The sequence below is a fragment of the Psittacicella hinzii genome (assembly GCF_003585885.1).
In the GTDB taxonomy this organism is placed as follows: Bacteria; Pseudomonadota; Gammaproteobacteria; order Enterobacterales; family Psittacicellaceae; genus Psittacicella.
Genome location: NZ_NRHC01000040.1, coordinates 1 through 42,200 on the forward strand (window position 1 = coordinate 1; position 42,200 = coordinate 42,200).

The window sequence follows — 42,200 nt, forward strand, 5'->3', positions numbered from 1 at the left end:
GTGGTACTTATTTTTTATTTCAACTCCTAATAATTTTTTAGGGTGTTTATGGTCAAATAATTAATGACGTTAAATTTTTACACACTTTTATGCAATGAAAATCAACTAGTTAGATTTTATCACTCAATCACTATATTGACTACTAATCACATTTTGGGGTATTATATGGTTGTAAAGAGAAGATTACAAACTTCTCAATGGTCAAAAAAAAGATAAGTTACAGAGTTTAAAAAATCAAAAATCTACAACTTATCAAACAGGAATTTAAATCTATGAGCTTCTTTAAAAATTTAAAAAGCAATAAGGTGCAATTAAGATCCTACCTATTAAGACATCTATACAATGACTTAACTTCATTTAGTGAAAACTATACCGTTAGGGCTTACAGATTGTTTTGGGTTGAAGCTGATGACTATATGCCTAACGATGTTATGAGTATAGATGTTAACTTTAAATCGGTTCATCTTTTAAAGATTAGAAAATCAACTGATCCGAATATTGATGAAGAATATCGCAGACAGTGTAATCGAATTTTTAAATCTTTAGACAAAGGGAAATTAAGATACTTTCATTATTACGTAGTTTTATCAAATGGTGAAAAACGTACCAATGTAGATGAAGATTTGAAAACATACGTAAAAGTCAAATACGATGATTTTACAGATGTAGATAACTACAATTGCAACCAATCAAACTAGTGAAACTAAAAGATAAGTCACAATCAAATACAGGACAACAAATATGAGTAAAATTTATTTTACATTTGAAGAGCAAGATATTATCAACAAAGAAATCGATGAGGCTTGGAATAAATTATTAGAGCAGTACGAAAATATAAATTTCGATGAACTACTTTATACTTTACGTAATCTTTTTGATTATCTTAACTTTGACTATGATGATTATGGAATAAATTACCTTAAGTTAGCCATAGAAAGATTTGATTTAAGAGAGTATAGTAAAATCGAACCTCAATTATTACATCATACTAAAGAAATCACAAGTAAGTACATAGGAGCTGGAGCTGGTTCTATTAGATCGGGTATTGAAGATTTTGAAAATTTAGCTTCAAAATTAAATCTTGTTTTTAATATAAATGAACAGTTAAAAGAGCTTCTAACTCTTGCTAATAATGATAATTATGATCGTTCTAAAATATGGAAAATCTACGACTATCATAGATCTTGGTTACCTAGAAAGATTGATTTAATACGTGATACTTCTAAAAAGAGCGTTGAGTATGAATTAGTAAGAAGCTTATTTATAATTGATGACGCTCATCCTAGAGGGGGGCACTGTGTTAGTAGCATGTCGACAATATCTTACGGGGTAGATGATAATCTTTATGTTAGAAATGAACATTTATGGGAAACATATAAAAAAACAAAGCTACTGCATGCCAAGAAACTAAATAAACTATAAGGATTTTTACAATGAAGATGAAAATGAAAAATTACGATTTAACAGTTTTAGAAAGAAGTGTAATCTGTTACGAAGCAGAGAAAGCTGAAGAAACCTTAAGAGAATGGGACGATAATTTTACAGATTTTGATATTCTTTTTAGAAAAGTACTAACTGCTGAAACTAAAGAAGAATATAGTCAAAATTTAAATTGCATTAAGGAAAAGTTTGATAAGCAAGAATTTAGTAAGGCTGAAATATTTATAAGTCATTCTAAAGAAATCGCTAGCAAACATAAAAGCACTGGGCTAGTATTTGGCGCTCTGTTAGAACTTGAAAATGTAGTTTCAGACTTAAATATGCTTTTCAAAATCGATGAAAGAATTAAAAAAATTCTAGCTAATTTGGAAGAAGAGGGAAAAGGTAATGATGAGTTTGTTAATAAATTAAAACTAGTTAGGGAAGCAACTCGTACTGTACGCACTGCTCACGAAGATACCCCAGAATATAAATTATTAGAGGACTTAAAAGTGATTAAATGTGCTCTTTCTCAATTTGCTCATTTGGTTAATGTAATCATATGGCATGGACAAATTGATAGTAGTGAAATTAATAGATTAAATATTATGCTAACAAATATAAGTAAAGTTTAAAAGAATATTACTAACAGTAATTAGTTTATAAAAAAACACTAAGGGGTGGAGCCCCCTTAGTGCCACATAAAACATAATTACTAAATTGCCTACTTTAAAAGGCGTAAACCCACTTAATTACGAGGAGTAATAAAATGGATATTAAAGATCTTTATAGATCTTACCCTGATTATAGCATAGAAGAGCAGGAGAAGTATATAGCTCTTATTATTAATACTATGCAAAATAACTTAGATACTCTTAAGTATTTAATTGCTAATCATTTTGAGCTTTTTAAAACTGATGAGTATTTATCTTTAGAAGTCCTTGCTAAATATCAGGCTGATATAGCTGAAAATTTTGATTATAAAATAGATTTGTTAATGAAAGCTAGCGAGGATTTTTCTGAGTTTGAACGCAATTTTAAGGTTGAAAAAGGGGTATTAACCTACAAAAAAACTGAAAAAAATTGAGAATATTATGAAAAGTAAAAAGAAATTAATTAAAAGTTACAACGAAGTTATTAGTTCTCTAATAATCACAAAATTAGCCTTAGATTATGAAGATAGGGAAGATATCGATGAAAAATTAATAGTAAATATAAAATCAGGTAAAGAAGAACTTTAATTAAGGGATAAGATAATGGCTAGAAAATCAGAAGACGAAAGACTTCGTCAGGTTATGGTGTTGCCAATTCTAACTCTAGTAAATAACTTAACCATAGAAGTGTCTAATCTGAAGAAAATGGTCGAAGATCTTCAAAAAATACATTTTGATACAGTTAATGATGTCAAGCCGTTTGCAAATGCTGTGGCTATTGCAAACGCGGCTCCTAGCCTCGACGAGGATTATATCGCATTATCTGAAGTTTGTAAACGTATAGGTGTACGTCGTGGAGATTATTTAGCTAGAGCTGAAATAGAAGTGGGGTATCCAAAGCCTGTGAGTATAGGCAAGGTTTTATTTCTTACTAGAGTGCAGTTTGCACATTTGCTCAATAATATTGAGAAAAAGAATAAAGCTAAAGCTTTAAGGAAATAACAGTGGTATAAGCTAAAGCTTTAGCCATGTTATTTGATAACAACTTTAGCATAGAAACGCTTACGCGTTTATAAAGACATCAGAGAAAATCAGAGTTCAAAAATGAGATTACCAAAGGAAGATATTGAGCGATTTTGTACTTATAGCCTTGAAGTTGTTTTAAGGGATCTATATCAGTGCTTTAGCATTTTTAGCAGACAACGTTACGGGTTGAAAGAGCTATGTGACAACGTAATGGGTTATATGGATTTTAAACAAAATTCTCATTTGGAAAAGTTCGGAAGCTTAAAAGATTATAACTTTTCTAGTGATATAAATAATCTTGAACTTTTCTTTTATATCATGACTAAAAAATTGGTAAAAACATGGATACGAGAATTATCTTGGAGTGAAGATTGTTTTTATTCTTTTGATAGCGAAACTATGGAAACAGTTAAAAAAACAGTTACTGCAACTGGAAATAAAGCTGATCTTAGCTGTCGATTATCTGATGTATTTCTTACCTTTGCGTCATGGTTGACTGATTGCTTTAGAGATGTAGAAGATAATTATGGAGTAAGCATTTCTATCGTTAAATGTCATAATTTTGTTTCTTATGATTTCTCATCTTCTGAATTCTGTAAGTTTGCAGTCAAATTTCATGGAGTAAAACTGGACTACTTATAGTTATGTATAAATTTTATTTAGTACCTAAAAAGGAGTCAGAATGTGTAAGTAATAAGGTAGCTAGCCGTTTCTTTTTAAGAATGCTTTACAACCTTATGCAGAATAAAAATGTATATGTTAATGAAGAAGTCATAACTCTTGAACCTTGCGGAAAATACGGCTTTTATTTTCTGCCGTAATAAAAGCCTTTAAAATAACTTTGAGGCATTACGACAGTGCAGAATATTTATCTATTTACGAAACACTTACCTCCTCCAAGAGCTTATAAAAACTTTTTCTGGGATTTAGTTTATTCTCATAAAGATTTAGGCACTTATATTTTTGAAGAAGAGGATTATCCTCTAGAACTAGCTATGTATATATGTATAGATCTTTTTGATTTCTTATCTAAAAATTTAGTTTTAACCTTAAACAGTATAGGTGAACTTTATTTTAAATCTTCTTATTGTTACCATAGTTTTGAAGATGATATAACTGGGATAGAAGTCTCACTCCCTTGTGTCTTAAATCTTGAAGAGGTTAACGGAAAATGCAAAATTGTAATACACAAAGAAGCGACAGTATCATAAGCCAGATTAACTCACTTACCAAGACATTTCAGAATGATGACCGTACTCTTTTAAAGGGAGCTCTTCATCGCATGCTTGCATGGTATGACAAGCTATCAGATAGGTATATGGATTATTATGCCGTTAGTGGTGATCATTATGTAATGTTGTATTTACTAGAGCAACTCATACGTTGTAAATACAATAATGAACAAGAGCTATCAGTTGCTAAAGAAATAGTTAAAAACTTAAGACGTTATTATATCTTCACACTAACTTCTCCAAAAGGATCACAAGAGTGTGATGAGTATATTAAAGATATGATTTTAGAATTTAAGCAATATATTGGTCGCAATTTAATTGTTGTTTTAGGGGAACAGTGGAGTGTTATTTTTAGAGATGAAGATTTTAATATTCTCAAAGATAATGACCTGACCACAAGTGCATATTTTAAAATCGAGAAGATAACCAATTAGTGTCAGATAAAACATAATTATAAAACCTACAAGAGGGAATTAAAGTGTATAAGCACAACTGGAAATATTTAGATAGAGATCTTAAAGCTTTAGCTAAAGATCTACTAAATGACATAAAACAGAGAAATGTGGAAGCTTTAGCAATTTGTTTTCACAATAATCTGGAAAGCCTTGAAAGAGTTAGGTACGGTCATAAATTAAATCTTGAAGACTTTACTACCATGCAATTTGGAGTCAATGATTTGCTTTACAGTTATATCGCTATTTTTGTTATGCAAGGGTACGATAAGAAAATGGGACTGGAAGAGTTTCAGAAACGTCAAACAAAAATTAACATGTTAATTGGTAATCTACCATTGTTATTTTCTACTGATAGGCATATCTATGGAATTAGAGATAAAGAGCTAAAGCTAATTCTGGAAGATGTGCTGAATGAGTTTATCTTATTTATACGTACAGATCTGAAGAAAGTTGTAGGTAATTTTAAATTAGAGTTTAAGGACTGTTTTAATAACAAGATTAGTGGTAAAGATCTTCAGACATTAGCATGCTTTTACACTGCAAATCCAACTAATGAAGAATATCCAACTATCGACCCTTATCATTTTATTTGACCAGTCATAACGTGTAACAATTTGTAATAAGGAATTTAAATGTCTATTTCTCAATTAAGTGCTTTTCAATTAAGTAAAGAAGAACTTAAACAGTTCGAAGAGCAAATGGTAGGGCTTAGATACTTTTTTAATAATGATATTAATAACGCCGTACTGTTAAAATGCTTTAACAATTTATATGCAAGCTTAAAGAAGCACAAAGCCCCAAGTGTAGCTCTATTTTCTGAAACAAAAATAATGGTGCTCAGAAGTGACATGTTACTTGAGAAACTTATAGAATGCTATGATAGTGAATGGTGCAGAGGTAAATCTACCTATAAGCTATCACAATCGAAGCTTATCAACGCAATTTTTAAAATATACGATCATGATCTTAATTACCTAGAGGATATAAACTCAACTCTAGTAGGCAGAGCTGCGCAGGATATTATCTGGAAGTTTGAGGATAAAATTAGGGATTGGTTTAGAGGTACTTTAGCAACTGTAGGCTTAGATCTTGAATATTACAACGACGCACTTGAGTATATAGAAGATCTCAATAAGGTGAAAGATGATAGTTTTGATTTATATTCTATCTATAACCCTATGATTTTTTACTTTCGTATAGAAACAATTAAATCAGTATTAGAGAAAGAAAGTTATTAGCAATTTTATACCATGTACTTCGAAACGACTTTAGTTATATTTATTCTTATTTTTATGCTTGCTATAGAGAGCAAAGCGGTCGACCATTTGCTTAATATGGTGGTATAGAGAAACTTTGAGGTTAGCTTATAGGCAACTTTAGCTGACCTTTTTTTTAAACTTAACTTTTTTGAGCTTTTGTTGAAAGCTAACAGGTAATTATATGAAATTTAATTATAATACCGCCATGTCGGTGATAGACTTCATTCTTGTCTGCCTTGTCATTATATCTTGCTATTGATTTGTTTATTAGGTGTTTGGGCTATAGTGTTGGCTGTTGACATGATTGTAGAAGCATACAACAGTATCTAAACTATAAAGACACTTTCAAGTTTAAGGATTAGTATTAATATGAAACCAGTAAAACATGAAGCTCCCATGAAATATGAAGATCCTCGAGATTTAAATGAATTTCAACTTTCAACATGGGCAGAGTATAGTTTAAAATTTATAAGTATTTCGTTTAATATTGCGTTTGTTTTGATATGTATAAGTGCTTTAATAATAGCGGTTTTATTTTTTGTTTCTATAATTGGAGAACTATCTTTAAAAGTTGTTGAGATATACAATTTAATCAAGATCTCCTTAAGCTAAGTAATAATCACACATTGTGAGGAAAAAAATGGATAGATATCTCAAAATCTTTTTGTTCATAGGAATATGCTGGTTTGGTATTGAACTAATAAACCTAATAGCTGAACTTGTAAAACTTTACATCTATATATCTAATAAATAAGGATAAAATAACTAAGCAAAAGACTGGAAGATATGGTATATAAGCGATATTTTGCAGTACCTTTTGCCCAAGTCAAAAGTTTTGTTAAATTAGCTTATACTCAAACAAATATTTTGCCATTTAGTGCAAAGCCAAAATTTGATTATGAATTAAAATTGTGGTATCTAGAAAGCTCTGACGAGCGTATTCTTAACTGTGAATTACAATTGCTTAATGATTACTTGCCTAAGCATGACACAAGTAGCGAAGTTATTGATTATAACGATCTAAGTAACTGGGTAAGTAATAAATTATCTGAGGTAGGTGTTAGAGATAACAAGGGAATTGTGCTGGATCTATCAAGCGGTAGCACAAAGTGGCGACGATGTGAAGTTCTGAACGGAAAGCGTGGGAATTTAGATAGTGGGTATTTACTAAAATACAACGGAAAAGTAGTTAATTTAATTATTTATAATTATAAACAAGAAGAAACACTTGAAAAATTTACATACGTAGTTGGACGAAATAATAGCAATACGGAATTAAGTAAAGAAGAAAAAGAAGAGTTAAAGCTAAAGCAACTAAATACGAAAGCTTATTATCAACAGAAAACGGAAGAAATTAAGAGTAAATATCAGGACGATAATAGAGCAAACATTGAAATTGAACATTGGTTTAAGCAGAACTCATCAAGCCTAGCTAAGAACAGTAATATAGTACCTTACTATCTATTATCAAAAGGTTTGTACTATGATGACAATATCATGGTTTCACAAAGAAATATATTAGCTCCCGTTGGTAGTGATGTAAAAATTGAAATAGGTGATCTAATTGTACCAATCTACGACTGTAACAGTTTACTTGTGAAATCTTTTCAAATTATTAAACCTAACGGATTAAAAAGATTTCTTAAGAATTATAGCGTAAAGGACGGTATTAATTTTATCCATAAGAAACAATTTAATAAAAAGGCTATCTTATGCGAGGGGTATGCTACAGGTGCCAGTATAAAGCAAGGTTTTGACCTAATACAATGTAATGATATAGATATTATTGTTTGCTTTAGCTTACATCACTTAGAGAACATTGCAAAACAATTAGGTCAAAGTTGCAAGTACAAGGAAATCGTAGTGCTTGCTGATGATGATAGAAATGAAAACGGGAGACCTACAAGAGATCTCCCGCCTATGAGTAATTACAATTTTGGATCAAGATCATGCACTGTGAAGTGGATCTTACCTCCGATAACTGACGAGGAGAAAAAAAATCTCTACAATTGCTTAAACACTAAAGTTGTTAATACTAATGAGTTTCGCGAAGCAAATAGAGCTAAATTGCTCTCGTCAAGTTTTTACAAAATAAAAGATTTTAATGACCTTTATTTTTGCTTTTTGGTATTAGACTATAGTAATGGTTTAGCCTCTATAGTAAACAGAATGGTGTCTGCTTTTGGAGCTTAAAACGTTGTCAATTGAGTACTTTTGTGGTATTCTAAAAAGATAATTCTTTGGTTACCAAAATGTTAACGTGTTTTTAAAATACTCCGAAGCTATCAGGTTTTTAAAGCTTCTCTCATAATGGTATACTATTAACTTTATTCCTCCAAGTTTTTAATTTGGATAAAATCAACAGAATATTTATTCTTAAGGTCAAACATGTCTTACAATTTAGCAGAATTACAAGCTTTTATCGAAGCTGAATTCGAAAACAGAGCTTCTATTAACCCACAAACAGCTAGCGATGATTTAAAAGCAGCAATTGAATATGTAATCAACCAATTAGATAAAGGTGCATTACGTGTAGCTGAAAAAATCGACGGTAACTGGGTAACTCACCAATGGTTAAAGAAAGCTGTACTTTTATCTTTCCGCATTAAAGAGAACCAAATTATTGAAGGTGACTCAACTAATTACTACGATAAAGTTGATACTAAATTTAAATCTTACACTCAAGAAGATTTTGCTAACGCAGGTATCCGTGTAGTTCCAAATGCAGTTGCACGTAAAGGTTCACACATTGCTAAAAATGCAATTTTAATGCCTTCATATGTAAATATCGGTGCATATGTAGACGAAGGTACAATGGTTGATACATGGGCTACAGTTGGTTCATGTGCACAAATCGGTAAAAACGTACACTTATCAGGTGGTGTAGGTATCGGTGGTGTATTAGAGCCATTACAAGCTAATCCAACTATTATTGAAGACAACTGTTTTATCGGTGCTCGTTCTGAAATTGTTGAAGGCGTAATCGTTGAAGAAGGTTCTGTAATCTCTATGGGTGTTTTCATCGGTCAATCAACTAAAATTTACGATCGTGAAACTGGTGAAATCCACTATGGTAGAGTACCAGCTGGTTCAGTAGTTGTTTCTGGTAGCTTACCTTCTAAATGTGGTAAATACAGCTTATACTGCGCTGTGATTGTGAAAAAAGTTGACGCAAAAACTCGTGGTAAAGTAGGTATTAACGAATTATTACGTTTAGACTAATACAATAATACAAAAAAAAGGCAAGTCATTTTACTGTGACTTGCTTTTTTTTTAATTAAGCATATAAAAAAGTCTAGGTAGAAACTAACCTAGACTTTTTTATATGATTCTAATTTTTCTTTATCAACAAACTTTTCTAACAATAAAATAGCTTCGCTTAAGCTAACACCTTTAGCTGTTGAAAGTTCTGATAAAACTTTCCAAGCTTCATATTCTAAAAATACGCTCTTTTTAGCATATAAAACTACTTCATTGTCATCAGCTCTTTTTCTTCGAGCACGTACAGCCATATCTAGCTTTTTAACTAAATCTGGGTTTAAATGCTCTTCTACCCATTTTTCGATTTGCTCTGGATACTCTCGTGAATTTATTAATTCTAAAGAAAACTGTCTAACCATTTCTTGTTCTATATACTTGGTTATGTTTTCCCCTTTTTGGTATTTAGAATTTAAATAATTCCATTTCCATTTAGCTTCACGTACAGGGAGCTTTTGATGTTTGCGATATTTCTTCATAAGAGAATATATTGTTAAGCGCTAACTTAACAAAATTGGTGGAGCTGAGGGGATTTGAACCCCTGTCCGAAATCAGTCCATCCCAAGTTCTACATGTTTATTCTTATTTGTAATTTCATTAGCTGGCAGTAAATAAGACGAAAGCCCAACTAACTAGATAGAATAAGATTTCATGTTTAAACGTCCTATCAGCATTTAAACACTAACTAGTTTATAAGATTATAAGCATCGTATATCCCCTATGACCTACTAGTGGAGTAAGGAGAAGATGGCTTTACACAGGTTATTAAGCTGCTAAAGCAACGCCGTTGTTATTTGAACGGCCAAAGAAAGCATTGTCTGCATTTATATTTATTCGAAGTTTTTAAAAGCTCTTCAACTTTACATGCCCTTGAAACTTCCATAATCCCGTCGAATCCAGAACAGCCCCGAAATCTTTGTTCATACTCAAGTTTTAAGTATATTTATTATAACAAATGAAAGTTGTAAATGCAAATTTTGCCCTTTTACGACAAGTTCTACTAGCCATAGCTACTTCTTCTTTTTCTTAGCATTAAAGTCTAGTTTTACTTTAGAAGCACTCTCTGCAGAAAATTCTTCATGTAACTGTTTTAAATGTTCATTAGCTACATGGGTATATATTTGCGTGGCTTGTAAACTAGCATGCCCTAATAAAGATTGGACACTACGAATATCAGCTCCATGATTTAACATATGCGTAGCAAAGCTATGACGCAAGCTATGAGGACCAAAACCAGTCAGATCAAAATTAAAACATTTTTCAGCGTAATTACGTATTCTTTGCCAAAAGTTAGCTCTGGTCATAGGATTACCAGAAGCATTAACAAAAATATAGTCACTTGTTACTTCTTGCTGATGACGATAATGCGTTAGATAATTATTTAAATGAAAATAAGCTAAATTACTTACCGGCACAATACGCGTTTTAGAGCCTTTACCTTTAATACGCAAGGTTAAGTTTTTGCTATCTAATTGATTAAAAGTTAAGTTAACTAACTCTGAAATCCTTAACCCTGAAGAGTAAATTAGCTCTAGCATAGCACGATCTCGTAATCCCTTTGCCTTACTAAGATCAGGTTGCTTTAACAATAATTGCATCTGCTCTTCTGTTAAGTAGACCATTTTAGGACGAATAGCTTTCGGTAATGACATCTTCAAAGTAGGATCTACCGAAATTATCCCTTGAGCAAAAAGATATCTAAAAAACAAACGTATAGTTACTAACCAATGACGTAAAGTATTTACCGAAATATTTTCTTCTAGAGCTTGAATAAAGTAAAGATTGATATAATCCGTATCCATTTCAGCAAAATTAAGATTTTGCTGTTCATAGTTCCATTTGTAAAATTTACTCAGGTTGTAGTAGTAAGAAGTAACTGTATTCTCACTCTTTTGTTCCACCAAGGATACGTTCTGGATAAAGCTATTTATTAATTGAGCATTATTCTTTGACATATTTACATTAAAAACTTGTTACTCTAGATTAAACTAAATTATTTATCGTCTTACTCCTCAACATTAATAATTACCCTGACAATAGCAACTGTTGAAGCAATGATAATGACAATGAAAACAAGTCTCTTCTTTAGCGTAAACTACAGTAACAAGACAATAACATAGAGAGCCAATATGGTTATCTCTTAAATGACTTTCTTATCGTCTAATGACTAAACTATTTTATCTACTTTAAGAGAAAACTCCTCTAGATTAAATCTAAAGGAGTTCTTTTTTTTAGAAAAAAATTTTAGTTTTGGAAATTAGTTAAATCCCAAGCTTTAAGTGAATCTACTAAAATTTGATTTCTTTCACTTAAATTGAAGTTGTAGTAGTTTGGTACTAAAGTACTCATCCAGTTACCATACATAGGGTTAGGTAACACTACATATTTAACCCCAAAGTCTTTTTTATTTGCATCTACCCAAGCATTGCGCTCTTCTTTAGTTTTGAATTTACCTGCTTCTGGGAAGTCACGTAAATTATCACCAACATAAAGAACTACATTACTATTAGCTTGTGCTTTAGCAAAACGAGATTCTTTAGAAGATACATCTCCTTTAAGAAGAACAGTTTGACTTGTTACTCCTGGGAAACCTAAAGCAACTAATGTTGCTTTTGTATAGTCTAAGTTAGCTTCAGAACGGTTTGAAACATAGTATACAACCCCACCTTTGCTAACTACATGTTTAGCAAACTCTAATGCACCAGGTAATGCAACAGGTTGTCCTGTTTGCTCCCATTTACTCCAGTTTTTTGAACTAAATGGAATACCGTATTTTGCAACTCCTGCTTGGAAATCCCCATTACTGATCATAGTTTCATCTAGATCAACAACTACAGCTTTAGCTTTACCACGTACATTTTTTGCATTATCAAAAGCTACTGTTGCTACATTAAACGCTTGATAAGAAAGAGCACGGAACTCAGCTGCATTTTGTACCCAAGATGTTGCTGATACTAAATAAGCACCTGCTAATTGCTCTGGATTTAAAGTAGTAGTTGTTACTTGTTCATTGTTTGTTGAAGAAGAACATGCACTTAAAGTAACAGCAGCTAAAGCAGCTAAACATAAAGATGAAAATTTACCTTTCACAGAAACCTCAAAATTTAATTAATTTATGGAAAGACTTCAGAGCACAATTAAATTGCGAAACGAAGCTAACAATATTTTATCAAACTATTAGCTGACTTTCACATAACATTTTGCAATAAAGCTCTATTTTTCAATTATTTTCATCTTAATGTGCAAAGGATTAAATACCTAGAGGCAAATTAGCTATGGGTACTAGAAGTATTATTACGAGAATTATGTTTTACTTACAGAAGATAAAATTGCAAAAAGTGCGATCAAAGACCACACTTTTTTAATAGCTCTAATTTATTTTATAAACAGAGATGGCATTAAATCCATACAACTTGACACTATTGCTTGGACGCCGATAGCAAGCATAAATAATCCCATCACCCTAGTGATCACGTTAATCCCTGTTTGCCCTAAAAATCTTGTAATAAATGGCGAAACATAGAACAGGAAGTAAACGATCGCAGAGAAGATCATAGTTGTAACAACTAAGCCAACAAGTACCCAAGGACTTTCAACTCTTTCAGCCCATAGTACTGAAGTTGAAATTGCCCCAGGACCTGCAATTAATGGTAAAGCTAAAGGTACTACCGCAATACTTGCAGGTTGGAAGTTACTTTCATCAGCTTTGCTTTTTAATTCTTTACGCTCTTCATCATTTTGCTTCTGACTACTCATAGTCCCTTTAAGCATAGGGAAGGCAGCATTTGCAATCACGATACCACCAGCTAAACGAAAGGCGTTATTAGAGATACCAAAAAATTGCAGAATATATGCTCCAAGAAGCATTGAAACTACGATAATGACACAAATAGAAATTGCAGCTAAGATAGCTACGCGCTTTCTATCTCTTGGGTATAGATCAGAGGTTAAGCTGATAAAAATTGTCAAACCACTGAGAGGATTGGTTATAGCAAATATTGCCAAGAAAAATGACAAACATGTGCCGAAAATATCCAGTTCTAACATGCTTAAAAAATTTTCAAAAGTTTAAAATTACCTAGATCATTTTAACACATCTATGGCAATTATTAATAAAAAATCTCACCGCACAAGACGGTGAGAATTTCTAAATTAACGAGTTAATCTAATTACAAGTTCATTTACAAATGAATTTCCTTTACCAACAACTGATAAGGCTGTTTCATTTTTAGCTGTAGGTGTTACACAAAGTTCACACATGCTAAATACAGCACCATTGTTAGCTTGTTCAAATTTTAAAGCTTTATATGCGGTTGCTGATAAACTAAATTCTTGTCTTGCTTTGTAATCTGCAAAAGCGTTAATCTCTGAATTTAGGGTAGCTAATAAAGAACTATAAGGTGAAGACTCTGGGTTAGCTTCGTATTTAACTATAGCTGTTGCGTCAAAGTTTTCATCTTTTTCTTTATTTAACTTATCTAGGTACTCATAAGCAACTTCTACGCCACCAAGAGCATCTACTAGTTTTACCTCGTAAGCATCTTGACCAGTGAAGATACGACCTTGGTCAACTTTAGCTAATTGTTCAGGAGTAAATGATCTCGCTTTAGCTAAGTTTTCAACTGCAGTTTCATATTGTCCTAAAGTTACAACTTTACGATATTCTGCAAATTGCGGAGAAACTAAAACACTACTACCACTCACCACTAAATTGAATGGGAAAGGTAAATTAGCACCAGAAGTTACTAACTGTGAACCTTTAAAGTAAGATGGGTTCATGTTATAGAAAGCTCTTAAAGCATCAGTAGAATCTATTAGATTTGATGAAGCGTTTACCCCACCTACTGGTACATATTTAGAAGCAACAATTGCGTCAGCACCAGTTGCAGCTAAATAAGCTGAACCAAGTAAACCATCACCAGTTAATACTACTACCGGAACTCCAGATTCTGAAACTTTTCTTAAAGCACTGTATAAAACTTGTGCTTCAGGTAAAGTACCACCAATCGAATCTAAACGTAAAACAATTCCTTTTACTTTACCCTTACCTTCTTTTGGTGCTTCAGCTAAAACTGTACGATTTAATAACTCACTGGCAACACTATTAGCATCTACATCTGCTCCAGTTTGCCCGTAGAAACCTGAATAATAGTAAGTTAAATAATAGTCTTTTGTTGAGTAATCAGTTTTATCTTCACTCTTAACAACACGAAGATCTGATAAATATTCATCTAAGTAAACTAGATTTGGATACTTATCTTCATCAATACCCGCTTGATCACGTAAGTAATCACCCCATTGGAAACGAGTTACAGCTTTATCAAATAAACCTCTTTCAACAAATAACTCTGCTTCATTTTTTAAAGTGTAAGCATCTGCTACTAAAGACTCAACTGAGAATAGTTCTCTTGGTTTTAAAGATACAGTTTTATCTTTAAGAATTGCAGTTCTTGTTTTACTAAAATCAGCAAAAGCATAATCTACAGGTTTATAAGTAATAGACTCTAACGAGAATTGATTATCTTCTGTAAATGAGTTTTGTACTCTTAGAGCTGAAAGACCATATTTACCTGCTTGGAATGAGTAATCTTTAATACCGTAGTTTTCATAAAAATCTTTTAAGAAAACTGCAGATACAGAGTTACTTAAATAAGGACTACCAACACGATCAGTTACTAAAGTATCAGCATGTTGTAAAGCAACAAAGTCACCTACTGACCAGTATCTTGAATAACCAATTACTGGTTTTTTATTCTCAGACTCTTCTTTGAATTTTACAATTGCACGATCTAACTCTTCGTGGATACCAAAAGTTTCAAAAGTTGCGCGTTCAACATCAATTACGACACCTTTAATACGCTCATCTTTAGCTGCAGCTTCTAAAACTGCACGTAAATCTCTAATTGAAACTTGGCTTGGTAGATCTACCCCAAGATTTACTGCTAGGTTATAGTAACCTGGAAGACGTAAAGACTTTTCAGTTACTAACTCTAGGTCTAAATAAAGATATTTCTCTCCTGTAAATCTTTCATCTACAGAAGCAGTTAAAGTTTTTGTGCTTTGGCTTAGGTATAGAACAAATACTACAACTAGCAGACCAAATACTGCAAATAGAGTAAATACAACCCATGATAAAGCCTTATAAACATACTTTACCAATAGCCAAATTGCAAATAATAATTTCTTTATCATATTATTGGCCTCGTATTGCAGATAAATGTTCTTCATCAAGGATAGCTTGATATGTACCTAAAGTTTCTTGGTTATCACCAGCGATGTAATTATTTAATTTATTAATTACGCCACTAAAATAACCACCAGTTACATAGTCTATTGAGCTTAACACACGACTACTTAAAGTTACGCCAGTGATAGAGTAACGACGTCCTGCATTGTAATAGATTACTGGTAATTTATCGATCTCTTCAAGATCAACTTGAGTATATTCACCACGTGAATATTTATCTTCAGTACGCTCACCTTGACCTAAAACAATAAATTCACGTGCTTTGTTGATAGCTTCAGAAACATTACCAAAACTATCAACTAGTCCTAAAGTTTTAGCATCTGTACCGCCCCAAATATGCCCTTGAGATACGCGGTGTACATCTTCTAAAGAAGCAAATTTATCTTTACGTCCTTCATAAACCATTGAAATAAATTCATGGTATGAATTAGCAATACCAGCTTTCCATAAATCTTTTAGTTCGTCACCATAAGGGTTAGTCCAACCTGCAAAGAAGAATGGAACTCTGAATGGACCTGCGTAATATCTGTCGTAACCAACTGCATCAGTGTGGATATTAAACTGTTCTAAGAATCTATTTAAGTTGTAACCACTGATTACCACCCCTATAGAACCTGTTAAAGTAGTTGGGTTAGAGTAGATATAGTCACTTGAAGATGACATCATGTAACCCGCAGAAGCTGCTAAAAAGCCTTGAGATACTACTACAGGAATACCTTTAGAGCGAATGTCATTAATCGCTTGACTAATTGTTATACCTGTATTTGCCGAACCACCAGGTGAGTCAATACGTAATACAAGTGCTTTTACATTATTTGCGTTGTAGTAAATTGAACGTAAATATCTTAAAGTATTATCATTTGAAATTACGTCTGGAGCTCTACCGCTTGATACTACACTACCCACTAAAGCTACGTAAGCAATGTGATCTTTATTTCTGCTTGCGCTTTTGAATAATGGGTTTTCAATTGCTGAAGTATAACTACTTAAAGCAAAATAGTTAGGTAACTTACTATTGTTTTTCTTACCTTGAATTTCATTAGCTACTAAAGCATCAAAATCTGCTTTAGTTACTACACCATCAAACCAGCCTTTTTCCGTAAATGCTTGTGCAAAATTACCTTTGTAAGTTTTGAATAAACCTAATAACTCTTCATCGTTTAGGTCAAACTCACTTAATGGTAGACTGTAGTTTTGCGCAACTGCAGATAAGGTATCTAGGTAGATTTGATAATAAGCATCAAAAGATGATTTAACATCTTCATCTACTTGGTATTTTACGTCACGTAAAATTAAATCTTTATATAAAGATACACGTTGACCTAAAAAATCAACTTTAAATTTATCGTAGAAACCTTTATAGAAGGTTGCACCGTAAATTGGTCTTACAGGTCTAACAAATGCACCCGGAGCTACGTATCTTTTTGTAGCTGCTGAAGAGATTAGTAATTCGTTGTTAGTACCAGTTGATTGAACATAAACGTATACCGGCTTACCTGCTTCTCTTACCTGTAATAAAGCTTGAGAAATCTCATAAGCCTGTGCGTTATTCCATTGACGTCCATTAATGGTAACAACTACACCTTTAACTTTATCATCTTGAGCTGCTTGTGCTAAAGCATAAACTTGCTCACTGAATGAGTAACGACTGCTACGCGAACTCGCAAATAAATTAGCCCAGCGACTAGCACTAGTTCCATAAACTGAAGTTTCATTTATTTCATCTGAACCTAAAGTTAATAAAACAACCGCATTGTCAGGGGTTGAAGATCTACTTGGAGACTGTATCTCAGTATATTTATCGAATAAAGCAGTAACTGTTAAAAAGAGTAATACTCCTAGAACTGCATATACGTTAAAGACAACCGAGATAAAAAACTGTATTGCAGCCCAAATCTTGCAAACTGCGCCTTTTAAACTCATATTGTACTTTCCTTTAGATCAAAATTATTTAGAAGTTGTTTCTTTTTAATCTTAATACTTAAAATGCAGTGCTTTTTTATTATTAGAAATAATAAAAATTTTTTAGTGCACCTTTTTATGTTATATCACATATTTATAAGATTGTTAAGACTAAAAAGTAAAAATACTCAAATTTCTCATTTCTAACCATTAATGTAGTTAGTAATTACAACTTCTAAAGTTCGAGTGGCAAAACTTTCTTCTTCGTTATTCCCTTGAATAAAGTTTATATTAAAACGATTACTATGACACCAATCTAGCAGGCGATAATTATATTTTCCTTGGAACTGAATAAAGGTAGAAACAGCAAAACGTAAGCCATTTTTATTTAAATCCTCAAGGAAAGAATATAATTCTGCTTCTAAGTCAAAACTCCAAGAGTTTTGTAAATCATCTTCATTTAACACGCAAGGCGGATTAAAATAAAGAAATGCCTGCTCTTGGATTAATTGGTTAATATCTAAATCACTAAAGTTATTTTCGGCAAAATCTATATGCTTACTATTTAACAGATTTAAGTAATCCTTGTATCTTTCTCGTACTTTAATACTAAAATCTCGTTTACCCACAGGTAAATTGAATAAACCTTTATGGTTAAAACGAGCAAAGTTATTAAAGCCGTAGATGATTAACATAATCACACGAATAAGCATATCATCGTTAAAAACTAGTTTAGGGGTATGCTCTTTTGTTGCATTTTTGATTTTTAAACTTTCTTGCCCCTCTTGCTTATTGCCATTGACTGACTGCAAGTAGTTTTTAACCTTCAATTGATTTAATAAGTGATTATAGTCACTACGTAAATTTAAGTATGGTTCACGATTATAATCACTTAAACCATCATTGGAGTTTGAATTGTAGTAAGCGTAACCAAAAGCCGCAGAGTTAGATAAACCATAACGTTCTGCAAGAAAGTCTAACTTTCTCGCTAACTCTTCATAAGTGTGGCGTTGCAAGTATTTTAAAATTTGCACATGGACTGAATTAGTATCTAAGCAAACTATTACTTTGGCGTTAGTATTAACTCCAACACTACTCGATCCAGAAAAAACGTCATAGAAAAAGTTAACATCTTTAGGAAGCAACTTTAAAATCTGCTCCATACTAGAGACCTTAAGCCCATTTACAATGTAAGGAGATGGTATTACGGTCTTACTTACTTTTTCTACCTTTACTTCCTCTTCAGGAAGATCAAATAAAGGAATAAAACTGTATTGTTGCTCAGTCTTTTTCTTTTGATGCTTTTCTTCTAAAAATGTCAATGGAGGCGACTTGTAGTTAGCCGGCACATTGATATTTTCAGGTACGTACAGTAAGTAATCGATATTTTGGTCATACTTAGCTATATTTACAGGAGTAAATAACTCGGCATCAATGAAGTCATCATTATCAAATGCACTCATCTTTAAAATTCACTATTGTTTTTTAATTTCGCTAGATTTGCTTTTAAAGCTAAGATTTTTTCTTGAGAAACTAAATTCTGTAAATTATGCTCTTTGTCGCTCTTACCTTTTACTTGGGCTTCTAAACTACCATCTTGCATTAATAAAGTAAAATTATTTAGTTTTTCAACTTGAGAGATTGAAGTTACAACTTGTTGCTCTTGATCTAAAACCATAGCATAACCTCGTGACAGAGGTAATAGAGGATTACTTACTTCAACTCTTTGTAATAAGTACTCTAGTTCATTAACTTTAGTCGCAAATTGACGGTTAGCCAAATATTTTATTTGATTTTCTAGATAGCCGATGTCTTTAACGTAAGCTTCAAGCTTACTTAAAGGTTGCAGACGCATAACTTGGTTACGTTTTGCTTGCCAATCGTATTCCTTTTGCCAAATCTGATTTTTATACAAAGTCTCTAACTTTGCTGTTAATTCATTTAATTTGGTATTTCTTACTGACAAGGAATTAGTATAAATATAATCTAACTTTAAAGCTAAATCATTTATGATTTTTTGATCTCTTTCTAAAAGATAGCTTGGGTTAAAACGTTTAACTTTTTCTTGGAGTAAATTTACTTGGTTTTCTTTTTGTTTCCAACTAATTACTAAAACTTGGTTTATATCTTTATTAGCTTGCTCAAGACGGTTTAATTTATCTTGCCAATAAAAAGTATACATACGGTTTAACTGATACTCTAACTCTGTAAAGTAATTAAAGTAGTCTGCTATTTTTCTAGAAGGATCTAGGTATGATAATCTTTGGTCTAGTTGATTAAGCTGATGGTTTTTGAAATCAAATAAACCATTTACCAATGAGTTTAATTGATTTAAAGCATTATTTACATAATCTCTGACACGTAAACGCCAAATTGTAATGTGCTTAGCTGCAGCCGTAGGGGTCACACAAGCGTAATCGGCAACTAAGTCGGTTAAAGGATTATCAACCTCATGTCCTACTGCGGAAATAGTTGGGATTTTTGAAGCTAAAATAGCCTTAACTAATTCATAATCAGAAAATGCTAACAGATCCTCAAAAGAACCACCTCCACGTCCAACAATCAAGACTTCACACTTATTTTCTGCATTTGCCGTGGCTAGAGCTTCAATTAAAGAAGCTACCGCATTATTACCTTGGACATTAGCGTCATAAATGGTGATCTCAATATCTGGCGCTTCTTCTCTAAAAACCTTGAGCATATCCTGTACCCCAGCAGCTTTAGATGAAGAAACTATCCCTACTTTGAGAGGAAATTGAGGGATTGCACGTTTACGTTCAGGACTGTGCCAACCATTTTTTACAATTTCTTGTTTTATACGTTCAATTCGAGCTAATTGTTCACCAATTCCTCCAGCAATACGCATACGTCTAATATTTAGTTGCATACTACCACGTGGATTATAAACAGTTAACTCACCATAAACTTCTACTGTTGCCCCTACCTGAAAATCTTCTACACGACAACCTGTAGACTGGGCAAACTCACGAAAGCTAGTTTGGTAATTCCAAACATTGGCATTAATTATGGCATCTTCTTCAGTATCTTTAAGAGTTAAATAAGAGTGCCTACCTGAATGTTTTATACTTGAAATTTCTGCGATTAAGTACACTCCCCAGTAACGTTCATTAAAATGGCTTTGCACTTTATTTAAAAATTGAGCTACTGATAGAGGCTTTATTTTGCGTTCAGGTTTAACTTCTTCAACTTCTATTTGATTAAAATCTAATTCAAATTCCATAAAATTTGTTCTCTTAGCAATATTCGGAGGGGAACATTTAAATATTATAGCTTGTTTCACTAAACAACTGGCTAAATTCTCTCTAAAGTGATAAATTTTTGCCTCTAGTTTTACCTATTTTAGGAATAACAAAGTTAAATCTTTTTAAGCTTTTGAAGCTTGATTAACTTCTTCCAGCTAGTTAATAAATCGTTATTTCTTTCTAAAGTATGCTACAATAAATGCCGACAACAGAGCTAACATTTTTCGAATTTTATGTCTGAACAAAATGTAAATATTATTGAAATCTTTGACGTGGTAATCTACCCTGAAGATATTTTACGTACTCGTGCGAAAGAGTACACTGAAGAAGAATTTGGTCAAGAACTACAAGATCTTGGCAAGAAAATGCTTGACACTATGTACGCTCATGAAGGCATTGGTCTAGCAGCTAACCAAATTGATCTAGATAAACGTATTATTGTAATTGATGTATCTGAAGATAAAAGTAAACAGTACATTATGATCAATCCAGTAATCACTCACCAAGAGGGTGAAACTGCTATTGAAGAGGGATGTTTATCTGCGCCTAATGTACGTGACTTTGTTAAACGTGCAGAGAAAGTTACTTGTGAATACTATGATCCACAAGGTAATAAACATACCATTGATGCTGATGGTATCCTTGCTATCTGTATTCAACACGAAATTGACCACTTAAATGGTATTATGTTCTTTGATCATTTAGAAACTTTCAAACGCAACCAAGCGCTTGAAAAAACAATGAAATATAAGAAAAAATTAAGTCGTTTAAAATAATTTTAGCTAAAGGAAGGAACTCTTGTGTTCCTTCTTTTTCTACTTAATTTACTCTCCCCCCCATAATTACGGTAGTTTAGCTATTTTGCAATTGCTAAGGAAAAAGCTCAAGTATGACAAACACTCCTTTAAAAGTTTTATTTGCAGGTACTGCTGACTTCTCAGCTACATTCCTAGAACCTATTATCCAATCTGAACACCAAGTAATTGGCGTAGTAACCCAACCGGATAAAGTATCTGGTCGTGGCAAGAAAGTTCAAATGACTAAGGTTAAAGAGATCGCTGTTGCTCATGATATTCCAGTTTATCAGTTTAACTCTTCTCTTCGCCATCCAGAGAACTATCAAGAGTTATTAAAACTAGACTTTGATATTATGGTGGTAGTTGCTTTTGGTGACATTTTACCAATAGAATTAATTGACTTCCCTAAATACAAATCAATTAATGTACACCCGTCTTTACTACCATTTGGTCGAGGAGCTTCTCCAGTACAAAATACAATTGCTTCAGGTGACCAAACTACCGCTTTCTGTATTATAAAAATGGATGCTACTTTAGATACAGGTGATATCCTTTACCGTGAAGAAGTAGACATTGCACCAAAAGAAACTTCAGAAACTTTATTTGCTAAACTTTCGCAAATGGGTGGTCCTATTTTAATTAAGGTTCTAGACAATATCGAGCAGTATTTAGCAAATGCTAAACCTCAAGATCCATTAAATGTTCCTGAACCTAAGAAAACTTACACTCGTAAGATCAAAAAAGAATACGGCCGTTTAGATCCGGAGTTAGAAGCTATTGTTTTAGAAAGAAAACTTCGTGCTTATACTCCATGGCCTGGTTTATTCTTTGCTCATCCTGAACAAGAAAATCAAGACATTAAAGTAATTGAAGCCCAAGCTTTTACAAGTTTAGAAGAAGTAAAACAATTACACGCAACTAACAATAAGTTTGATTTAGTAGCTTCACAAACTCCTGGAACTATTGTTGCCCAAACTGATAAAGCGGTTTACCTCTTATGTGCAAATAATACCGTTCTGGAAATAACTTCTTTACAATTACCAGGTAAAAAACCTACAGATCTAAAAAGTTTAAGAAATGGTTACCCTAACCTTTTAGCTTTAGGATCTAACTTAAAAAATAACTAATTTTAAATTAATCAATGGCAGAACCTTTAAAACTCAAAACTAAAACAGCTTCACCGAAAGGTAAGCTTGCAAGCGAGAAAACTACTTCAAAGACTAGATCTTCGAACAAGTTCTCTGGCAATAAAACCAATGCAACAAAAGCTAACTCTAAAAAAGCTTATCGCAACAAAAGTCGAGATAAAGCTAATCTAGATAAAAGTAAACAGCAAAAGCGTAACCTAGATAGTGAATATGTTAATACTAGCGATTTAAGTCAATTTGGCTTAACGCGCGTAAAAAGTAGCACTTTTACTAATCCACGTTTTCAAGCAGCTTTACTAATTAAAAGAGTGCTTGAAGATAAGCAACCGCTTAATATTAATTTAAGTGGTGTAGTTAAACCTAAAGACATAGGTTTCACTTCAGAATTAGCCTACGGAGTAATTCGTAACTTACCACGCATTAATTTTATTGCTAATAAGCTCCTAACTAAACCTTTAAAAAAAGAAAACTACTTTAGTCAGTTTATTCTTTTAATCGGTATCTATCAAATTATTTATATGCGTGAAGCTCACCATGCTGCCGTATATGAAAATGTTGAGCTTAGCAAGCAACTATACGGCAAAGGAGTATCAACTATTATTAATGCTTGTTTACGTCAACTACTACGTGAACTTGATACTTATCTCGAAGCGAGCAAAGAAGTAAGTCTCCTACCAAAATGGTTAAGCAAAACTTTAGAGGCAAGAGTTAGTGAAGAGAAATTCTTACCTATGGTTGAAGCTCTTAACCAAGCTCCGCCTCTTTGGTTACGAGTTAATCAAGATAAAATTTCAGCAGATAAGTTCTGCCAACTCTTAAAATTTGCTGAAATAGAATATCAACAACATCCACAATTGCCTCAAGCGATTTTATTAACTAAAGCTTTAACAATTGCGGATATCCCAGGGTATGAGCAAGGATTATTCTCTGTTCAAGATTTACATGCGCAATTATCAAGTTTAATCTTAACGCAAGAAGTCCAAGACTTGGCTTTAAGTGAACAGCTAAGTAAAGCTAAAAATATTAATTTAAAAGAAGATATTAAAGAGCCAATTATCTTAGATACATGTTGCTCTCCTGGTGGAAAAACCACTCATCTTCTTGACTTAATTCCAACTGCAAAAATGATCGCTACCGACATAGATGCTGGCAGAATTAAAAGAGTATATGAAAACTTAAAGCGTTTAAAACAAACAGCCCAAGTTATTACAGCGGATGCTCGTTTTCCAGAACAATGGTTACCGCAAGCTATCTCTAAGGTAAGTCAAGAGCAGCAAGTTGACTTAATGTTACTCGACATTCCATGCTCTGGTACTGGAGTAATTCGTCGTCATCCAGATATTAAATGGCTCCGTACCCCAGAAGATGTTACTCGTTTAGCGCAAATTCAACTAGAAATTCTTACAAAATCTTGGTCTTATCTAAAATCTGGTGGTAAATTACTGTATACCTCTTGCTCAGTTTTAGGTGAAGAAAACGAACAAGTAATTGAAAAATTTCTAGCTACTGTAACTGACGCTAAAGAAATTAACATTAAAGCTTTTGTACAAACTAATATCAATTCGCAAGCGCAAATTGAGGTTAGTCATGGCGTACAGCTAATTAACCAAATTAATGGTGGAGATGGCTTCTACTACTGCTTACTAAGTAAAATTTAAGCAATAAAAAATTCCTTCAGGTGCAAAACCCGAAGGAATTTTTTATTAAAACTATTTTTCAAATTTCTCAACTAGTTGAGCAAATTCTTGTCCTTGTAAAGGAACACCCTCATGTAAAGCAACCACTGCCGAGAAATGGTCACTTACATAAGTTGGATTACTTAAATCAATTGGTTTACCATAGTTGTAACCATAAGTTAAACCTAAAACGTCAACTTTAGCAGCTAAACCAGCTTTAATGTCGTTTTCAGAATCACCTACCATTAATACACGTGAGCGATCTGTTAAACCGAAATTCTCCATGTGTTTTAGAATTCCTTCTGGATCTGGTTTGTTGTGCGCTAAATCGCCTTCACTAAACACCCCATCAAATAATTCTAATAAACCAACACCAGCTAACACTTTTGGCGTTAAAGCTTTCATTTTATTAGTTAAAACTGCAAGTTTTACTCCGGTAGCTTTTAAATGATGTAAAGCTTTTTCTACCCCAGGAAAAAGTTTAGCGTGAGTATTACCTACCTCAATGTAAAGTTGTTGGTGACGAGCTTTAAACTCATCTTTTAGAGGTAAAACTTCCGTATCATATAATTGCTCGGTAGGTAAAGATAGAAGTTCATCTTTACCAGCAAAGCGTGCAAAAAGTCTTTTGTCTTTAAGAATTTCTCTTCTTAACCACGCAAAACATTCCGTTACAGCAGCGTCATGACCTTGACCTACCCAATTGGTTACTTCTAGAGTTGGAGGTTCTGGGAAACCAAATTCCTTACAAGCAAGACGATACGAATGAGCAATATCTTCGATTGTATTTAGTAAGGTACCATCTAAATCAAATACAATTAAATCATAGTTGTAATTTGCCATGCTTATTATTCTCCTCTAAAAGATAGGTCTACATAATCTTCTGATTCATGCTCTAGCGCTAACTCACGTAATTTAGAAATAATTTGCGCGTAGTCATCTTCACCAAAAATTGCTGAACCAGCAACAAAGTTAGTTGCACCAGCATGCGCTAGAACGGCAATAGTATCTTTATTTACACCACCATCTACTTGAATTTCAACTTGTTCAAGTAAATTTCTTTCTTTTAACTCTTTACGTAAAGCTTCTACTTTACTAATAGTATAAGGTAAGAATTTTTGTCCACCAAACCCAGGATTTACAGTCATAATCAGAATTAAATCAAGTTGATCTAGTACTGGGTAAAGTAATTCTACTGGAGTTGACGGAGTAATTGCAATCCCTACAGTTAAACCAAGCTCTTTAATTAGTTTAATAGTACGGTCAATATGAGTAACTGCTTCGTAAGAAAATGTAATATGGTTAGCACCAGCTTCTTTGAAGTACTGTGCTAATCTTTCTACTTCATTAGTCATTAAGTGCACATCAATCGGTGCTGTAATCCCATAATCTCTTAACGCTTTACAAATTGGCGCACCAAAAGATAAATTAGGGACAAAGTTATTATCCATAACATCAAAATGGATGCGATCAGCTCCTGCTGCCATAACTTTAGCTACATCTTCACCCAAACGCGCAAAGTCAGCAGACAAAATTGAAGGAGAAATTACAATTTCTTGACTCATAGAAAAATCCTAAATTTTTTAATTTATGAAGAGTTGTTAAGTATATTATACCGGTTAAACGCTTTAACTTGATAAGTTTTAAACGTGATACTAGCTTTATGTTAAAATAAACAACTACACAAACCTATCTAATTTATTTTAAATATATCTTAATTAACATCAAGTTAAATATATTCAAAATAGATTAAATTTACCCTTGTTAATAAGTTTAGAAATGACTAATACAATTTCCGATATTGCAAAGAACTTTATTCATCTTAGAGTTCACTCTGATTTCTCGATTAACTCGGGAATTATGAAAATAAAAGACATAATTGCCCTCGCAAACCAGTACTCTATGCCGGCGGTAGCTGTGAGTGATCTTAATATGTTCTGTGGTTTAATTAAGCTTTACGAACAAGCAACTTCTAAAGGAATTAAACCAATTTCAGCGATAGACACGCAATTTATGGATTATCGTGGTTGTTTACACGATATTACCCTAATTGCAGAAACTGAAGAGGGCTATGTAAATCTACGTCGTCTCATGACTGAAACCTATGTGCGTGCACGTAGTAAAATTGAAGTTAATACTGTTGTGAGAAGTTTAAAATCTACTCGTCGCGACTCTAGAATTTACCTAAGCTTGGAGCAACTGGAAGCTCATAATGAAGGAGTTATTTGCTTACTTCCAGCATATTTTGGACCACTAGGTAACAGTGCGCGTGAAGATAAAATTGACTTTGCTGATCAAAGTTATGAAGACTTAAAACGCATTTATAAAAACAAACTCTTCCAAGGGATTGCCCGCTGTAACCGTCCTGGAGAAAAAGGGTTAGAAAAGTACGTCTTAGAGTATGCGTTAAGATATCAAATGCCTCTTGTTGCAACTAACGACGTGCTCTTTAAGCGTCGTTCTGACTTTGATACTCACCAAATTCGTGAATGTATTGCTCAAGGGGTAGTTATGTCTGATTACCAACCAGAGTACACAGTTGAACAGTATTTTAAAACTGGTGAAGAAATGGCTAAGCTCTTTGAAGATTTGCCTATAGCTATTGAAAATACAGCAAAAATTGCGCAAATGTGTACAGTGCGTTTTAAATTAGGACATAATGACCTCCCTAAATTTACTTTAGACGTAACTGATCCTGAGCAGAAAAAACTTAAAGAAGAATTTGATAGTTTCTTTAAAGAACATCCAGAGACAGATGAAGAAGAATGGATTCTTGAAAAACTATCTTATCAAGGTCTAGATGAACGCTTAGCAATTCTCTATCCTGACCAACAAGAACGTGAAGCCCAAAAACCTATTTACTATGAACGTTTAGAGTACGAACTAGGAATTATCAAACGTATGAAATTCCCAGGTTACTTCTTAATCGTTCAGGAGTTTATCAACTGGTCGAAAAAAAATGACATCCCAGTTGGTCCAGGACGAGGTTCGGGTGCCGGTAGTCTAGTTGCTTATGCCTTAAAAATTACCGATCTTGATCCTTTAAAATATGCTCTTCTCTTTGAGCGTTTCCTAAACCCATCACGTAAATCGATGCCTGACTTTGACGTTGACTTCTGTAATGAAGGACGTTCACGTGTAATTGAACACATGCAAGATCACTATGGTAAAGATTCTGTTTCACAAATCATGACTTTTGGTACCATGGGTGCGAAGATGGTAGTGCGTGACGTTGCGAGGGTAATGGGGATTGACCGCTTTAAAGCCGAAGACTTAGCTAAATCTCTTCAGGATAAGCTTGAATATAAAGATGGTGATGAAGTTAAAACTGCTAAAGGTACTTTAGAGAATAACGTTAAGTATAATCCTGTTTTTAAAGCTTACTATGATAATACTGATGAACCTGAATATCGTCATATCGTTGAGTATTCTAAACCATTAGAAGGACTAGTTCGTCAAGTAGGTAAACACGCCGCAGGTATTGTTATTTCACCTATCGAAATGAACAATTACTCTGCTCTATATGTCTCTGAAGACGGAGAGCAAAGTACCCATTTTGATAAAGATGATATTGAACGCGCAGGTCTAGTTAAGTTTGACTTCCTTGGTCTAAAAAACTTAACCATTATTAAGAATACCATTAGAATGATTCATAAGCGTCAACGTCGTCAAGGCGTAGCCGAAAAGGATTTATTTAACATTAACTTAATTCCTCTTGATGATCGCGCAAGTTATGAATTACTCCAACAAGGTGATACGCATGGCATCTTCCAGCTAGAGTCTACAGGGATTACTAAACTAGTTGTTAAAGCAAAACCTGAAGAGTTTGAAGATATTATCGCCTTAATTGCTCTATACCGTCCGGGTCCTTTACAATCAGGGATGGTGGATAACTATATCAACCGTAAAAATGGTACCGAAGATGTATTCTATCCAACTCCTGAACTAAACTTCGAAGTTCTCAAAGAAATTCTTGATCCTACTTACGGGGTTATTGTCTACCAAGAGCAGGTGATGCAGATTGCCCAGGTCTTCTCTGGTTATACCTTAGGAGATGCGGATAACTTACGTCGTGCGATGGGTAAGAAAAAACAAGAAGAGATGGACAAAGAGCGTAGTAAGTTTATAGCTGGTGCTGAGAAAAATGGTCACGATCCAAAAGACGCGGAAAAGCTATTCGACCTAGTAGATAAATTCGCTGGTTATGGTTTTAACAAGTCTCACTCGGCTGCCTATGCTTTAGTGTCATATCAAACAGCTTACTTAAAAGCGCATTATCGTGCTGAGTTCTTAGCTGCGGTTTTAACCAACGCCCAAAGTGATATCTCCAAAATCTACGGTACAGTTAAAGATCTTAAAAAACCAGCGCGCAATATCCATGTAGAGTTCATTCGTCCAAGTGTTAATTACTCTTTTGAACACTTTGATGTAGATCTAAATGGACGTGTAATTTATTCTCTCGCAGCTCTTAAAGGTGTGGGACCTGATGTTGTTCACGAATTAGTGAAAGAACGTGAACGTAATGGTCTTTTCCGCGACTTTTATGACTTTATTAACCGTTGTGGTAAATTCTTTACCGAAACGCAACTTAAAGTTATGATCAATGCAGGTTGTTTTGACGACTTTATTGAAGCCAATATAACCAAAGGTCATAGTCGCGAAGTTTACTTACATGTATTAAAACCAATTATTAATGCGGTAAAAAATAGTAATACCGGTAATATAAATCTCTTTGCCGAACTTACTGAGAATATAGATACCTATATCAAACCTGAAATTGTTAGAGAAGTAGAACCTTGGACAATTGCAGAAAGATCGCATCGTGAATTTGAAGCTTTTAACTTCTATTTTGCTGGTCACCCTATTTTTGAGTTTAAGGCAGAAAGAGAGGCGCTAACCGAATGTCAATCAATTAGCGATATGCTTATGATGTTCAACGATTACAGCAACGAAGTACAACAAAATGTCGCTCGTGGTAATCAGCGTAGTACAGTCAAAACTGTAGACCTTGTTGTACACATAGACGCGGTACGTAAGACTAAGTCATTTGACGGTAGTCGTAATGTTCTTGACCTTGCTTTCTCAGATGAATCTGGCAACTATCGCGCTGATATGTTTACAGGTTTAACTGCCAATGAGCTCGCTGAATTAGCTGATAGATTACAAGAAGATACTAAAGCTGTAGTAACTATGCAATTCTCTTCTTACCAAAACAAGGATACTTTAGAAACCAGAACAGCAATGCGTATTAAAAAAGTTACTCCTCTACAAGAATATCTTTCTTACTGTAAAGGAACTATTTACGCGCTCTTTGATATACGTAAAGCTAAAGGTTTAAGAAGAGTTAATGAATTCTTTACTAAATACTTTAAAGATAAGGTTGCGACTAATTTACCATTAGAGTTTCATTTTCTGTTCTACACCAGATTTGGTGTAGGTAGTGTTGAGCACAAACATGTGACAACCTACGACGAAGGAATTTTTAAAGAGTTAAAAGAATGTTGTGGGGTAAACAACATAATTTATAAACTCGAATATGTTGATCCGGACAAAAATAAATTCCGTCGTCGCTTTAATGAAAATCAAAATTAGCTCGAAAATCCTTAGCAAAATTGTAATTTATTAGCAATTTTTGCGTTCTTATCATATAATAAGGAAATTAGTAGGCTAACTTTTTCCAGATGTGAATCTCTATTAGCTATATAGCCTATCTAATATACAGAATTTTATATATTTTTAAATCCTTATCATGACCTTTCAACTCTCATAAGATAGAACTTCTATCTTTTTATTAAAGATTATGGAACGTACATACTTACCTTTCGAAAAGCCTATTGAAGAATTAGAGCAAAAGATTAATGCTTTAAAAAACTCTGAAGCAGCTCAATCTTCAGGTGTAGATTTCCAAAGCGAAATCCAAAGTTTAGAAAATAAGCAACTTGAACTTTACAAGAAAATTTTCTCAAATCTAACACCTTGGCAAATTACTCAAATTGCTCGTCATCCAGACAGACCGCACACTCCTGATTACATTAAGTTAATCTTTACTGATTATCAAGAACTATGTGGAGATCGTGCTTTTGCTGATGACCGCGCAATTATCGGTGGCTTAGCTCGTTTTGATGGCAAGCCTGTAATGGTTATCGGTCACCAAAAAGGTCGTAAAGTACAAGAAAAAGTTAGAAGTAACTTTGGTATGCCTTCTCCAGAAGGATACCGTAAGGCTTTACGCTTAGCTAAATTAGCAGAACAATATAAAATCCCAGTAATTACTTTTATCGATACAGCAGGTGCTTATGCTGGTGTTGGTGCTGAAGAGCGCGGACAATCAGAAGCAATTGCACGTAACTTACGTGAATTATCTTGCTTAAAAACTCCAGTAATTTGTAACGTTGTTGGTGAAGGTGGTTCTGGTGGTGCTTTAGCAATTGGTGTTGGTGACAATGTTAACATGCTAGAGTATTCAACTTATTCAGTAATTTCTCCTGAAGGTTGTGCCTCAATCTTATGGAAATCAGCAGATAAAGCTTCAGTAGCAGCTGAAACTATGGGATTAACAGCTCCTAAAATTAAAAAATTAGGTTTAATTGACGAAATTATCCCTGAGCCATTAGGTGGAGCGCACTCTGATTATCAAACTACAGCAGAAAATATTGCTAAAGTTCTTAGAAAACAATTATCTCAGCTAGAAGAATTATCTACAGAAGAACTATTAGATAGACGTTACCAACGTCTTCTAAGCTTCGGTGATTTTGATATTGCTGACGAATAGTTTTATAGCGGGAGGTAGGTATTACCTCCCTATTTTGTTATAAAAAACTTTCTTATAACAATTTTTCGTTATATACTAGTAGAAAGACAACACTTATAAGATTAAATTAGATAAATATGAATACAGCAGTTTTAGTTATTGTTTTATTTATTGTTGGCGTACTTGTTGGCTTTTTCCTTGCTAAAGGATCAAGCGCAGATCAAAAACGAGTACAAGAATTAAAAAATGAGCTAACCAATGTACGTAAAGCTCACCAAGAATCTCTTGAGCAAGTAAATTCAGCGATTGAAAGTGTAAAAAGCTTAGCCCAAAACATGGCATTAACTTATCAGTCTCTAGAGTTTACTAAAGCTTCTTTAGAAGGTAGAGAAGTTGAGAAAAACTTCTTATTACAAATTAAAAACGGTCAATTAGAGCGTATTGCTTCAGGTGCAGATGCAAAAGCAGAAGAAATTGTTGACGCACAAGTAGAAGTGACTAAAGATAAAGAAGAGACAGAAAATAAAACTCAAGAAAAATAATTATTTATATCATTTTTCAAAGTAGAAACTTAGTAAAAGTTTCTACTTTTTTTATTAAAAGCGTGCTTATACCACAATTTTTAATAAAATTTTAAATTATTTACTTTTTTCTCTTGACTTTACTTTTATAAAACTAGTAAACTAAACACTGATAAATATGCGCTTTGTTATAAAAAGGAAAAGCTTTATTATTTATACACCTTAATTGACCATTAATATAAAAAAGAAGCTTTGTTTTAATAAAGCATAAATCCGATTAAATAAATGCTAGAGTTGCTTATGTGTAATGCTAATTAATTTTAGCAATATCAATTAATTAAGCATTATTGATAACGAATTGTGCACTTATTAAATATGCAAATTTGTTTATTAATACGCTTACTAAGCCTATAAGTAAACAACTTTGACTAGCGTGTAACCATTTGGGAGTTCATTACATGAAGCGCTCAGTTCTTACTTTATTCTCAGGTGAAAATGACGTACTAAGTCATGTTTTACGCCTAGCCCTGACTGAGAAAGGAATTGCCTACGATGTTGAATACATTGCAGACGATCCTGAGCACACACCTACAAACAGATTTACGGCCAGCGGTAAAATGGAATTTAAAAAAGCCACTATTGTTGATCGTGATCTAAAAATCGATGACATTCAAATCGCTCTAGAATATTTAGATGATAAGTTTCCACATCCACCACTTTTACCGAGTGAACCTGAAAAAAGAGCGAAAGTAAGAATTGTTATTAAATTAATTGAAGAAAGAATTTTTCATCATCTCGAGAAATTAAACTCTCCTTATAGCGATGAAGTTCTCAATGCTATTGAAGAAATCACTAATTTTATTGTGCAAATTAGTGGGATTATCAATGATCGTAATTTACAAATTTTTGAAGAAGAGTTTTCTATTTTAGACTGTTATATTGGTCCTATTTTATATAAACTCTTTAGATCAACTATAGATTTACGTTCTTTCCATATTCCGACAAAAGTAGCAAACTACTACCGTCGTATTCATAGCAGAGAACAATTTCTCAAGAGTTTACAATTATCACCTTCTCGTGGTTTTATGTACGAGAAAGGTAAATAAAAAATTCCCCTCTTTAGCTTAGCAACAACACCTTTGTTGCTAACTAGAGGGGAATTTTTTTATTCTCTTAATGTAAATTATTCTTAATGAACTATAATTTTTTGCTTAATTTGCCTAATTTACCTCTAAAAATTTAACAAATAAAGACACAGTTTCGCCTTAGGCATATAATAAAAACGGAATCTTTATTTTTATTAAAAGACAAATATTTTATATCTTACATAATTCTAGATTTTTCTAGACTTGCTTTAATCTTATTTAGGAGATTATATGCGTGTTAATCTTTTTGTAACATGTATCGGTGACGTAGTTAAGGCTAATACCTTAAAAAAAACCGTCCTCTTATTAGAAAAACTAGGATGTGAAGTGGTTTTTCTAAGTAAACAAACTTGTTGTGGTCAACCTGCACTAAACTCTGGCTATGTAAATGAGTCAAGAGCTGCAGTAAAAACTCTAATTAAAACCTTTGAAGAGAACGATTACCCCATCGTTGCTCCAGCAGGTTCATGTATTAACTCAATGAAAAAGTATAAATACTTATTCGAAGAGGGTGATGCTTGGAGAGAACGTGCAGAGAAATTTGGTGAGCGTTGTCACGATCTAACTGATTTTATTGTAAACGTTTTAGGTGTAACTGATGTTGGCGCAAAATTAGAAGGGAAAGCTGTGTATCACGCTTCTTGTTCTTTATGGCGTAAACTAGGTGTTGTTGAAGAGCCTATCAAACTATTAAAAGCTGTAAAAGGTTTAGAACTACTAGACTTTGAAAACAGTGAAACTTGTTGTGGTTTCGGTGGTACTTTCTCAGTTAAAATGGCAGAAGTTTCTGGTGAAATGGTAACTGAAAAAGTTGAGCACATTTTAGCAGTACAACCTGATTATGTAATTGGTGCCGACTCATCTTGCTTAATTAACATCGGTGGTCGTCTTTCACGTGAAAAACAATTAGACAAGGTTAAAGTACTTCATATTGTCGACGTACTGGTTACTGATGAAGAATTAGAAGAGGCAGGTTACTAATATGAGTTTAAAGACGTCTGATCTACCTTTAAAACAACGTTTAGATAAAGAAGTACATAACGAGGTTTTACGTCGCAACCTAATTAAAGCGCAAAACGTTATCGGCGCTAACCGTAAAAAAATGATGGAAGAACTCGGTCATTTTGAAGAGTGGCGCGAGTTATGTGAACAAATTCGTAATCACGTGATTGCGAATATTGATGGTTACTTATACCAGTTATCGGAAAAAGTAACACAAAATGGTGGTCATATTTACTTTGCAAAAACAGCTGAAGAAGCTACGCAGTATATTGCTAAAGTTTGTAAAGAAAAGAACGCTAAGAAAGTTGTAAAATCTAAATCAATGGTAACTGAAGAAATTGGGTTAAATGAAGTTTTACAAGAAATTGGTGTTAAAGTTTTAGAAACAGACTTAGGTGAATATGTTTTACAAATTGTTGGTGACCGTCCTTCTCACATCGTGGTACCAGCAATCCACCTATCACGTACTGAAATCAGACAAAGATTACATGACACTTTAGGTTACGAAGGTTCTGAAACACCTGAAGAAATGACGGCATTTATCCGTAAAACCTTACGTGAAGATTTCTTAACCGCAGATGTTGGTATTTCTGGTTGTAACTTTGCAATTCCAGAAACTGGAAGCGTGTGTCTAGTAACAAATGAGGGTAACCTACGTTTAGCAACTACGACCCCAAAAACTCATATTGCTGTTATGGGTATGGATCGTATGGCGCCTAACTTTGAGAACGTTGATCCGCTATTAACTTTACTTCCACGTTCTGCTGTAGGTTCTCGTTTAACTTCATACAACACTTGGTTAACAGGTCCACGTCTTCCTGGGGAAATTGATGGTCCTGAAGAGTTCCACTTAGTTGTAGTTGATAATGGTCGTTCTGATCTATTAACTTCTGAGTTTAACGAGATGTTACGTTGTATCCGTTGTGGTGCATGTATGAACACTTGTCCAGCATACCGTCAAATCGGTGGACATGGTTATGGCTCAATTTACCCTGGTCCAATGGGAGCGGTATTAACTCCTATCCTAGGTGGTTATAAAGAGTTCCATGAGTTACCAAATATTTGTTCATTATGTACAGCTTGTGACTCAGTGTGTCCTGTGAAGATCCCATTATCTTCATTAATTTTAAAACACCGTGAAAATGTAGCTAAATTAGGTTATTCGAAAAAATCTGAAAAATTAGCTATGAGCGGTTTCAACTTTGTAAATAAACACCCATTTATTTGGGATAAAGTTGTACGTTCAGGTAACAGCCTACTAAACAGTTTTTCAAACGATGATAATAGTCCACGCGGTTTTGCGAATGTAGCTGTAGTTAAAGAATGGACTAAAGCTCGTGACTTACCACGTAATGAGCATCAAGAATCATTCCGCAGCTGGTTCAAAAAACATAAGGAGAAACGCAATGGACAAAAATAATCGTGATGAATTTCTAAGAAGTATTGCTTTAAAATACGGTAGAGAAATGAAAACTACTCCGGATCCAATTCCAGAGTGGGTAGTAAACTATCCAAGAACAAGATTAACTGAAGTTTCTCGTACTGATTTATTAAGTAACTATATTGAATACTGTAAAACTGTAGGGATTGATATTCAAGTAACTAAACCTGAAAATTTAGCGCGTACAGTTGTTGAATTAAGTGCAAGCTTTACAGATGGTAAAATCATTTTAAACGATGATAAGCGTTTACACGATGCTGGTATTACCCAATCTCTAATTAACCATTTTGGTCAAGAGCAAATTTGGGTTTGGGATGCTAATAAAGGTCGTGCAAACTTAGCTTTTGCGGCAACGGCAAATATTGGTATTGTCCACGCTGAATGTGGTTTAACTGAATCTGGCTCTATTGTATTAGAATCTAGTCCTCTATACGGTCGTTCAGTATCTTTATTACCAAAATATACTGTTGTAGTTGTTAAAGCTTCAACTGTATTACCTCGTATGCACCAATACGCAATTCAAATCGATGAGCGTGCTAAAAAAGGTGAACGTACTCCTTCAGTAATTAACGTAATCTCTGGTCCTTCATCTACAGCTGATATTGAGTTAATCAAAGTTGTAGGGGTGCATGGTCCTGTAGGTATTAGCTATGTTATCGTTGATGACGAAGGTTCTTGCTCACAGTTTCTAAACTAACAGCACATAAAAAAGTCTCTCATACTTAACTGTATGAGAGACTTTTTTTAATCCTCTTTTAGAATTTGGTAGATTAAAGCATCTTCAGCAAAACCATTTAATGAATTACTATAGTAATTATGGCGAGTTGATAAATACTTAAAACCATTTTTTTCGTAAAGATAGATAGCAGGAGTATTACTGCGACGTACTTCAAGTAGATAGTTCGTCGCTTGTTTTAATTCCCCAAAAGTTAAAAATAAGTCTAATAGTAGTTGCCCATAGCCTTGCTTACGATAGATAGAGTTAACTTTAATGTTGTGTAACTCTAACATTTCATATTGCTGGCTAAAACAAATAAAGCCGATAATCTCATCAAGCTTTAAATATCTACTTTTACTTCCTTTACTTAAAAACTTTTGTAAATTAGTAAAACTTGGACGACGCCAATCTAACTCGGTTTCTTTAAGGCTTAGATGCCCTAAAAGAATTTGTGCGGTAAACTCTACTAACTCCTCTAGGTATTGCTCATAAAAAGCAATAAAAGGCAAATAATTAGCATTACGCATCTTCTCGATTAAAGCATAATCTAGACGATACTCTTTTGCTATTACTTGTAAAGCTTCACGCTTTACCTCTTCTAAATCAAGAGTTATCTCGTCTTGTGTAACAATACTTGCTTGTTCACTTAACCATTGCTTACGTAACTCTTGCCAATTTTGCTGTAACTCTTGCTCAAAAGCTAAAAGCGGTTGACTATCTTGAGCTTCAGGAAGTTGTTCAAATTCAATTAATTGCTTAGTAAATTTAAGGATTAATTCTTTTACTTCCGGAGTTTGCAGTAATTGCGCAATTTCTCGACTTGTTTTTAACTCTTGCCCCAAAGGTAGAGCTCTGGGAATGCGTTCTATTAGAACCCCATAGTTACCAGAGTTAGAGTTACGCTTGCCGGTGTAATAAGCAAATTGCTCTTCTCCCCAAGGATCAAACTCGTCTACTAAATCTATCTCAAGTAAGCGAACGCAGTCTGGGGTAAGATAAGGACGAATAAATACTTGATATTTATCATCACTAAGAGGTTCTAATTCAAAGCGTAAACTATCTAGAAAAGAATTTTGCCAATAATTAGTATAACTTTGTAGATTCATAACTAATTATCATTATCAATACGAGAAGATACCGCTGAGTTTTGATATTTATATTTAGCATTATCCCTTGCAGTATATGGTTTTAATGCTGGTGAGCTTAGAGGTTCAAAGCTAATTGCTCCAATTTTCATTTTTGGACGTAAAGCTAAAGGAACTTTACCTTGATTTGAGAACTCTAATACAATTCTTCCAGACCAACCTGGATCAATACGGTGTGCAGTTACATGCACCATTAAACCAAGACGCGCTAAAGATGAACGTCCATCTAACCATGCTAAAAAGTTGTCAGGAATTGTTACTGATTCAAAAGTACAACCTAAAGCTAACTCTCCAGGGTGTAGGAAAAACAACTGGTCATCTTCAATATAAATTTCTTCAGACATTAAAGCATCTAATTGCTTTGCTAAGTCTGCACTTGAACCCGCTAAGTCTACGTAAGGAACTTTTTGGCTCGAAAATACTCTAAAGGTATTACCTAAAGATAGATCCACAGTTGCGCCTGTAATTCTGTCATTACTAGGACGAGGTTCAATTTTTATCTCTTCTTTATCAAGAGCTTCAATAATATCTTTATCTGATAAACGCATTCTTAAGAAATTTTAGCTAAATAAACCGTAAAACCATTAGCTTGTGCTATGACTTTTACTTTATTAAAATGTTGTTGTAATATTGGTAAATAAGGTAAACCATTATTTGCTACTAAACGTAATGCTCCATGCGGATGTAATCTTTTACGAGCTTGGGCAATTAAATCTTCAGTAATTTTAAAAGTAACCTCATTACCTTGATGAAATGGAGGATTTGAAACAATTTCACGATAGAAAACAGCTTCTAAACCATTATTTATCGCTTGTTCTATCGCACTCGCAGCTTGTAAATTGAAATTTACGCGTGCGGTTAAATTCTGTAAATTTAAACTTGAACTTACTAATGCAGGAGCATAAACTTCAATTAAATCCCAATTATGATTTACCTGTGGGTTAGGGATTTGTTTTTGCAATAAGTTAGCTACATATTGCGCAATTACTCCAGCTCCAGAAGCATAATCTAAAAAGTTTAGATTAGGATTGGTAACTTCTAGATTTAAATCTTTATTATAAGTACGTGATAACTGTAGTAAATGCTGATTATGCTCTGCTTGTAAATCGTCGTAAGTAGAAAGGAGCAATTTAGTTCCAACATCAAGATTATCCGAACTAAAAACTCCAGGTAAAGAGACTATCTCTCCTGACTCTAAAGCAAAGCAACTATGTTTGCTTTTTTCTTTTAGTTTAGCGCTTACTTGTAAGTTTGCTTTTGCGTAAAAGAGGCGACTACGAGCAACATTATCTAGTTGTCTTACAGGGTTGTCCAGTAAAGACTCAATTGTTTTGATACCAGAATCGTTAGTCCCAATAAAGAAAACGTTTAAGTTTTCTCCATCAAGTCCAAGATTTTGACAAGCTGCTTCAATTTCCTCAATTAGGTTTAAAAACTCTTCTTTGGTCTTTGGCCAAAATACCACTAAATTAGTAGCTTGAGTTAAGCGCAATAACTGTGTTAGAGGTTGCTTGAAGTTTACCTTGGCTTTACCGATTTTTACAGGGAGGCTAGTTAAACTGTGAGCCAGATCGCTATTAGCTTCACTAATGTTATTAACTTTAGTTTGACTAACATCTAAATCTACCCCGTAAGCAAAGTAAACTGCTTTTTCTTTGAGGGGATAAGCTTGAGTTAAGGACTCTAATTCATTTACTTCTAAATTTTCCGGTAAGGAAAACTCTGTTCCTTTACTTAAAGCACTGCTTTTTTCTTTTACTAGATTTGCCCAGATTTTAAAACCTTGGCGCTTTAATAATTGACTAGCTTGAAAAAAGGTATATACTTCTTTAGTGTAAATCCCTAATTTATGTTCAGCAGGGAGTAACTCGATAAACTCATCGATTAAATCTGTATCTACAGCTCCAAGGAGTAATGTTCCTTCTCCTTGTTGAAAATAAGCTTGATTTCTTTGGATAATTTTGTTTAATTTACTCATCTTGATCTTATCGCTTTTGTTATCTATATTCTACTATAAATCTAGGGTAAATACTACTTAATTAGCAAGCAACTTCAGGTATAATATACTTAAAAATCTAATCTCTTGCTTTAGATTGAGCTTTAACTTTTTATGTATTCTATGCAAGATAACCCAAGTTTACAAACCTTATCAGAACTAAGTGAAAAAATTGATAGTTATAGTAGCTTAGTCGAGCAATTTAGAGAACAATTCCCTGTATTAGATCAAGCTCCTATCTATTTTGATAATGCAGCTACTAGTTTAAGACCTCAAGTAGTACTTGAATCTTTTACACGTGGTTTTGCGTATGCAGGAAACGTTGAGCGTTCGCTTCATACCTTTGAATTATCTGCCTTAATAAAATCAGGCAACAATTATTTAAAAAATTATTTCGACCCTCGTGAAGATAGTCAGTTAGTCTATACTGCCAACACTACCCAAGCAATTAATCTCTTAGCTCAGACCCTAGGAGAGTTTTGGTGTGCACAAAAAAATGCTGCTAACAGTCAAGAGACTTACTACATTCTAGTAGGACAAAGCAATCACCATGCTAATCTTTTACCTTGGATTAAACTTTGTCAGCAATATAGTTTTCTACAATTAAAGTATATTCCTTTAAAAGAAGATTTAACTTTTGATTTAGACTATCTGCAAAACTTTTGCCAAGAGCACGCTAACAACTTACTGTTAGTTAGCATTAGTAGTGTAGACAATAGTAACGGCATGGTGCATCCTATAGGCAAGATCAAACAAATACTTGATACTTTTAGTCCCCATGCTTGGTTAGCTTTAGATAATGCTCAAGGCTCTACTTATAATCAGATTTACTTAGAAAAAGCAGGTTGTACAGATTATTGGCCTGCAGATTTTCTTATCGGTTCTTTACACAAAATGTTTGGTTTAACTGGGATTGGTTATTTAATTACTACCCAAAGAATTAACCAATTGAAAGGTAAAGAAGATAAAGATATAAATCTTCTCACCAAATTTTTTAAGCTGTCTAATGAGTTTATTAACAGCCAAGAAAAGAGCAATGAAGAGTTTATTCACTTAAATCTTCCTTACAAAGGCAATAGTTTAAATCACCAATTAGTGGGTGGAGGCTTTGTTAAAAGCATAAACTTAGATAAAGTTGACTACCAATTAAAAGACACTAATCCATTTTTAATTGCCGGAACACCAAATATTAATGCGCAGGTTACAGTTAAGGACACAATAAAATGGTTAAACAATCAACCACTACGTGAACTTTACGACTATACGCATTTACTGCAACAGTATTTTCTTGAACACTTAAGACAATTTAATGATGTGCTTGACTTAAGTAATGCTACAGATGCACCATCGCAATTAGAAGTAGCTAGCCATAGTCTAAGAATTCTCCCATCTTTTGGGCACCATATTTCCCTTAGCATTGAAGATGGGCAAGATATTGATCTCGGACAAGAATTAGCTAAACATAATATTAGTGTTCGCGTTGGTAAACATTGCGCTTACCCTTACCACGATTTTCTAGGAGTTGACTCAACTCTCCGTATTAGTTTAGCTCCTTATAATACTCGTGAAGAAGTTGAATACGCTGTTGAGGTAATGTTTAATTTCTTTATGAATTTATAATTTTGGTATAATGGACTGACTTAGATTTTCAAAGAGAAAAATCTAAGAAAATTAACACATATCAAAATAATTTGTAATATCTATGGAAATGGAAAAAGAAACGGAAAAGCGTTTTATTAACTTAAGTATGTATGACAGTATAGTACGTGCTCGTCCTACGCCTCAACTAGTACATAATGAAATTATGACTTTTAATGGCGCTTTTGATCGTAACCCTGGTGGCTATAAAGACTATATTGAAATTACCGGATGCGAGACACCTATTTACATGGTGATCGAATCTAATCGTTTAACATTTATCTGTAGATCTAAAGTTTTACGTTCATATATTTTTACTTTATTAGTAAACTATATGTTTGATCGTAAGTTTGATTTTGAACGTTTTTTAGAGAAATACTCTATTCACAGTTACTTAACTGACAAACGTATTGAAAGTTTAAAAAATCTTTTTGATTTAGTTGCAAAATTAGATTTAAAAGACATTAAATACAAATTAGACATGCACGGTTATACTTTTGCGCGTAGTCGTGAATGCAAATGTGAACATTGCGGTTGCCATGAACAACCTTTAGATCTAGAAAATTAATATTAATGGTTAACAATTTTTGTTAACCATTTTCTTATATTTACTATGCAAAAAATTCTTATTACCGGTTGCTCTTCAGGCATAGGTTTAACCACTGCTCTTACCCTGCAAAATCTCGGTTGGCAAGTTATTGCTGTAATTCGTGATACTAAAGACGCTCCCCAACTTGAAGAGCGTGGCATTATCGTTAAGTATTGTGATCAAACTGATCCCCAACAAATCGAAAAATTATTTAACGATCCTGAAATACAAACTATAGATGCCGTTTTCTTAAATGCTGGTTACGGCTTTGTAAGTGCAAGTGAAGATACAGATCCAGAACAACTAAGACAATTACTCAACTGCAATCTTGTCGGCACTTGGGACTACTTCAATCGTTGTGTTAAAATCTTCCGCGCAAAAGGACAAGGACGTATTCTCATTACCTCAAGTATTGTTAGCTTTGTTGCAGCTCCATTTAGAAGTGCATACGGAGCTTCAAAAGCTGGCCTCGATGTCATGGTGAAAACCTTTAGAATTGAAAATGATAATCCAAAAATTCAGGTTAGCTTAATTAATCCAGGACCAGTTATTAGCAACTTTAGACAAAGAGCATTAAAAGAATACCAAGCTAGTCAAACTAGTCGTACTAACTCCCATTTAAAAGAGCAGTATCTTGAGCAAGAAAAGCGTTTAGAGAATAAAGATCGTAAACACTTTACTTCAACTCCTGAAGATATTGCCCAAGTAGTTGTTAAAGCTTTAAACTCTAAAAAGCAAAAAGTTCACTACTTAGTTGGTATACCAACTCACTTTATGTGGTACCTACAAAAATTTATCCCAGAAACTTGGGTAGAAAAGTTTATTCGTAAAACTTACAAATTTGAGAAATAAAAAAGGATCGCCTCAATCTGAGGCGACCCTTTTTTAAGTTTTGGTTTGATATAGGGATTCCCGAAAT

At 33.5% G+C, this 42,200-nt stretch carries 40 protein-coding genes and 1 other RNA gene; 27 read left to right on the forward strand and 14 right to left on the reverse strand.

Annotated elements, in window-relative coordinates:
• Nucleotides 1-272: 272 nt before the first annotated feature.
• The 14 genes from CKF54_RS03690 (at nucleotide 273) to dapD (ending at nucleotide 9,266) form a co-directional block, all read left to right on the forward strand.
• Nucleotides 273-698, forward strand: coding sequence for a hypothetical protein (locus tag CKF54_RS03690; protein ID WP_119524932.1), 426 nt, complete (start codon nucleotides 273-275; stop codon nucleotides 696-698).
• A 43-nt stretch (nucleotides 699-741) separates the two neighbouring features.
• The gene (locus tag CKF54_RS03695) at nucleotides 742-1,422 is read left to right on the forward strand and encodes a hypothetical protein (protein ID WP_119524933.1); all 681 of its coding nucleotides are present in this window, start codon (nucleotides 742-744) and stop codon (nucleotides 1,420-1,422) included.
• Nucleotides 1,423-1,433: 11 nt separating this feature from the next.
• The gene (locus CKF54_RS03700) at nucleotides 1,434-2,054 is read left to right on the forward strand and encodes a hypothetical protein (protein WP_119524934.1); all 621 of its coding nucleotides are present in this window, start codon (nucleotides 1,434-1,436) and stop codon (nucleotides 2,052-2,054) included.
• A 134-nt stretch (nucleotides 2,055-2,188) separates the two neighbouring features.
• Nucleotides 2,189-2,506: a hypothetical protein gene (locus CKF54_RS03705; protein WP_119524935.1), complete on the forward strand. Its 318-nt coding sequence runs from the start codon at nucleotides 2,189-2,191 to the stop codon at nucleotides 2,504-2,506.
• Between the two features lie 7 nt (nucleotides 2,507-2,513).
• A complete protein-coding gene (locus tag CKF54_RS08135; protein ID WP_222987499.1) occupies nucleotides 2,514-2,660 on the forward strand; it encodes a hypothetical protein in 147 nt (48 codons plus the stop codon).
• Between the two features lie 15 nt (nucleotides 2,661-2,675).
• On the forward strand, nucleotides 2,676-3,074 hold the full coding sequence (locus CKF54_RS03710; RefSeq protein WP_119524936.1) for a hypothetical protein: 399 nt from the start codon (nucleotides 2,676-2,678) through the stop codon (nucleotides 3,072-3,074).
• 102 nt (nucleotides 3,075-3,176) lie between these two features.
• On the forward strand, nucleotides 3,177-3,740 hold the full coding sequence (locus CKF54_RS03715; protein ID WP_119524937.1) for a hypothetical protein: 564 nt from the start codon (nucleotides 3,177-3,179) through the stop codon (nucleotides 3,738-3,740).
• Between the two features lie 215 nt (nucleotides 3,741-3,955).
• Entirely contained in the window at nucleotides 3,956-4,309 is a 354-nt protein-coding gene (locus CKF54_RS03720; RefSeq protein WP_119524938.1) for a hypothetical protein, read from the forward strand.
• Nucleotides 4,270-4,764 carry a hypothetical protein gene (locus CKF54_RS03725; protein ID WP_119524939.1) on the forward strand — a complete coding sequence of 165 codons (495 nt, stop codon included), beginning with the start codon at nucleotides 4,270-4,272 and terminating at the stop codon, nucleotides 4,762-4,764. The genes CKF54_RS03720 and CKF54_RS03725 overlap by 40 nt, the downstream gene beginning before the upstream one ends.
• A gap of 44 nt (nucleotides 4,765-4,808) precedes the next feature.
• The gene (locus CKF54_RS03730) at nucleotides 4,809-5,378 is read left to right on the forward strand and encodes a hypothetical protein (RefSeq protein ID WP_119524940.1); all 570 of its coding nucleotides are present in this window, start codon (nucleotides 4,809-4,811) and stop codon (nucleotides 5,376-5,378) included.
• 39 nt (nucleotides 5,379-5,417) lie between these two features.
• Nucleotides 5,418-6,023 (forward strand): hypothetical protein, encoded by a 606-nt coding sequence (locus CKF54_RS03735; RefSeq protein WP_119524941.1) that lies wholly within the window; start codon nucleotides 5,418-5,420, stop codon nucleotides 6,021-6,023.
• A 390-nt stretch (nucleotides 6,024-6,413) separates the two neighbouring features.
• Nucleotides 6,414-6,656, forward strand: coding sequence for a hypothetical protein (locus CKF54_RS03740; RefSeq protein ID WP_119524942.1), 243 nt, complete (start codon nucleotides 6,414-6,416; stop codon nucleotides 6,654-6,656).
• Nucleotides 6,657-6,830: 174 nt separating this feature from the next.
• Nucleotides 6,831-8,237, forward strand: a complete 1,407-nt coding sequence (locus CKF54_RS03745) for a hypothetical protein (protein ID WP_119524943.1) — start codon at nucleotides 6,831-6,833, stop codon at nucleotides 8,235-8,237.
• Nucleotides 8,238-8,432: 195 nt separating this feature from the next.
• Nucleotides 8,433-9,266, forward strand: coding sequence for a 2,3,4,5-tetrahydropyridine-2,6-dicarboxylate N-succinyltransferase (gene dapD, locus CKF54_RS03750; RefSeq protein WP_119524944.1), 834 nt, complete (start codon nucleotides 8,433-8,435; stop codon nucleotides 9,264-9,266).
• 89 nt (nucleotides 9,267-9,355) lie between these two features.
• Here the strand turns inward: dapD and CKF54_RS03755 are convergent, their stop codons facing one another.
• The 9 genes from CKF54_RS03755 to xseA all read right to left on the reverse strand — a co-directional run bounded on the left by CKF54_RS03755 (nucleotide 9,356) and on the right by xseA (nucleotide 20,692).
• Nucleotides 9,356-9,781: a Ter macrodomain-binding protein MatP gene (locus tag CKF54_RS03755; RefSeq protein WP_119524945.1), complete on the reverse strand. Its 426-nt coding sequence runs from the start codon at nucleotides 9,779-9,781 to the stop codon at nucleotides 9,356-9,358.
• A 36-nt stretch (nucleotides 9,782-9,817) separates the two neighbouring features.
• Nucleotides 9,818-10,211, reverse strand: a transfer-messenger RNA (tmRNA) gene (ssrA, locus tag CKF54_RS03760).
• A 101-nt stretch (nucleotides 10,212-10,312) separates the two neighbouring features.
• Complete coding sequence (locus CKF54_RS03765) at nucleotides 10,313-11,257, reverse strand: tyrosine recombinase (protein ID WP_119524946.1); 945 nt, start codon at nucleotides 11,255-11,257, stop codon at nucleotides 10,313-10,315.
• A gap of 289 nt (nucleotides 11,258-11,546) precedes the next feature.
• Nucleotides 11,547-12,392, reverse strand: a complete 846-nt coding sequence (locus tag CKF54_RS03770; protein ID WP_119524947.1) for a 5'-nucleotidase, lipoprotein e(P4) family — start codon at nucleotides 12,390-12,392, stop codon at nucleotides 11,547-11,549.
• A gap of 285 nt (nucleotides 12,393-12,677) precedes the next feature.
• Nucleotides 12,678-13,349 (reverse strand): NAAT family transporter, encoded by a 672-nt coding sequence (locus CKF54_RS03775; RefSeq protein WP_119524948.1) that lies wholly within the window; start codon nucleotides 13,347-13,349, stop codon nucleotides 12,678-12,680.
• A 105-nt stretch (nucleotides 13,350-13,454) separates the two neighbouring features.
• Nucleotides 13,455-15,494, reverse strand: coding sequence for a S49 family peptidase (locus CKF54_RS03780; protein ID WP_222987500.1), 2,040 nt, complete (start codon nucleotides 15,492-15,494; stop codon nucleotides 13,455-13,457).
• Nucleotide 15,495: 1 nt separating this feature from the next.
• Nucleotides 15,496-17,472: a S49 family peptidase gene (locus CKF54_RS03785; RefSeq protein WP_119524950.1), complete on the reverse strand. Its 1,977-nt coding sequence runs from the start codon at nucleotides 17,470-17,472 to the stop codon at nucleotides 15,496-15,498.
• A 182-nt stretch (nucleotides 17,473-17,654) separates the two neighbouring features.
• Complete coding sequence (locus CKF54_RS03790) at nucleotides 17,655-18,914, reverse strand: DNA adenine methylase (RefSeq protein WP_119524951.1); 1,260 nt, start codon at nucleotides 18,912-18,914, stop codon at nucleotides 17,655-17,657.
• 2 nt (nucleotides 18,915-18,916) lie between these two features.
• Nucleotides 18,917-20,692, reverse strand: a complete 1,776-nt coding sequence (gene xseA, locus CKF54_RS03795) for an exodeoxyribonuclease VII large subunit (RefSeq protein ID WP_119524952.1) — start codon at nucleotides 20,690-20,692, stop codon at nucleotides 18,917-18,919.
• A 279-nt stretch (nucleotides 20,693-20,971) separates the two neighbouring features.
• Here xseA and def point away from each other — a divergent pair, with 279 nt between their 5' ends.
• The 3 genes from def (at nucleotide 20,972) to rsmB (ending at nucleotide 24,317) form a co-directional block, all read left to right on the forward strand.
• Nucleotides 20,972-21,490: a peptide deformylase gene (gene def / locus CKF54_RS03800; RefSeq protein ID WP_119524973.1), complete on the forward strand. Its 519-nt coding sequence runs from the start codon at nucleotides 20,972-20,974 to the stop codon at nucleotides 21,488-21,490.
• 113 nt (nucleotides 21,491-21,603) lie between these two features.
• Nucleotides 21,604-22,638 carry a methionyl-tRNA formyltransferase gene (fmt, locus tag CKF54_RS03805; protein WP_119524953.1) on the forward strand — a complete coding sequence of 345 codons (1,035 nt, stop codon included), beginning with the start codon at nucleotides 21,604-21,606 and terminating at the stop codon, nucleotides 22,636-22,638.
• A gap of 14 nt (nucleotides 22,639-22,652) precedes the next feature.
• Nucleotides 22,653-24,317, forward strand: a complete 1,665-nt coding sequence (gene rsmB / locus CKF54_RS03810; protein ID WP_119524954.1) for a 16S rRNA (cytosine(967)-C(5))-methyltransferase RsmB — start codon at nucleotides 22,653-22,655, stop codon at nucleotides 24,315-24,317.
• Nucleotides 24,318-24,368: 51 nt separating this feature from the next.
• Here rsmB and CKF54_RS03815 read toward each other — a convergent pair whose 3' ends face one another.
• Together CKF54_RS03815 and rpe are read right to left on the reverse strand one after the other, a co-directional pair.
• The gene (locus CKF54_RS03815) at nucleotides 24,369-25,178 is read right to left on the reverse strand and encodes an HAD-IA family hydrolase (protein ID WP_119524955.1); all 810 of its coding nucleotides are present in this window, start codon (nucleotides 25,176-25,178) and stop codon (nucleotides 24,369-24,371) included.
• A 5-nt stretch (nucleotides 25,179-25,183) separates the two neighbouring features.
• Nucleotides 25,184-25,900, reverse strand: a complete 717-nt coding sequence (rpe, locus tag CKF54_RS03820) for a ribulose-phosphate 3-epimerase (RefSeq protein ID WP_119524956.1) — start codon at nucleotides 25,898-25,900, stop codon at nucleotides 25,184-25,186.
• Between the two features lie 214 nt (nucleotides 25,901-26,114).
• Here rpe and dnaE point away from each other — a divergent pair, with 214 nt between their 5' ends.
• The 7 genes from dnaE (at nucleotide 26,115) to CKF54_RS03855 (ending at nucleotide 35,892) form a co-directional block, all read left to right on the forward strand.
• The gene (gene dnaE, locus CKF54_RS03825; RefSeq protein WP_119524957.1) at nucleotides 26,115-29,927 is read left to right on the forward strand and encodes a DNA polymerase III subunit alpha; all 3,813 of its coding nucleotides are present in this window, start codon (nucleotides 26,115-26,117) and stop codon (nucleotides 29,925-29,927) included.
• Between the two features lie 208 nt (nucleotides 29,928-30,135).
• On the forward strand, nucleotides 30,136-31,107 hold the full coding sequence (gene accA / locus CKF54_RS03830; RefSeq protein WP_119524958.1) for an acetyl-CoA carboxylase carboxyl transferase subunit alpha: 972 nt from the start codon (nucleotides 30,136-30,138) through the stop codon (nucleotides 31,105-31,107).
• Nucleotides 31,108-31,223: 116 nt separating this feature from the next.
• Nucleotides 31,224-31,628, forward strand: a complete 405-nt coding sequence (locus CKF54_RS03835) for a DUF1043 family protein (RefSeq protein WP_119524959.1) — start codon at nucleotides 31,224-31,226, stop codon at nucleotides 31,626-31,628.
• A gap of 437 nt (nucleotides 31,629-32,065) precedes the next feature.
• Complete coding sequence (locus tag CKF54_RS03840) at nucleotides 32,066-32,713, forward strand: hypothetical protein (protein WP_119524960.1); 648 nt, start codon at nucleotides 32,066-32,068, stop codon at nucleotides 32,711-32,713.
• Between the two features lie 270 nt (nucleotides 32,714-32,983).
• On the forward strand, nucleotides 32,984-33,733 hold the full coding sequence (locus CKF54_RS03845; protein WP_119524961.1) for a (Fe-S)-binding protein: 750 nt from the start codon (nucleotides 32,984-32,986) through the stop codon (nucleotides 33,731-33,733).
• A gap of 1 nt (nucleotide 33,734) precedes the next feature.
• Nucleotides 33,735-35,174, forward strand: a complete 1,440-nt coding sequence (locus tag CKF54_RS03850; protein ID WP_119524962.1) for a LutB/LldF family L-lactate oxidation iron-sulfur protein — start codon at nucleotides 33,735-33,737, stop codon at nucleotides 35,172-35,174.
• Nucleotides 35,161-35,892 carry a lactate utilization protein C gene (locus CKF54_RS03855; RefSeq protein ID WP_119524963.1) on the forward strand — a complete coding sequence of 244 codons (732 nt, stop codon included), beginning with the start codon at nucleotides 35,161-35,163 and terminating at the stop codon, nucleotides 35,890-35,892. The genes CKF54_RS03850 and CKF54_RS03855 overlap by 14 nt, the downstream gene beginning before the upstream one ends.
• Nucleotides 35,893-35,939: 47 nt before the next feature.
• On the opposite strand, the gene CKF54_RS03860 is transcribed toward CKF54_RS03855, so the two are convergent.
• From CKF54_RS03860 to CKF54_RS03870, 3 genes are read right to left on the reverse strand one after another with little or no spacing between them, the layout of a single operon-like run.
• On the reverse strand, nucleotides 35,940-37,019 hold the full coding sequence (locus CKF54_RS03860) for a GNAT family N-acetyltransferase (protein WP_119524964.1): 1,080 nt from the start codon (nucleotides 37,017-37,019) through the stop codon (nucleotides 35,940-35,942).
• 2 nt (nucleotides 37,020-37,021) lie between these two features.
• Complete coding sequence (gene dcd / locus CKF54_RS03865; RefSeq protein WP_119524965.1) at nucleotides 37,022-37,606, reverse strand: dCTP deaminase; 585 nt, start codon at nucleotides 37,604-37,606, stop codon at nucleotides 37,022-37,024.
• 2 nt (nucleotides 37,607-37,608) lie between these two features.
• Complete coding sequence (locus CKF54_RS03870; protein ID WP_119524966.1) at nucleotides 37,609-39,036, reverse strand: methyltransferase; 1,428 nt, start codon at nucleotides 39,034-39,036, stop codon at nucleotides 37,609-37,611.
• 132 nt (nucleotides 39,037-39,168) lie between these two features.
• Between CKF54_RS03870 and CKF54_RS03875 the strand changes: the two genes are divergently transcribed.
• From CKF54_RS03875 to CKF54_RS03885, 3 genes are all read left to right on the forward strand, one after another.
• Nucleotides 39,169-40,674, forward strand: coding sequence for an aminotransferase class V-fold PLP-dependent enzyme (locus CKF54_RS03875; protein WP_119524967.1), 1,506 nt, complete (start codon nucleotides 39,169-39,171; stop codon nucleotides 40,672-40,674).
• Nucleotides 40,675-40,762: 88 nt separating this feature from the next.
• Complete coding sequence (locus tag CKF54_RS03880; protein ID WP_147396811.1) at nucleotides 40,763-41,260, forward strand: hypothetical protein; 498 nt, start codon at nucleotides 40,763-40,765, stop codon at nucleotides 41,258-41,260.
• A gap of 45 nt (nucleotides 41,261-41,305) precedes the next feature.
• Nucleotides 41,306-42,133: an SDR family NAD(P)-dependent oxidoreductase gene (locus CKF54_RS03885; RefSeq protein WP_119524971.1), complete on the forward strand. Its 828-nt coding sequence runs from the start codon at nucleotides 41,306-41,308 to the stop codon at nucleotides 42,131-42,133.
• Nucleotides 42,134-42,200: the final 67 nt, after the last annotated feature.

What these genes read in the sequence shown, in the direction of transcription:
- CKF54_RS03710 (WP_119524936.1), top strand. Translation starts at nt 2,676, where the DNA reads ATGGCTAGAAAATCAGAAGACGAAAGACTTCGTCAGGTTATGGTGTTG.
- CKF54_RS08135 (WP_222987499.1), top strand. Translation starts at nt 2,514, where the DNA reads ATGAAAAGTAAAAAGAAATTAATTAAAAGTTACAACGAAGTTATTAGT.
- CKF54_RS03875 (WP_119524967.1), top strand. Translation starts at nt 39,169, where the DNA reads ATGTATTCTATGCAAGATAACCCAAGTTTACAAACCTTATCAGAACTA.
- fmt (WP_119524953.1), top strand. Translation starts at nt 21,604, where the DNA reads ATGACAAACACTCCTTTAAAAGTTTTATTTGCAGGTACTGCTGACTTC.
- CKF54_RS03870 (WP_119524966.1), bottom strand. Translation starts at nt 39,036, where the DNA reads ATGAGTAAATTAAACAAAATTATCCAAAGAAATCAAGCTTATTTTCAA.
- CKF54_RS03880 (WP_147396811.1), top strand. Translation starts at nt 40,763, where the DNA reads ATGGAAAAAGAAACGGAAAAGCGTTTTATTAACTTAAGTATGTATGAC.
- CKF54_RS03885 (WP_119524971.1), top strand. Translation starts at nt 41,306, where the DNA reads ATGCAAAAAATTCTTATTACCGGTTGCTCTTCAGGCATAGGTTTAACC.
- CKF54_RS03755 (WP_119524945.1), bottom strand. Translation starts at nt 9,781, where the DNA reads ATGAAGAAATATCGCAAACATCAAAAGCTCCCTGTACGTGAAGCTAAA.
- CKF54_RS03690 (WP_119524932.1), top strand. Translation starts at nt 273, where the DNA reads ATGAGCTTCTTTAAAAATTTAAAAAGCAATAAGGTGCAATTAAGATCC.
- CKF54_RS03850 (WP_119524962.1), top strand. Translation starts at nt 33,735, where the DNA reads ATGAGTTTAAAGACGTCTGATCTACCTTTAAAACAACGTTTAGATAAA.
- CKF54_RS03715 (WP_119524937.1), top strand. Translation starts at nt 3,177, where the DNA reads ATGAGATTACCAAAGGAAGATATTGAGCGATTTTGTACTTATAGCCTT.
- rpe (WP_119524956.1), bottom strand. Translation starts at nt 25,900, where the DNA reads ATGAGTCAAGAAATTGTAATTTCTCCTTCAATTTTGTCTGCTGACTTT.
- CKF54_RS03745 (WP_119524943.1), top strand. Translation starts at nt 6,831, where the DNA reads ATGGTATATAAGCGATATTTTGCAGTACCTTTTGCCCAAGTCAAAAGT.
- dapD (WP_119524944.1), top strand. Translation starts at nt 8,433, where the DNA reads ATGTCTTACAATTTAGCAGAATTACAAGCTTTTATCGAAGCTGAATTC.
- CKF54_RS03790 (WP_119524951.1), bottom strand. Translation starts at nt 18,914, where the DNA reads ATGAGTGCATTTGATAATGATGACTTCATTGATGCCGAGTTATTTACT.
- CKF54_RS03695 (WP_119524933.1), top strand. Translation starts at nt 742, where the DNA reads ATGAGTAAAATTTATTTTACATTTGAAGAGCAAGATATTATCAACAAA.
- CKF54_RS03835 (WP_119524959.1), top strand. Translation starts at nt 31,224, where the DNA reads ATGAATACAGCAGTTTTAGTTATTGTTTTATTTATTGTTGGCGTACTT.
- CKF54_RS03740 (WP_119524942.1), top strand. Translation starts at nt 6,414, where the DNA reads ATGAAACCAGTAAAACATGAAGCTCCCATGAAATATGAAGATCCTCGA.
- accA (WP_119524958.1), top strand. Translation starts at nt 30,136, where the DNA reads ATGGAACGTACATACTTACCTTTCGAAAAGCCTATTGAAGAATTAGAG.
- CKF54_RS03735 (WP_119524941.1), top strand. Translation starts at nt 5,418, where the DNA reads ATGTCTATTTCTCAATTAAGTGCTTTTCAATTAAGTAAAGAAGAACTT.
- CKF54_RS03725 (WP_119524939.1), top strand. Translation starts at nt 4,270, where the DNA reads ATGCAAAATTGTAATACACAAAGAAGCGACAGTATCATAAGCCAGATT.
- CKF54_RS03775 (WP_119524948.1), bottom strand. Translation starts at nt 13,349, where the DNA reads ATGTTAGAACTGGATATTTTCGGCACATGTTTGTCATTTTTCTTGGCA.
- CKF54_RS03860 (WP_119524964.1), bottom strand. Translation starts at nt 37,019, where the DNA reads ATGAATCTACAAAGTTATACTAATTATTGGCAAAATTCTTTTCTAGAT.
- CKF54_RS03855 (WP_119524963.1), top strand. Translation starts at nt 35,161, where the DNA reads ATGGACAAAAATAATCGTGATGAATTTCTAAGAAGTATTGCTTTAAAA.
- dnaE (WP_119524957.1), top strand. Translation starts at nt 26,115, where the DNA reads ATGACTAATACAATTTCCGATATTGCAAAGAACTTTATTCATCTTAGA.
- CKF54_RS03785 (WP_119524950.1), bottom strand. Translation starts at nt 17,472, where the DNA reads ATGAGTTTAAAAGGCGCAGTTTGCAAGATTTGGGCTGCAATACAGTTT.
- CKF54_RS03705 (WP_119524935.1), top strand. Translation starts at nt 2,189, where the DNA reads ATGGATATTAAAGATCTTTATAGATCTTACCCTGATTATAGCATAGAA.
- CKF54_RS03700 (WP_119524934.1), top strand. Translation starts at nt 1,434, where the DNA reads ATGAAGATGAAAATGAAAAATTACGATTTAACAGTTTTAGAAAGAAGT.
- xseA (WP_119524952.1), bottom strand. Translation starts at nt 20,692, where the DNA reads ATGGAATTTGAATTAGATTTTAATCAAATAGAAGTTGAAGAAGTTAAA.
- CKF54_RS03765 (WP_119524946.1), bottom strand. Translation starts at nt 11,257, where the DNA reads ATGTCAAAGAATAATGCTCAATTAATAAATAGCTTTATCCAGAACGTA.
- dcd (WP_119524965.1), bottom strand. Translation starts at nt 37,606, where the DNA reads ATGCGTTTATCAGATAAAGATATTATTGAAGCTCTTGATAAAGAAGAG.
- CKF54_RS03815 (WP_119524955.1), bottom strand. Translation starts at nt 25,178, where the DNA reads ATGGCAAATTACAACTATGATTTAATTGTATTTGATTTAGATGGTACC.
- rsmB (WP_119524954.1), top strand. Translation starts at nt 22,653, where the DNA reads ATGGCAGAACCTTTAAAACTCAAAACTAAAACAGCTTCACCGAAAGGT.
- CKF54_RS03840 (WP_119524960.1), top strand. Translation starts at nt 32,066, where the DNA reads ATGAAGCGCTCAGTTCTTACTTTATTCTCAGGTGAAAATGACGTACTA.
- CKF54_RS03845 (WP_119524961.1), top strand. Translation starts at nt 32,984, where the DNA reads ATGCGTGTTAATCTTTTTGTAACATGTATCGGTGACGTAGTTAAGGCT.
- CKF54_RS03780 (WP_222987500.1), bottom strand. Translation starts at nt 15,494, where the DNA reads ATGATAAAGAAATTATTATTTGCAATTTGGCTATTGGTAAAGTATGTT.